Source organism: Arcobacter rhizosphaerae (assembly GCF_049472155.1).
Classification (GTDB): domain Bacteria; phylum Campylobacterota; class Campylobacteria; order Campylobacterales; family Arcobacteraceae; genus Arcobacter_B.
This window is the reverse complement of sequence record NZ_JBMOVW010000003.1, coordinates 230,685-288,355: the sequence shown is the minus strand read 5'-3', so window position 1 is coordinate 288,355 and position 57,671 is coordinate 230,685. Positions and strand designations below refer to the sequence as shown.

At 27.8% G+C, this 57,671-nt stretch carries 59 protein-coding genes and 1 other RNA gene (2 of these 60 cut by a window edge); 40 read left to right on the top strand and 20 right to left on the bottom strand.

Translation table 11 applies throughout. From position 1 onward, the window contains the following. Together ACH5BH_RS07330 and ACH5BH_RS07325 are read right to left on the bottom strand one after the other, a co-directional pair. Positions 1 to 71 carry the 5' end (the start) of a BaiN/RdsA family NAD(P)/FAD-dependent oxidoreductase gene (locus ACH5BH_RS07330; RefSeq protein ID WP_423297920.1) on the bottom strand. The gene continues 1,150 nt to the left of window position 1, outside the view, so 71 of the gene's 1,221 nt are visible here — the first part of the coding sequence; the start codon lies at positions 69 to 71; its stop codon lies beyond the left edge, outside the window. Between the two features lie 59 nt (positions 72 to 130). Then, entirely contained in the window at positions 131 to 457 is a 327-nt protein-coding gene (locus ACH5BH_RS07325; protein WP_423297919.1) for a cupin domain-containing protein, read from the bottom strand. A 371-nt stretch (positions 458 to 828) separates the two neighbouring features. On the opposite strand from ACH5BH_RS07325, the gene ACH5BH_RS07320 reads away from it, so the two are divergent. The 14 genes from ACH5BH_RS07320 to ACH5BH_RS07255 all read left to right on the top strand — a co-directional run bounded on the left by ACH5BH_RS07320 (position 829) and on the right by ACH5BH_RS07255 (position 16,585). After that, a complete protein-coding gene (locus tag ACH5BH_RS07320) occupies positions 829 to 2,097 on the top strand; it encodes an O-acetylhomoserine aminocarboxypropyltransferase/cysteine synthase family protein (RefSeq protein WP_423297918.1) in 1,269 nt (422 codons plus the stop codon). Positions 2,098 to 2,109: 12 nt separating this feature from the next. Beyond that, positions 2,110 to 2,523 (top strand): RrF2 family transcriptional regulator, encoded by a 414-nt coding sequence (locus ACH5BH_RS07315; RefSeq protein ID WP_404305195.1) that lies wholly within the window; start codon positions 2,110 to 2,112, stop codon positions 2,521 to 2,523. A gap of 12 nt (positions 2,524 to 2,535) precedes the next feature. Then, the gene (gene cysK / locus ACH5BH_RS07310) at positions 2,536 to 3,468 is read left to right on the top strand and encodes a cysteine synthase A (protein ID WP_404305193.1); all 933 of its coding nucleotides are present in this window, start codon (positions 2,536 to 2,538) and stop codon (positions 3,466 to 3,468) included. 47 nt (positions 3,469 to 3,515) lie between these two features. After that, positions 3,516 to 3,746 (top strand): DUF2061 domain-containing protein, encoded by a 231-nt coding sequence (locus ACH5BH_RS07305; RefSeq protein ID WP_404305191.1) that lies wholly within the window; start codon positions 3,516 to 3,518, stop codon positions 3,744 to 3,746. 11 nt (positions 3,747 to 3,757) lie between these two features. Next, entirely contained in the window at positions 3,758 to 4,462 is a 705-nt protein-coding gene (locus ACH5BH_RS07300) for a phosphoadenylyl-sulfate reductase (RefSeq protein ID WP_423297917.1), read from the top strand. A 61-nt stretch (positions 4,463 to 4,523) separates the two neighbouring features. Then, positions 4,524 to 5,438: a sulfate adenylyltransferase subunit CysD gene (cysD, locus tag ACH5BH_RS07295; protein ID WP_404305187.1), complete on the top strand. Its 915-nt coding sequence runs from the start codon at positions 4,524 to 4,526 to the stop codon at positions 5,436 to 5,438. A gap of 1 nt (position 5,439) precedes the next feature. Further along, positions 5,440 to 6,897 (top strand): sulfate adenylyltransferase subunit CysN, encoded by a 1,458-nt coding sequence (gene cysN / locus ACH5BH_RS07290; RefSeq protein ID WP_423297916.1) that lies wholly within the window; start codon positions 5,440 to 5,442, stop codon positions 6,895 to 6,897. After that, a complete protein-coding gene (locus tag ACH5BH_RS07285) occupies positions 6,897 to 7,991 on the top strand; it encodes a ferredoxin-like domain-containing protein (RefSeq protein ID WP_404305183.1) in 1,095 nt (364 codons plus the stop codon). Before cysN ends, ACH5BH_RS07285 begins: the two co-directional genes overlap by 1 nt. Positions 7,992 to 8,091: 100 nt before the next feature. Further along, positions 8,092 to 9,393 (top strand): aminotransferase class V-fold PLP-dependent enzyme, encoded by a 1,302-nt coding sequence (locus ACH5BH_RS07280; protein WP_404305181.1) that lies wholly within the window; start codon positions 8,092 to 8,094, stop codon positions 9,391 to 9,393. A 263-nt stretch (positions 9,394 to 9,656) separates the two neighbouring features. Next, a complete protein-coding gene (locus ACH5BH_RS07275) occupies positions 9,657 to 10,619 on the top strand; it encodes a metallophosphoesterase (protein ID WP_423297915.1) in 963 nt (320 codons plus the stop codon). A gap of 81 nt (positions 10,620 to 10,700) precedes the next feature. Further along, positions 10,701 to 11,087, top strand: coding sequence for a PAS domain-containing protein (locus tag ACH5BH_RS07270; protein WP_423297914.1), 387 nt, complete (start codon positions 10,701 to 10,703; stop codon positions 11,085 to 11,087). Positions 11,088 to 11,098: 11 nt separating this feature from the next. Further along, entirely contained in the window at positions 11,099 to 13,321 is a 2,223-nt protein-coding gene (locus ACH5BH_RS07265) for a methyl-accepting chemotaxis protein (RefSeq protein WP_423297913.1), read from the top strand. A gap of 94 nt (positions 13,322 to 13,415) precedes the next feature. Further along, complete coding sequence (locus ACH5BH_RS07260) at positions 13,416 to 14,366, top strand: substrate-binding domain-containing protein (RefSeq protein WP_404305173.1); 951 nt, start codon at positions 13,416 to 13,418, stop codon at positions 14,364 to 14,366. After that, a complete protein-coding gene (locus ACH5BH_RS07255; RefSeq protein WP_423297912.1) occupies positions 14,366 to 16,585 on the top strand; it encodes a PAS domain-containing sensor histidine kinase in 2,220 nt (739 codons plus the stop codon). Before ACH5BH_RS07260 ends, ACH5BH_RS07255 begins: the two co-directional genes overlap by 1 nt. A 277-nt stretch (positions 16,586 to 16,862) precedes the next feature. On the opposite strand, the gene typA is transcribed toward ACH5BH_RS07255, so the two are convergent. After that, entirely contained in the window at positions 16,863 to 18,680 is a 1,818-nt protein-coding gene (typA, locus tag ACH5BH_RS07250) for a translational GTPase TypA (protein ID WP_423297911.1), read from the bottom strand. A 192-nt stretch (positions 18,681 to 18,872) separates the two neighbouring features. On the opposite strand from typA, the gene ACH5BH_RS07245 reads away from it, so the two are divergent. Next, positions 18,873 to 19,790, top strand: a complete 918-nt coding sequence (locus ACH5BH_RS07245; protein WP_404305168.1) for a glutaminase — start codon at positions 18,873 to 18,875, stop codon at positions 19,788 to 19,790. Positions 19,791 to 19,835: 45 nt separating this feature from the next. Here the strand turns inward: ACH5BH_RS07245 and ACH5BH_RS07240 are convergent, their stop codons facing one another. The 4 genes from ACH5BH_RS07240 to ACH5BH_RS07225 form a co-directional block, all read right to left on the bottom strand. Next, the gene (locus ACH5BH_RS07240; RefSeq protein WP_423297910.1) at positions 19,836 to 20,918 is read right to left on the bottom strand and encodes a PepSY-associated TM helix domain-containing protein; all 1,083 of its coding nucleotides are present in this window, start codon (positions 20,916 to 20,918) and stop codon (positions 19,836 to 19,838) included. 20 nt (positions 20,919 to 20,938) lie between these two features. Next, entirely contained in the window at positions 20,939 to 23,239 is a 2,301-nt protein-coding gene (locus ACH5BH_RS07235) for a TonB-dependent siderophore receptor (RefSeq protein WP_404305164.1), read from the bottom strand. 97 nt (positions 23,240 to 23,336) lie between these two features. After that, on the bottom strand, positions 23,337 to 24,314 hold the full coding sequence (locus ACH5BH_RS07230) for a FecR family protein (RefSeq protein WP_404305162.1): 978 nt from the start codon (positions 24,312 to 24,314) through the stop codon (positions 23,337 to 23,339). Beyond that, positions 24,311 to 24,781 (bottom strand): RNA polymerase sigma factor, encoded by a 471-nt coding sequence (locus ACH5BH_RS07225; protein ID WP_404305160.1) that lies wholly within the window; start codon positions 24,779 to 24,781, stop codon positions 24,311 to 24,313. Before ACH5BH_RS07225 ends, ACH5BH_RS07230 begins: the two co-directional genes overlap by 4 nt. Before the next feature lie 134 nt (positions 24,782 to 24,915). Here ACH5BH_RS07225 and ACH5BH_RS07220 point away from each other — a divergent pair, with 134 nt between their 5' ends. Continuing rightward, positions 24,916 to 25,527 carry a trimeric intracellular cation channel family protein gene (locus ACH5BH_RS07220; protein WP_404305158.1) on the top strand — a complete coding sequence of 204 codons (612 nt, stop codon included), beginning with the start codon at positions 24,916 to 24,918 and terminating at the stop codon, positions 25,525 to 25,527. Positions 25,528 to 25,594: 67 nt separating this feature from the next. Next, entirely contained in the window at positions 25,595 to 26,047 is a 453-nt protein-coding gene (locus tag ACH5BH_RS07215; RefSeq protein WP_404305156.1) for a hypothetical protein, read from the top strand. Positions 26,048 to 26,077: 30 nt separating this feature from the next. Here the strand turns inward: ACH5BH_RS07215 and ACH5BH_RS07210 are convergent, their stop codons facing one another. Continuing rightward, complete coding sequence (locus ACH5BH_RS07210; protein WP_423297909.1) at positions 26,078 to 26,398, bottom strand: DMT family transporter; 321 nt, start codon at positions 26,396 to 26,398, stop codon at positions 26,078 to 26,080. Positions 26,399 to 26,501: 103 nt separating this feature from the next. Here ACH5BH_RS07210 and ACH5BH_RS07205 point away from each other — a divergent pair, with 103 nt between their 5' ends. Beyond that, positions 26,502 to 26,987 (top strand): MarR family winged helix-turn-helix transcriptional regulator, encoded by a 486-nt coding sequence (locus tag ACH5BH_RS07205; RefSeq protein ID WP_423297908.1) that lies wholly within the window; start codon positions 26,502 to 26,504, stop codon positions 26,985 to 26,987. Between the two features lie 3 nt (positions 26,988 to 26,990). On the opposite strand, the gene purN is transcribed toward ACH5BH_RS07205, so the two are convergent. Together purN and ruvC are read right to left on the bottom strand one after the other, a co-directional pair. Continuing rightward, positions 26,991 to 27,566, bottom strand: a complete 576-nt coding sequence (gene purN, locus ACH5BH_RS07200) for a phosphoribosylglycinamide formyltransferase (RefSeq protein ID WP_404305150.1) — start codon at positions 27,564 to 27,566, stop codon at positions 26,991 to 26,993. Positions 27,567 to 27,646: 80 nt separating this feature from the next. Then, positions 27,647 to 28,114, bottom strand: coding sequence for a crossover junction endodeoxyribonuclease RuvC (gene ruvC / locus ACH5BH_RS07195; RefSeq protein ID WP_404305148.1), 468 nt, complete (start codon positions 28,112 to 28,114; stop codon positions 27,647 to 27,649). Positions 28,115 to 28,354: 240 nt separating this feature from the next. Between ruvC and dnaA the strand changes: the two genes are divergently transcribed. The 4 genes from dnaA (at position 28,355) to ACH5BH_RS07175 (ending at position 33,819) form a co-directional block, all read left to right on the top strand. Continuing rightward, positions 28,355 to 29,671: a chromosomal replication initiator protein DnaA gene (gene dnaA / locus ACH5BH_RS07190; RefSeq protein ID WP_404305146.1), complete on the top strand. Its 1,317-nt coding sequence runs from the start codon at positions 28,355 to 28,357 to the stop codon at positions 29,669 to 29,671. 169 nt (positions 29,672 to 29,840) lie between these two features. Next, positions 29,841 to 30,911 carry a DNA polymerase III subunit beta gene (dnaN, locus tag ACH5BH_RS07185; protein WP_423297907.1) on the top strand — a complete coding sequence of 357 codons (1,071 nt, stop codon included), beginning with the start codon at positions 29,841 to 29,843 and terminating at the stop codon, positions 30,909 to 30,911. A 39-nt stretch (positions 30,912 to 30,950) separates the two neighbouring features. Beyond that, positions 30,951 to 33,269 carry a DNA topoisomerase (ATP-hydrolyzing) subunit B gene (gene gyrB / locus ACH5BH_RS07180; protein WP_423297906.1) on the top strand — a complete coding sequence of 773 codons (2,319 nt, stop codon included), beginning with the start codon at positions 30,951 to 30,953 and terminating at the stop codon, positions 33,267 to 33,269. A 139-nt stretch (positions 33,270 to 33,408) separates the two neighbouring features. Beyond that, a complete protein-coding gene (locus tag ACH5BH_RS07175) occupies positions 33,409 to 33,819 on the top strand; it encodes a DUF3010 family protein (RefSeq protein WP_423297905.1) in 411 nt (136 codons plus the stop codon). Between the two features lie 38 nt (positions 33,820 to 33,857). Here the strand turns inward: ACH5BH_RS07175 and ACH5BH_RS07170 are convergent, their stop codons facing one another. Both ACH5BH_RS07170 and ACH5BH_RS07165 read right to left on the bottom strand, forming a co-directional pair. Next, positions 33,858 to 36,026, bottom strand: coding sequence for a methyl-accepting chemotaxis protein (locus tag ACH5BH_RS07170; protein WP_423297949.1), 2,169 nt, complete (start codon positions 36,024 to 36,026; stop codon positions 33,858 to 33,860). 269 nt (positions 36,027 to 36,295) lie between these two features. Continuing rightward, on the bottom strand, positions 36,296 to 37,309 hold the full coding sequence (locus tag ACH5BH_RS07165) for an NAD(P)-binding domain-containing protein (protein ID WP_423297904.1): 1,014 nt from the start codon (positions 37,307 to 37,309) through the stop codon (positions 36,296 to 36,298). 135 nt (positions 37,310 to 37,444) lie between these two features. Between ACH5BH_RS07165 and queF the strand changes: the two genes are divergently transcribed. Together queF and ACH5BH_RS07155 are read left to right on the top strand one after the other, a co-directional pair. After that, entirely contained in the window at positions 37,445 to 37,822 is a 378-nt protein-coding gene (gene queF, locus ACH5BH_RS07160) for a preQ(1) synthase (RefSeq protein ID WP_423297948.1), read from the top strand. A gap of 11 nt (positions 37,823 to 37,833) precedes the next feature. Next, positions 37,834 to 38,493: a DNA-binding protein gene (locus ACH5BH_RS07155; protein WP_404305136.1), complete on the top strand. Its 660-nt coding sequence runs from the start codon at positions 37,834 to 37,836 to the stop codon at positions 38,491 to 38,493. Between the two features lie 68 nt (positions 38,494 to 38,561). On the opposite strand, the gene ffs is transcribed toward ACH5BH_RS07155, so the two are convergent. Next, positions 38,562 to 38,659: signal recognition particle sRNA small type (gene ffs, locus ACH5BH_RS07150), an RNA gene on the bottom strand. A 149-nt stretch (positions 38,660 to 38,808) separates the two neighbouring features. Here ffs and ACH5BH_RS07145 point away from each other — a divergent pair. After that, positions 38,809 to 39,708, top strand: coding sequence for a DMT family transporter (locus ACH5BH_RS07145; protein WP_404305134.1), 900 nt, complete (start codon positions 38,809 to 38,811; stop codon positions 39,706 to 39,708). Positions 39,709 to 39,712: 4 nt separating this feature from the next. Continuing rightward, positions 39,713 to 40,120, top strand: a complete 408-nt coding sequence (locus tag ACH5BH_RS07140; RefSeq protein ID WP_423297947.1) for a YqaA family protein — start codon at positions 39,713 to 39,715, stop codon at positions 40,118 to 40,120. Here ACH5BH_RS07140 and ACH5BH_RS07135 read toward each other — a convergent pair. After that, entirely contained in the window at positions 40,117 to 41,013 is an 897-nt protein-coding gene (locus tag ACH5BH_RS07135; protein ID WP_423297903.1) for an RluA family pseudouridine synthase, read from the bottom strand. The genes ACH5BH_RS07140 and ACH5BH_RS07135 overlap by 4 nt on opposite strands. 147 nt (positions 41,014 to 41,160) lie before the next feature. Here ACH5BH_RS07135 and purB point away from each other — a divergent pair, with 147 nt between their 5' ends. The 4 genes from purB (at position 41,161) to ACH5BH_RS07115 (ending at position 46,278) form a co-directional block, all read left to right on the top strand. Next, complete coding sequence (gene purB, locus ACH5BH_RS07130; protein WP_404305128.1) at positions 41,161 to 42,489, top strand: adenylosuccinate lyase; 1,329 nt, start codon at positions 41,161 to 41,163, stop codon at positions 42,487 to 42,489. 77 nt (positions 42,490 to 42,566) lie between these two features. Then, complete coding sequence (locus ACH5BH_RS07125) at positions 42,567 to 44,951, top strand: ribonucleoside-diphosphate reductase subunit alpha (RefSeq protein ID WP_404305126.1); 2,385 nt, start codon at positions 42,567 to 42,569, stop codon at positions 44,949 to 44,951. 77 nt (positions 44,952 to 45,028) lie between these two features. Then, positions 45,029 to 46,060 carry a ribonucleotide-diphosphate reductase subunit beta gene (locus tag ACH5BH_RS07120; RefSeq protein WP_404305124.1) on the top strand — a complete coding sequence of 344 codons (1,032 nt, stop codon included), beginning with the start codon at positions 45,029 to 45,031 and terminating at the stop codon, positions 46,058 to 46,060. A gap of 71 nt (positions 46,061 to 46,131) precedes the next feature. Further along, on the top strand, positions 46,132 to 46,278 hold the full coding sequence (locus ACH5BH_RS07115) for a hypothetical protein (protein ID WP_423297902.1): 147 nt from the start codon (positions 46,132 to 46,134) through the stop codon (positions 46,276 to 46,278). A gap of 20 nt (positions 46,279 to 46,298) precedes the next feature. On the opposite strand, the gene ACH5BH_RS07110 is transcribed toward ACH5BH_RS07115, so the two are convergent. Continuing rightward, a complete protein-coding gene (locus ACH5BH_RS07110) occupies positions 46,299 to 46,790 on the bottom strand; it encodes a hypothetical protein (protein ID WP_423297901.1) in 492 nt (163 codons plus the stop codon). Positions 46,791 to 46,900: 110 nt separating this feature from the next. Between ACH5BH_RS07110 and ACH5BH_RS07105 the strand changes: the two genes are divergently transcribed. The 4 genes from ACH5BH_RS07105 (at position 46,901) to ACH5BH_RS07090 (ending at position 49,276) form a co-directional block, all read left to right on the top strand. After that, the gene (locus tag ACH5BH_RS07105) at positions 46,901 to 47,164 is read left to right on the top strand and encodes a hypothetical protein (RefSeq protein ID WP_404305118.1); all 264 of its coding nucleotides are present in this window, start codon (positions 46,901 to 46,903) and stop codon (positions 47,162 to 47,164) included. Positions 47,165 to 47,355: 191 nt separating this feature from the next. Then, the gene (locus tag ACH5BH_RS07100; RefSeq protein ID WP_423297900.1) at positions 47,356 to 47,742 is read left to right on the top strand and encodes a VOC family protein; all 387 of its coding nucleotides are present in this window, start codon (positions 47,356 to 47,358) and stop codon (positions 47,740 to 47,742) included. Positions 47,743 to 47,862: 120 nt separating this feature from the next. After that, positions 47,863 to 48,282, top strand: a complete 420-nt coding sequence (locus tag ACH5BH_RS07095) for an Hsp20/alpha crystallin family protein (protein ID WP_423297899.1) — start codon at positions 47,863 to 47,865, stop codon at positions 48,280 to 48,282. Between the two features lie 67 nt (positions 48,283 to 48,349). Further along, the gene (locus tag ACH5BH_RS07090) at positions 48,350 to 49,276 is read left to right on the top strand and encodes an AEC family transporter (RefSeq protein WP_404305112.1); all 927 of its coding nucleotides are present in this window, start codon (positions 48,350 to 48,352) and stop codon (positions 49,274 to 49,276) included. Between the two features lie 24 nt (positions 49,277 to 49,300). On the opposite strand, the gene hcp is transcribed toward ACH5BH_RS07090, so the two are convergent. After that, on the bottom strand, positions 49,301 to 50,626 hold the full coding sequence (gene hcp / locus ACH5BH_RS07085; RefSeq protein WP_423297898.1) for a hydroxylamine reductase: 1,326 nt from the start codon (positions 50,624 to 50,626) through the stop codon (positions 49,301 to 49,303). A gap of 154 nt (positions 50,627 to 50,780) precedes the next feature. Between hcp and ACH5BH_RS07080 the strand changes: the two genes are divergently transcribed. Both ACH5BH_RS07080 and ACH5BH_RS07075 read left to right on the top strand, forming a co-directional pair. Beyond that, the gene (locus ACH5BH_RS07080; protein ID WP_423297897.1) at positions 50,781 to 52,154 is read left to right on the top strand and encodes a sensor histidine kinase; all 1,374 of its coding nucleotides are present in this window, start codon (positions 50,781 to 50,783) and stop codon (positions 52,152 to 52,154) included. 28 nt (positions 52,155 to 52,182) lie between these two features. Beyond that, entirely contained in the window at positions 52,183 to 52,923 is a 741-nt protein-coding gene (locus tag ACH5BH_RS07075; RefSeq protein ID WP_423297896.1) for a hypothetical protein, read from the top strand. A gap of 80 nt (positions 52,924 to 53,003) precedes the next feature. On the opposite strand, the gene ACH5BH_RS07070 is transcribed toward ACH5BH_RS07075, so the two are convergent. Further along, on the bottom strand, positions 53,004 to 53,309 hold the full coding sequence (locus tag ACH5BH_RS07070; protein ID WP_423297895.1) for a monooxygenase: 306 nt from the start codon (positions 53,307 to 53,309) through the stop codon (positions 53,004 to 53,006). 66 nt (positions 53,310 to 53,375) lie between these two features. Between ACH5BH_RS07070 and ACH5BH_RS07065 the strand changes: the two genes are divergently transcribed. Next, the gene (locus tag ACH5BH_RS07065; protein ID WP_423297894.1) at positions 53,376 to 53,804 is read left to right on the top strand and encodes a MarR family winged helix-turn-helix transcriptional regulator; all 429 of its coding nucleotides are present in this window, start codon (positions 53,376 to 53,378) and stop codon (positions 53,802 to 53,804) included. On the opposite strand, the gene ACH5BH_RS07060 is transcribed toward ACH5BH_RS07065, so the two are convergent. Next, positions 53,801 to 55,021 carry an NAD(P)-dependent oxidoreductase gene (locus ACH5BH_RS07060; protein WP_423297893.1) on the bottom strand — a complete coding sequence of 407 codons (1,221 nt, stop codon included), beginning with the start codon at positions 55,019 to 55,021 and terminating at the stop codon, positions 53,801 to 53,803. The genes ACH5BH_RS07065 and ACH5BH_RS07060 overlap by 4 nt on opposite strands. Positions 55,022 to 55,213: 192 nt before the next feature. Here ACH5BH_RS07060 and ACH5BH_RS07055 point away from each other — a divergent pair, with 192 nt between their 5' ends. Beyond that, complete coding sequence (locus ACH5BH_RS07055) at positions 55,214 to 56,035, top strand: OmpA family protein (RefSeq protein ID WP_423297892.1); 822 nt, start codon at positions 55,214 to 55,216, stop codon at positions 56,033 to 56,035. Beyond that, a complete protein-coding gene (locus tag ACH5BH_RS07050) occupies positions 56,035 to 56,532 on the top strand; it encodes a helix-hairpin-helix domain-containing protein (protein ID WP_404305095.1) in 498 nt (165 codons plus the stop codon). Before ACH5BH_RS07055 ends, ACH5BH_RS07050 begins: the two co-directional genes overlap by 1 nt. A gap of 31 nt (positions 56,533 to 56,563) precedes the next feature. Here the strand turns inward: ACH5BH_RS07050 and ACH5BH_RS07045 are convergent, their stop codons facing one another. Continuing rightward, entirely contained in the window at positions 56,564 to 57,061 is a 498-nt protein-coding gene (locus ACH5BH_RS07045) for a transglycosylase SLT domain-containing protein (RefSeq protein ID WP_404305093.1), read from the bottom strand. A gap of 162 nt (positions 57,062 to 57,223) precedes the next feature. On the opposite strand from ACH5BH_RS07045, the gene ACH5BH_RS07040 reads away from it, so the two are divergent. Further along, the gene (locus ACH5BH_RS07040; RefSeq protein WP_404305091.1) at positions 57,224 to 57,433 is read left to right on the top strand and encodes a hypothetical protein; all 210 of its coding nucleotides are present in this window, start codon (positions 57,224 to 57,226) and stop codon (positions 57,431 to 57,433) included. Positions 57,434 to 57,444: 11 nt separating this feature from the next. Here ACH5BH_RS07040 and ACH5BH_RS07035 read toward each other — a convergent pair whose 3' ends face one another. After that, on the bottom strand, positions 57,445 to 57,671 hold the 3' portion of the coding sequence (locus ACH5BH_RS07035) for a low molecular weight protein-tyrosine-phosphatase (RefSeq protein WP_423297891.1). 223 nt of this gene lie beyond the right edge of the window; the window shows 227 of its 450 coding nt (coding positions 224-450); the start codon falls outside the window, past its right edge; the stop codon is at positions 57,445 to 57,447.

Below are 57,671 nucleotides of genomic sequence, written 5' to 3'. Positions count from 1 at the left end.
TTATTTAATCTCTTAGCAGTTATTGCTGCCATGATACCAGCAGCCCCTGCTCCAATAATCGCTATCTTCAAAATCTATCCTCTTTTTATTTCTTGATGGAATTATACTTTATATATGATGACAGCAAGGTTTAGTAAAATACTGCTAGCCAAATAGTTGGTTTTTTTGTATCTGTATATTTAACTCTATGTTTCACATGAGCCTTTATGTCTATATAATCATCTTTACATAACTTCACTTCTTTTACTTTATCATCTTCTTTAAATTCCAAGATTGCCTCACCATCTAAAAGTAAAACAAACTCATTTTCATTTTGGTCATACCAAAAATCTTTTGGGCTTGTTTGCCCTGTAGACACTATTCTTTCAATTCTTACATTCTTATTCTTTACTAAATCACTAAAGTTTTCTTCTTTTGAATTTATATCTATATCATCTAAAATAGAACTTTTTTCCATATATAACCTTTCTTATTTAGTATAAATTATATCATTTTTTTATCTTTTTTAAGTGTTTTTATTCCAAAGTAATCTAATCAACTTTACTTTTTTACACTAATTTTTAAAATTTTTTTATATTTTGTCTATTTTTTTACTCAAGATTGTATTTAACTTGATAAAATAGTATTGCAAGTACCATTTTATGGTACTTTAGTAATCTATTAAAGATTGATGTTTTTTAGCCATAATAAGCTCAAAAACCCTAAATAATAGTAATTTAGTAAAGAATATTAAGTTAATTATGATTAAATCACTTGACATTGATTTTAAAATATATTACAATTTCAACATACAAAAAGAAGAAAGAAGAAAAATATAAAGGATACAAAATGCATAAAGAAACAATTGCAGTACATGGAGGCTACAACAATAAAGAGGGTTGGGGTACTATGTCTGTGCCAATTGCTCAAACAACTGCGTACGCATTTAGAGATGCAGAGCATGCTGCAAACTTATTTGCATTAAAAGAGTTAGGTTCAATCTATACTAGATTGACAAATCCAACTACTGATGTATTAGAGCAAAGACTTGCTCAACTTGAAGGTGGAGCTGGAGCTATTTGTGTATCTAGTGGTCAAGCTGCTATTTTTTACGCTATTTCAAACGTAGCAGAAGCAGGTGACAATATCCTTATCTCTGACAAATTATATGGTGGAGCTGTTACACTTTTAACTCACACTATTAAAAGATTTGGAATTACAGCAAAAGTATTTAAAAGTGCCGATGCTTCAAATTTAGAAGAGCAAATTGATGATAAGACAAAAGCGATTTTCTTTGAGTCTTTATCAAACCCACAAATTGCAATTGCAGATGTGGAAAAAATCGTAGAGATTGGTAAAAGAAATGGAGTTTTAACTATTTGTGATAACACAGTAGCAAGTCCAGCTTTATTTAATCCAATCAAATGGGGAGTTGACGTAGTAGTTCACTCTACATCTAAGTTTATCAATGGTCAAGGTACTGCTGTTGGTGGTGCTATTATTGAAAGAGATGGTTTAGCAAATTTCTTTAAAGAGAACTCTAAAAGATACTATCACTTTGTGCAACCAGATGCAAGTTACCATGGTTTAGTTTACACTGATGTGCCATTACCAAACTTTTGTTTAAGAATTAGGTTAGCATTACTAAGAGATATTGGAGCTTGTCAATCTCCAAATACATCTTGGTTACTATTACAAACTATTGAAACTTTAGAACTTAGAATGGAAAAACACTCTAAAAACTCTTTAGAGATTGCTAAATTCTTAGAGTCTCATCCAAAAGTTAAATCAGTTAACTACCCTGGATTAGAGTCAAGTCCATACTATGATAAAGCACAAAAGTATTTTGAAGGTGGGAAAGCTTCTGGTCTTATCTCTTTTGAAGCTCAAAGTTATGAAGATGCGAAAAAAGTGATTGATAGTACTAAACTATTTAGTGTTGTTGTAAATATTGGTGATTCAAAATCACTTATTGTACAACCTGCATCAACTACTCACTCTCAGTTAAGCCCTGAAGAGTTAGCAAAAGCTGGTGTAAACCCTACTACGGTTAGATTATCAGTTGGTTTAGAAAATCCTGCTGATTTAATTGAAGATTTAAATCAAGCATTAAATTAAGAGAGAAATAAAATGCCGTTAATATCCACAAAAGGTGTATATGGTCTTACAGCCATGTACGAACTAAGTAAGCATGATAAAGAAACTCCTATGCAAATCAAGGAGATTTCTTCAAATGCAAACATTCCTCAAAACTACTTGGAACAACTTCTAAGTAAGTTAAGAAGAGCCGAACTTGTAAAGAGTATTAGAGGTGCTAAGGGTGGATATATCCTAGCTCATGATGCTAAAGATATTAAAGTTGTTGATATCTTAATAGCATTAGAGGATGATTTAAAGATTGTTGATGCAAAAGCTTCAAATCCAATTTTGAATATCTTTTTTGATGATTCGAAGCAAAGCATGAAAAAAATATTTGATGTGACTCTAGCAGGTTTAGATGAATATCAAGATAAATACAATGAATTTTTACATTATAGTATATAAAGGAAATAAATTATGAATTACGCTGAAAACTTAACACAATTAATTGGAAACACTCCACTAGTAAAACTACAAGGTTCAAGTAACAAAAGTGGTGCAACAGTATTAGGAAAATGTGAATTTATGAACCCTTCTCATTCTGTTAAAGATAGAATTGGTACAAACATGATTAACACAGCATTAGAGCAAGGTTTAATCAATAAAGATACAACTGTAATTGAACCAACTTCTGGTAATACTGGTATTGCTTTAGCTTCTGTTTGTGCAGCTTTAGGAATTAAATTAGTTCTTACTATGCCTTCATCAATGAGTATTGAAAGAAGAAGATTATTAAAAGCTTTAGGTGCTGATTTAGTATTAACAGAGCCTGAAAAAGGTATGAAAGGTGCTATTGATAAAGCAAATGAATTAGCACAACAAACAGAAAACTCTTTTATTCCTCAGCAGTTCAATAACGGTGCAAACCCTGATATTCATAGAAAAACAACTGCACAAGAGATTTTAAAAGATACAGATGGGAAAGTTGATATTTTAGTTGCTGCTATTGGTACTGGTGGAACTATTACAGGTGTTGGTGAAGTTTTAAAACAACATAATCCAGATATTAAAGTAATTGCAGTTGAGCCAGAAGCATCACCTGTATTAAGTGGTGGAAAACCAGGTCCTCATAAGATTCAAGGTATTGGAGCTGGATTTGTTCCAGATGTATTAAATACAGATGTATTTGATGAAGTTATTACAGTAGCAAATGAAACTGCTATTGAAACATCAAGAAACCTTGCACAAACAGAAGGTCTATTAATTGGTATTTCAGCAGGAGCAAATGCTTATGCAGCGGATGTAATCGCAAATAGACCTGAGAATAAAGGAAAAACAATTGTTACAATTCTTTGTGATACAGGTGAAAGATATTTAAGTTCAGGACTATATAACTATGATGAAGAGTAGAAACTCTTCATCATTATATAGCCCTTTAATAAAGAAGGGAAATTAAAATGCACGAAAAACCTTATAGATCTGTCGTAAAGACTATATCTTGGAGAACTCTAGGAACTCTTGACACAATAATCATCTCTTATTTTATTACTGGAAACTTAGCAATGGCAGCTTCAATTGGTTCTATTGAACTTGTTACTAAGATGGTTTTATATTATTTCCATGAAAGAGCTTGGAATAAGATAAATCTTGGAAGAGTTAAACCAGCAGAAAATGATTATCAAATTTAGGTAAGGTATTTATGAGTAAAGAAATAGTAGATAAATTAAATAAAGATTTAGAAAACAAATCAACACAAGAAGTATTAGCTTTCTTTTTAGAAAACTATAAAGGTAAAGTTGCTCTAAGTTCTAGTTTAGCAGCAGAAGATCAAGCTGTTACAGATATCATGCTAAAACAAGATAAAGAAGCTAGAATTTTTACACTTGATACAGGAAGACTGCACCCTGAAACTTATGATGTTATGGATGCAACAAATCTAAAATACAACATTAAAATAGATGTATTTTTTCCAGATAGCCAAAAAGTTCAAGAGTTATATCAAGAACAAGGTGTAAATGGACACTATGAAAGTATTGAGAAGAGAAAGAACTGTTGTGGTATTAGAAAAATAGAGCCTTTAAAAAGAGCACTAAAAGATTTAGATGTTTGGATTACAGGACTTAGAGCAGCTCAAAGTGTAACAAGAACAAATATGCCAGTAATTGAATGGGATGAAGCTTTTAAAGTTATCAAAGTAAATCCTATTATCAACTGGAGTGAAGAAGATGTATGGAACTACATCAAAGAAAACAAAGTTCCATATAACAAGTTACATGACCAAGGCTTCCCAAGTATTGGATGTGCACCCTGTACCAGAGCCGTACGGGACGGTGAAGATATAAGAGCCGGTAGATGGTGGTGGGAGAACCCAGAACATAAAGAGTGTGGTTTACACAAAAAATAAATTTTTACAGATTAATTCAAACTTTTAATTTGAGCTAGTCGAAATTAATGGAGAATAAAAAATGGAAATAAGCCAAGAGAGATTAACACATTTAAAACAACTAGAAGCTGAGTCTATGCATATAATGAGAGAAGTAGTTGCAGAGTTTTCAAACCCTGGAATGCTTTACTCAGTAGGTAAAGACTCTTCTGTAATGCTACATCTTTTACAAAAAGCATTCTACCCTGCTCCACCTCCATTACCTTTAATGCACGTGGACACAAAATGGAAATTCAAAGAAATGATTGAATTTAGAGATAGAAGAGCTAAAGAAGTAGGAATGGAATTAATTGTTTATTCAAATCCTAAAGGAATTGAAATGGATATCTCTCCATTTGAACACGGTTCTGCTTTACATACAGATATCATGAAAACTGAGGGATTAAAAAATGCTTTAAATATCCAAAAGTTTGATGCTGTATTTGGAGGTGCAAGAAGAGATGAAGAAAAATCAAGAGCTAAAGAGAGAATTTACTCATTTAGAGATAAAAACCATAGATGGGATCCAAAAAATCAAAGACCTGAGTTATGGAATATTTACAATGGTAAACACACACAAGGTGAATCAATTAGAGTATTCCCACTTTCTAACTGGACAGAACTTGATATTTGGCAATATATCTATTTAGAAGAAATTCCAATTCCTGATTTATACTTCTCAAAAGAAAGAGAAGTTGTAGAGTACATGGGTACAAAAATCATGGTTGATGATGATAGAGTTCCTGCTGATTTAAGAGCAACTGCTAAAAAAGAGAAGGTTAGATTTAGAACACTTGGATGTTATCCTCTAACAGGAGCAGTTGAAAGTGAAGCAACAACTCTTCCAGAGATTATTCAAGAAATGCTTGTTTGTACAACAAGTGAGAGACAAGGAAGACTAATAGATAGTGATGGTGACGCATCAATGGAGAAAAAGAAACAAGAAGGGTATTTTTAAGATGGCACATCAATCAGATTTAATTTCAGAAAATATTGAACAATATTTAAAAGAGCATGAAAACAAAGAGATTTTAAGATTTATAACTTGTGGGTCAGTTGATGACGGTAAGTCAACTTTAATTGGAAGATTACTTTATGATTCAAAAATGATTTTTGAAGACCAATTAGCAGCTATTGAAAAAGATAGTAAAAAAGTTGGAACAACTGGTGAAAAGATTGACTTAGCACTTTTAGTTGATGGATTAGCAAGTGAGAGAGAGCAAGGTATTACAATTGATGTTGCTTATAGATTTTTCTCAACTGATAAAAGAAAATTTATTATTGCAGATACTCCAGGTCACGAGCAATACACAAGAAACATGGCAACAGGTGCTTCAACAGCAGATGTTGCGATTATCTTAATTGATGCTAGACAAGGAATTTTAACACAAACTAAAAGACACTCTTATATTGCATCACAGTTAGGAATTAAAAACCTAATCGTGGCTATTAATAAGATGGACTTAGTTGATTTTTCACAAGAAGTATTTGAAAATATCAAAAGCGATTACAATGAAATTATTCCAAATCTTCCACATAATGAAGATTTAAATATTGAATTCATTCCAATTTCTGCTTTAGATGGAGATAATATCCTAACTAACTCAGAGAAATCTCCTTGGTATACAAATAAGCCATTAATGCAGCTATTAGATACTATTGAAATTCATAAAAAAGAGTCTAAGTCATTTAGATTACCAGTTCAATATGTAATTAGACCTCACTTAAACTTTAGAGGGTTTTCTGGGACTATTGCTAGTGGTAGTATTAGTGTTGGTGATGAGATTACAGTACTACCTTCAAGAAAAACTTCTAAGGTTAAATCTATAGTATCAAATGATATTAAAGATTTAAGACCAATTGGAAAAGATGAAGTTGTAGAGACTATTGATACAGCCTTTGCACCAATGGCGACAACAATTACACTTGAAGATGAGATTGATATAAGTAGAGGGGATATGATTGTAAAATCAGATGATATTCCAAAAGTGTCAAATCATCTATCAGCTATGGTAGTATGGATGGATGAGCAACCATTAACTCTAAATCAAAACTATGTAATTAAAAGAGCAACATCTGTACTAAATGGAGCGTTTAATAGTATTGAATTTAAGAAAAATATTAATACTTTTGAAGAAATTAAAGCAGATAAATTAGAGTTAAATGATATTGCAAAATGTACTATCTCACTTGATAGGGAAATTGCTGTAGATCCATATCATGAAAATAGATATACTGGAAGTTTTATCATTATTGATAAATACACTAATTCTACAGTTGGTGCAGGTATGATTGTATCATCAATTGAAGGTTTTGCCCATTTAGAAGAAGAGAAAAAAGTTTACAGTCAAGCTGAAATTGAATTAAACGAATTCATTAGAAAAAACTACCCTGAATGGAATTGTAAGGCTATCTAATGTCAAGGAATTTAGCTATGGATATAGAACAAATAAAAAAAAATAAAGATGGATTAGATGTCTTAAGTGATATCTACATCTATGCTGTTTTAGGTGAGAAAGCCAGTGAAGAGGATTTAATTAGATTTAAATGGTACGGTATTCATAAACAAGAAGATACCAAAGAATATTTTAGACTAAAAATTCCTTTGCCATTAGGTGAGTTAAACCTAGAACAATTAGAAACTTTGTTAACTATATCAAAAAAATATGCAAAAAATAGTTTATTATTTGATACTTACCAAAAAGTTGAGTTAAAATGGCTAAAAATGCATAATCTACCAGAAGTTTTTAATCTTTTACAAGGTGTTGGATTAAAAACTATTTTTGAAGCAGGACATAATGTAAAAAATATCATTACTTGTCCTGTAAACGGAATAGATAAAACACAAATAGCTGATGTAAGTGATATTGCAAAAAAATTAAATGAAACATTTATTGGGAATAAAAACTTTTCTAATTTACCAAATGAATTAACAATTGCTGTAAGTGGTTATGCACAAGGTTGTGCTTTGACTTATACACCTGATATAAGTTTCAATGCAACTAAAAATGAAAAAGGTAAGGTTGTTTATTCATTAAGAGTAATTGGTGAGCATTTAGGCTTTATAACTTCATCACAGATAGTTCCAACAGCAAGAGCAATTGCCAAAATATATAAAGATTTTGGAATAAGAGATGATATTGAAGATAGTACTTTCCAATATCTAGTTGGTTCTTGGGGCTTTAGTAAATTCTTTGATATTTTAGATTCATCAGTAACATTTAGAATAAAAGATTTTGATATTGATGAAGAATTTGTAGAAGGCAAAGCACCAAGACTTGGAATAAATGAGAGTAAAGTTGAAGGACAAAGTTATATTGGATGTAAACTAAAAACGCTAGATATAGGTTCAAAAAAAATAGAAACGCTTATAAGTTTACTTAAAAAATATGGTGCCTCTAAAATAAAATTAACACACAAAGCAAATGTTATCGTTTTAGACGCACCAACAAATGAAGCAAATAATTTTGTAAAAGACTTAAAAACAATTGAGTTTAATGCTTTAGTGTAAGACCTCTACAAAGAGGTTTACACAATGTACAAGCAAACTCTTATGATAAATAACTTAAAATTATAAAACTAATAATCCTAACTAATTTAACGAGCAAACAATGACAAGAGATATATTTAAACCTTTTTTTAATGAAAATACTAAAAAATTAGACTTTTTAAAATACAATACAATAGGAAAAAGTAAAAGTGAGTATTTTGACTATACAGCCTCAGGACTTGCCTTTAGACCTATTGAAAATAGAATAAGAGATGTATTAGAAACTTATGCAAATACCCATTCTATGGAATCAACTAATGCAAAAGCAACAACATATTATTATGAACAAGCACGAGCAAATCTAGCAAAAAACCTTGAAGTAAATGAAGATTTTGCCATACTTCCAAGTGGCTGTGGTACAACTGCTGCTATTAAACACCTACAAGAATTACTTGGACTTTATATTCCTCCTGCAACTAAAAAGAGATATAAAATAAAAGTAGATAAAAAAAAGTTACCTTTAGTTATAGTTGGACCTTATGAACATCACTCAAATGAAGTATCATTTAGAGAAGCACTTTGTGAAATCAAAAGGGTTAAACTTGATGATGAAGGTTTAATCGACATGAAACATCTAAAGAAGATTTTGAAGAAAAATGAAGGAAGAGAAATTATAGGTTCTTTCTGTATTGCTTCAAATGTAACTGGTATCATCACACCTTACAAAAAAATCTCAAAACTTCTTAGAAAATATAAAGCTTTAGTATGTTTTGATGCAGCTGCTAGCTCACCTTATATGAATGTACCAAGTAAATATTATGATGCTATGTTTATGTCGCCTCATAAACTTCTTGGAGGCCCTGGTTCTTGTGGACTTTTAATAGTAAAAAAATCTTTAATAGATACAAAACTATCTCCTACTTTTGCAGCAGGTGGAACAGTTGAATATGTAAATAAAGAAAGTCAAGTTTACCAAAAAGATATAGAAATAAGAGAAGATGCAGGAACACCTGGAATTTTACAATTTATTAGAGCTTCTTTAGCTTATCAATTAAGAAATGAAGTTGGTTTTGATTTTATAAATGAACAAAAAACAAAATTAAAAACACTTTTTATTGAAGAGCTTAAAAAACTACCAAACTGTGAAATTTATGGGCATCAAGGTGAGGATAATATTGGTATTGTTTCTTTTAATATAAACAATATAGATCCTTATGAACTATGTGCTAAATTATCAGCAACAGATGGCTTCCAAACTAGAGCTGGATGTTCATGTGCAGGACCTTATGGACATGATTTATTGGGAATAAACGATCCAGATATATCAAATAAACCAGGCTGGCTTAGAATCTCTATTCATTATACACAAACTCCTGATGAAATCAGAAATTTAGTAAACTGTATTAGCAAACAAAGTAAATAAAAGTACACCTTTTAATTGGTGTATTTTTACTTAAACAATAAATTTTCTCATTTAATATAATTTTTATTTTTTGTTAAATATCTATTAATTTTTGCTGTATATAATTCCCCATGAGTTTTATAATATTTATGACAATTTTCATATTAGTGTTTGCTCTTCAAACTTTTATAATAAAGAAACGTCTTATTAATAAACTAGACTTTAGTGATAAGACAAAAAAATATCTTAGCATATTTTTATATATAACATTTTTTGGGGTATGTATGTACCCATTTGCTAGATATTATCCAGTTGTACCCAACTGGTTATATTTCCTATTATCTTTACCTATTGGGGTGATTTTTCTTACATTTATCATAACAATTATTCATGAAATCATCTCTTATGGGGTAAAGAAAACTCCTTTCAAAGAAAATCGAAGAAATTTTTTAAAAAAATCCTTGGATATTGGTGCTGTTTCACTTGTTGTTGGAACAAATGCCAAAGCTATGCAAAATGCAAAAACCATAGAAACTGAAAATATTAATATAAAAATAAAAAATCTAAAAAAACCTTATAATCTAGTACAACTAAGTGATGTACATATTGGGGGACTTATTGATAAAACTTTTATAGAAGACCTTGTAAAAAAGGTAAATAAGCTAAGCCCTGATGTTATTGTAATTACAGGTGATTTAGTAGATACTAAACTAAAGTTCGCAAAACCTGCTTTAAATGAATTAGCAAAACTAGAATCTAAATATGGTACATATTTTATAGTTGGAAATCATGAGTATTTTCATGGGGTAAAGCCTATTATTGATTATGTAAATTTTCTTGGTATAAAAGTTTTAGAAAATGAATCGGTATATGTTGGAGAAGAGAATGAAGGCTTCAATCTAGCAGGAGTATATGATGTTTTTGGGCATAGATATGGAGATTTTATTCCCAATATAAATAAGGCATTAGAAGATAAAAAGAACTCTCCTACTATTTTACTTGCACACCAACCTAGATATGTAAATGATATAGATACAAAAGATATTGATTTGATTTTATGTGGGCATACTCATGGTGGACAAATTTTTCCATTTAATTATCTTGTTAAACTCCAACAACCTTATGTAAGAGGTTTAAATAAACACAACAAAACTACCCAAGTTTATGTAAACAAAGGCACAGGCTTTTGGGGACCACCCATGAGACTTGGTGCTAGTTCTGAAATTAGTTACTTAAAATTATCTTAGAATAAAAATTCAAAAAAACTTCCTTTTATTTATTAATAATTCTTATTATATAATGCGCTATTTATTTATAAAAGGAAGTTAATGAGTGGTAAAGAAATACTACTAGATAATAATTCATTTATTGTTTCAGAAACAGATGAGAAAGGCTTTATAAAGTATGCAAATGATGAGTTTTGCGAGATTAGTGAGTTTACTCTTGATGAACTAATTGGAAAACCACATAATATTTTAAGACATCCAGATATGCCTAATGCAGCTTTTGAAGATTTATGGAAAACTATACAAAAAGGTAAAGTTTGGAAAGGTTTTGTAAAAAATAAAACAAAACATAATAATTTTTATTGGGTTTATGCAACTATTTATCCTTTAGAGTCTAGTGATGGTTCTAAAGGTTACATGTCCTGTAGAAAAGTAGCTTCAAGAGATGAAATACAAAAAGCCAAAGAGCTTTATAGCACAATGAACTAGGAGAAGCTACGATGAATTTTTTAAAAGATTTACCTATTAAAAGTAAACTATTAGTAACTATAACTATACCAATGATAGCTATATTAATAGTCTCTTCAATATTATTATTTCAAGGATATACAAAATATAATAATTTAAAAGAACTTGAAATACTTATGAAATTTAATTCTAAAATATCTCACCTTGTACATGAAACACAAAAAGAAAGAGGTGCAACGGCAGGTTTTTTAGGAAGCAAAGGTGTTAAATTCAAAGATATTTTATCAAAACAAAGGGATTTAACAAATAAGAAACTAAATGAAATAAAACTCTTTATAAAAGATAATGAGTTAACTACTTTAATTAATAGTAATGAAAAAGAAAACCTAGATACAATTTTAAATGAAATATCAAAAATAAACTCTATTAGAACTAAAGTAAGTAGTTTTGATATCCCTTTAAAAGATGCTATTTCTTATTATACAAACCTTAATTCAATTTTCTTAAAATATATTACAATAACATCAAAACAGTCTTTAAATAGTGAAATAACTATGGAAACTATGTCTTACTATGCATTTTTAGAAGCAAAAGAAAGAGCTGGAATTGAAAGAGCAGTAGGTTCAGCAATATTTGCAGCAAATAAATTACTTCCTGGATTTCAAGCTAAATTTATTACTTTAATAGCACAACAAGATGCCTATATGTCAACTTTTAATTCTTTAGCAAAAAAGAATTTTATAAAATTTAAAAATGAAAATCTTAAAGGTAAATCTATAGAAGAAGTAAAAAGATTAAGAGAAGTTATTATTTCTAGTAATCAAGGGAATTTTAATATAGATGCAACTCATTGGTTTAAAACAATTACTAATAAAATTAATCTTCTTAAAAAAATAGATGATTATATTTCAAATGAAGTGATAACTGATACAATCATAAAAAAAGATAAAGCTTTAAATAAATTCCTTCTTCTATCTATCTTTGTTATAGTAATTATCCTAATTACTGCATTAATTGCTATTTATAATACAAAAACAATTATTAACTCGATTATGAAAATTAGACATGGAATTGAAGTATTCTTTGATTTTATGAATAGAAAAAGAAATACCTTTGACCATATAGATGTTACATCAAGAGGAGAGCTAGGTGAGATAGCTCAATTTATAAATAAAAATCTTGAAATTTTGGAAATAGAGCTTGAACAAGATATGAAGTGTGTAGGAGAAGCTATTTTAGTTCTAAACAAACTAGAACAAGGAAATTATCATAATCAAGTAATGTCAATGCCTGCTAATCCTCAAATAAGAACCTTTGCTAAAACAATTAATAAGATGCTTCAAAATCAAGAAGCGCTTATGAATAATATTTTAGATGAATTAAATAAATATACAAGTTATGACTATTTATCAAAAATAGATAATAAAAATATCCATGGTGAAACAAAAAAATTAATTGATGGAATTAATGCTTTAGGTGAAGCAATAACTGCAATGCTAAGAGAAAACAAAAACAATGGTGACCTTTTAAATGAAAACTCTAAAGAGTTATCATCTAATGTGGAACAGTTAAGTAACTCTGCTTTATCTCAAGCTGCATCTATTGAAGAAACAGCTGCTTCAATAGAAGAAACAACTGCTTCAATAAGAGAAATTTCTTCTCAGGCTATAAATATGCAACAATTATCAAAAGAGACTTTAACTTATGCAAATGATGGTAAAAACTTAGCTAGAAAAACTCAAAACTCTATGGAAGAGATAAATAATGCAACTCAAGAAATAAATGAAGCTATTACAATTATTGATCAAATTGCCTTCCAAACAAATATTTTATCACTAAATGCAGCTGTAGAAGCAGCAACAGCAGGTGAAGCAGGGAAAGGCTTTGCAGTTGTAGCTCAAGAAGTAAGAAACCTAGCAGGAAGAAGTGCTGAAGCGGCAAAAGAGATACAAGAACTTGTTGAAAAAGCAAAAGAAAAAGCAGCTGAGGGTAAAAATAGCTCAGAAGAAATGATTGAAGGCTTTAATAAACTAAATGAAAAAATTGAAAATACAAGTGATATTATTGCCTCTGTTACAGACTCTACGCAAGAACAAAGTAGAACAATTTCACAAATCAATGAAGCTATTACAAAAATAGACCAATTAACACAAGAAAATGCAAAAGTAGCTAATAATGCAAAAGATATTGCAGCTAAAACAAATGATATTGCTATAGAAATTATTAAAAATACAAATAGCAAAAAATTTAACTAAAAAGAGATATTCTCTTTTTAGTCATCATTCTTAATAAAATATAAAAATAAATAAATGTACAATGTATAACTAAAAAAATAACTTTAGGTATACTATGAACTTAAAAAAAATTCTATTGATTTTCACTCTTTTAAGTACCTTGATGCTAAATGCTAACTCTAAAAAAATAGTATATATCACAGCTGATATGAATATTCCTTTTTGGAAGATAATGTCAAAAGGTATTCATAATATTACTGAAAAACAAGATTATGTATTTAAAATTTTTGACTCACAAAATAGCGCAAAAAAAGAGCTTATGCATACTATTAAAGCTATAAAAGATGAAGTAGATGGAATAATTCTATCCCCTACAAATTCATCTGCTTGTGTTACTATTTTAAAACTTGCAAAAAAAGCAAATATTCCAGTAATAATTGCTGATGTTGGAACAGATAAGGGTGATTATGTTTCTTATATTTCATCAAATAATAAATTAGGTTCATATAACTTAGGTATAGTATTATCAGAAGAAATGAAGAAAAGAAATATTCATAATAAAAAAGTTGGAATTATAGCAATACCCCAAAAAAGATTAAATGGACAAGAAAGAACAGCAGGTTTTATGGAAGCTTTAAACCAAGCCAATATAAAAGGTGCTGATATAAAACAACTAATTAATTGGAGTAATGAAGAAACTTATAAATATACAAAAGATATGATAAACAGATTTCCTAATTTAGGTGCTATTTGGATTCAAACTTCAAATATTTATAAAGGTGCTATTTCTGCCATAAAAGATATGAAAAAAGAGAATGAAATTTTGCTTATTGCTTTTGATGCAGAGCCTGAATTTGTTGAACTTATTAGTCAAAATACTATTATTGCCTCAGGAATGCAGCAACCTTACCTTATGGGACAAAAAGCTGCTATTTCTATGCATAAACACTTTATTGGCAAAAAAGTTATTAAAGATATTCAAGTTCCTATTTTAATAGTCTCAACTAAAAATATAGAAGAGAAAAAATCTACAATTAATCTAAATGTATTAGGAATAGAAAGATAATGAAAAAAATAAAATTATCTTTATATTTTGCACTAGCTCTTACAATTATTTCTACAGTAGTTTTAACAATGAGCATAAACTCTACATATAGTTATATAAATACAAAAAACAAAATTATTGAGAATATGAAAATAGATTCAAGAAATACTATTTTATCATTAAAAGACAATATCAAAAACCTTATTTCAGCTTATGCGATAAATGAATATAATAACCTTATTTACAATGAACTAAGTAGAAAAGATATCTTTGCCATTATAATAAACGACTACAATATGGGTAAAATATTAGGAGAAAAATATCTTTCTAGTGGAAAAATTAAGTACAATGGAAAAATCATAGATTATGATCCCTTGAACAAAAAACAAAACAAAGAATTGAAAAACTCTTTTTATTCAGATACATATAAAATAACTTCTTCTTTTGGAAATGAGATTGGAACTATTAGTATTTATATTTCTGATGAAAAAATGAATAAAGAATTAAAAGAAATTATTATTGAAAATATCAAAAATACATTTATTTTATCTTTGTTTATGATACTATTTTTATTTTTAACAATTAAAGCTTTTATTCTAAAACCTATTTCAAATATTACTAAAACGTTAAAAACTATGGATAAAGATGGAATTCCTACAAAACTCCTTGAAAATAATGCTTTTATTGAAATTGACAATCTATCAAGTAGTATTAATGATATGATAAACACTATTAAAAAATCTACTGAAAATCTAAAAAATGAACAAAATAAACTTGAATATTTACTACAAAACAGTCCTATTGCAGTTAGAATTGCAAAGTGTAATAGTGAAGATGTAGTATTTGCTAATCATGCTTATAAAAAACTAATCAAAAAAAATAATAACTTTAAAAAACCTCTAAATTATTATGAAGATAAAGAAGAATATAAAAAAATCCTAAATAGATTAAAATTAAATGAAACAATTTACAATAAACTAATTGAATTAAATATTGATAAAAAAAGAATTTGGGCATTAGCTTCTTATATGAATATACATTTTGATAATGAAGATGCAGTTATTGGTTGGTTTTATGATGTAACAAATGAAAAGAATAGTGAAAATAGATTATATGAAGCATTAGAACTTCAAACTACAATTTTTGATAACTCAGGATATATGATTATTAGAACTGATAGACAAGGTTTAATTAAACAAATAAATAAAGAAGTAGAAATAACAACAGGTTATACTCAAGAAGAATTAGTTAATAAACAAACTTTATTAATTTTCCATTTAGAAGAAGAGTTAAAACAAATAGCAAAAGAGTTTAGTATAAAATTAAGAGAAAACATAGAAGCAGATTTTAGTGTATTTATTGCAAAGTCACTTCTTAAAAATAGTGAAAGAGAATGGACATATAAAACTAAAGAAGGTAAACATTTACCAGTAAGTTTAAATGTAACAGCCCTAAAAAACAAAAATAATGAAATCTATGGATATCTAGCTATTTCAAGGGATATTACTCAAAATAAAGTAATGGAATCTCAATCTAAACTAGCTTCAATGGGGGAAATGATAGGTAATATAGCTCACCAATGGAGACAACCTTTAAGTGTAATAACTTCTATTTCAAGTGCAACCATTCTAAAAAATGAAGTTAATAGATTAAGTAAAGAAGATTTATATAAAAGTATGGACAATATTACAAAACAAGCAAAATATCTATCTAATACAATTGAAGACTTTAGAGATTTTATTAGAAATAAAGAGCAAAAAGAAATAGTATTAGTTTCTCATGTAATAAATAAAACTATAAATATTTTAAAAGCTACTTTAAATAGTAATGAAATTAATTTGATTTTAAATAGTAATGAAGATATTGAAATTCCTGCTTTTGAAAATCAGTTAATTCAAGCTCTAATTAATATTATAAATAATTCTAAAGATGCTATGAATGAGAATATTAAAAAACATGAAACAAAAATTATTATAATTGAAACAAAAAAGACTTCTACTGGATTAGATTTATCTATCATAGATAATGGTGGTGGAATTAAAAAAGAGATATTAAATAAAATTTTTGAACCATATTTTACTACAAAACATAAAAATATTGGTACAGGGATTGGATTGTCTATGACTTATCAAATCATAACAAAACACCATGATGCTAAAATTATTGCTTCAAATAGCACCTATACTTATAATGATAAAGAATATACAGGTGCTAAGTTCTTAATATCTTTTAATAATTAGTTTGCAATAGCTAAAAAACTAGTAGTAATTGTTAAAAAATATATTGTTATTAAAATTATATAATCTTTTTTATTTGTATTAATATTGTTTTTCATTTTTTTCTCCTTATAGTAGGAGAAAAAAATCTCCTACCAATATAAATTTATTTTTAAACTGTTTGAAATCCTAAGCCACATATCATCGGACATAAAATTTTTCCTTTTATTTAATTTTTTTGCATAAAAAAAGGGGAAGAGCAAAAGCTCTTCCCCTGTATAAGATTGTTTATAAAATCTTATTATTCAGCGAACTTAGCTTTCTTTGCTGCTCTTTTTCTAACTGTTGGATCTAAATCTCTTTTTCTAACTCTAACGGAAATTGGAGTTACTTCAACAAGCTCATCTTCTTCAATCCACTCTAGTGCATTTTCTAAAGACATTTCTCTTGGTGGAATAAGCTTAATAGCATCATCAGCACCCGAAGATCTTACGTTTGTAAGTTGTTTACCTTTGATTGGGTTAACATCTAAGTCATTTGATTTAGCATGCTCACCGATAACCATTCCTGTATAAACTTTATCTTGAGGCTTAATATACATAATTCCTCTTTCTTGTAAGTTAAAGATTGAGTAACCTAAAGCTTCACCATTTTCCATAGATACTAATGCACCATATTTTCTGCTTTCAACTGTACCTGAGTGAGGTCTAAACTCTAAGAATGAGTGATTCATAACACCCTCACCTTTTGTATCAGTTAAGAACTCAGTTCTAATACCAATTAAACCTCTTGCAGGAATTTCAAACTCTAATCTTGTAAATCCAGCACCCATTGGTACCATATTTGTCATATTAGCTTTTCTTTTTCCTAGTTTTTCAATAACTGTCCCTGAAAACTCATCAGGAGTATCAATAACTAAGTGCTCAAATGGCTCCATAGTTACACCATTTTCTTCTCTTGTAATAACCTCTGGTCTACCAATAGAGAACTCAAAACCTTCTCTTCTCATGTTCTCTGCAAGAATAGTAATTTGAAGCTCACCTCTTCCGTTTACTTTAAATTTACCTTCACCAATTTGCTCATAATTCATAGCAATGTTAGTATTCATTTCAGCGGCAAGTCTTTCATCAATTTTATTTGAAGTTACAAACTTACCTTCTGTTCCTGCTAATGGAGAATCATTTACTGCAAAAGTTACAGAAAGTGTTGGCTCTTCAATGTGCATAGGATCTAATGGCATTGGGTTTGCAGGATCACATAGACTATCACCCACATCAATAGTTTCAAATCCAGCTACAGCACAGATATCACCTGCTCCTGCTTTATCAATTTCGATTCTCTCTAAGCCTTTAAATCCAATAAGTTTAGAAACTCTACCTTTAACTTTCTCACCATCAGCTTTACATAAAACAACAGTTTCACCCATAGAAATAGTTCCGTTAAAGATTCTAGCAATACCGATTTTTCCGATGAAGTTATCATAATCAAGTGTAAATACTTGAAGTTGAAGTCCTTCTTCTTCACTTCCTTTTGGCTTTGGAACTTCTGTAAGAATAGTTTCAAATAATGGTTGTAAATCTTTCTTTTCATCTTCTAAAGCGTGCATTGCATAACCATCTCTAGCTGCTGCATAAATTACTGGGAATTCAAGTTGCTCTTCATCTGCACCCATTTGATCAAATAGGTCAAATACCTCATCAACAACTCTATCTGGCTCACCAGCTGGTTTATCAATTTTATTTACAACAACGATTGGTCTATGACCTAATTGAAGTGCTTTTTTAACAACGAATTTAGTTTGAGGCATAACACCTTCTTGAGCGTCAACTAGTAATAATACTGAGTCAACCATCTTTAAAACCCTCTCAACTTCTCCACCAAAATCGGCGTGTCCTGGAGTGTCGATGATGTTAATTCTTACACCTTCGTAATCAATAGCAGTATTTTTAGAAAGAATTGTAATCCCTCTTTCTTTTTCGATATCGTTACTATCCATAACTCTTTCATCAACTTCTTGGTGAGCTGCAAAAGTACCTGATTGTTTTAGTAACTCATCAACAAGTGTTGTTTTACCATGGTCAACGTGTGCGATAACTGCAATGTTTCTAATATCTCTCATTTATTCTCTTTATAATAATTTTGAAGGAATTTTTAATTTTAGCTAAAATTTTCCTGATTAGTTTTCGCGATTATACTAAAAAAAAGCTTAAACTATAGATATATTGTATAAGTAATTACAAAATGATTACATATACACTTTTTATCTTCCCAAAGTTTGATACAATATATTAATAAATTTTCAAGGGATTATATGAATTATCAAGAAATATTAGAAGAGATTAATGAAGAAATTAAACCTTATCTAAAAAAAGGTGATGTAGCCGATTATATACCTGCTTTACAAAAAGTAAAGAAAAATGATTTTGCTATGAGTATAATAGATGTGGATTTAAATGAGTATCATGTAGGCTCACATAAAAAGCCTTTCTCAATTCAAAGTATCTCAAAGGTATTTACTTTTGCTTTAGCCTTACAAAACTATAGTAAAGAACTTTATAAAAGAGTGGGACATGAACCATCAGGGGATCCTTTTAACTCACTAGTTCAACTTGAATATGAAAATGGTATTCCTAGAAATCCTTTTATAAATGCAGGAGCTATTGTCACAACTGACGCTTTAATATCTTTATATAAAGAAAGCACTTTTGAGTATATTCTTCATTTTATTCAAAGTACTGCAAATGATGATACTATTTTTTATAATAAAAACGTATATAAATCAGAACTAAAACATGGATATAGAAATTTAGCTTTAATAAATTTAATGAAAAGTTTTCAAAATATTAAAAATTTCACTGATAGTGTTATGCAAACATATTTTAAACAATGCTCAATTGAAATGAGTACTAAACAACTTGCAAAATCTATGCTATTTTTAGCAAATCATGGAGAAAATCCTATTACAAAAGAATCATTAATAAATGAAAATAAAGCAAAAAGAGTAAACGCTTTAATGTTAACTTGTGGACATTATGACGCTTCTGGTGATTTTGCTTATAAAGTTGGGCTGCCAGGCAAAAGTGGAGTTGGAGGAGGAATAGTTGCTATTGTTCCTAAAAAAATGGCAATTTGTGTTTACTCACCAAGACTAAACTCTTATGGAAACTCTCTTGCTGGAACAAAAGCTTTAGAATTATTTGCTAAAAAAACAGGTTTATCTATTTTTTAAAATCAAAATTCTGATAACTAAATCGCAAAAGTTATCAGAATTATCTTATTTATTTTTTCTTTTTCTATACATCAATAAACCTGTAACAAAAAACATAGGAACAAATAAACAAACTATAAACATAATACTTTGACCTATAAGTCCAAAATATTCCCCTGTATGTATTGTTAAAATAGACATCATAATTTGTTCATTTAAACCTTTTTTTTCATATCTTTCATGCTTTATTATTTGTTTTGTACTGATATCTAAGATTAGTTTATTTCTTTCTCTTCTTTGAGTCGCGCTCTCATCGAGATATATAAAGCTATAAACTGTGCCTTTTTTAGGTATTTTAACAAATGAAAATTGATATTTATGTTTAATATTATCATTAAACATTTTTATTGCTAAATCAAGATTAGAAAAAGTATCTTTACTTCTTTTTCTCTTTGATTTATCAATAATTCTTGCTGGCTTTTCTAAACCAACCAAATTATAAATGGTTTTACTATATGAAGGATAAGTCCAAGTCAAACCAGTTATTATCAAAACAAAATATATTGGCATAAACCAAAGGCCTAAAGAGGAATGAATAGAACTTAAAAAAAATCTACCTTTTGATTTAAAACTAAAACTAAGATTTTTAAAAAATCTATTTTTTAAACGAGGATATAATATATATAAGCCACTAAAAAGTAAAATCAAAAATAGTATAGATGAAATCCCTATAATTTGTCTTCCAAACTCTTTTAATAAAAGTGTTCTATGAATATTTTCAACTGTTCTGAAAAAATTTTCTGCCTTAGCTTCTCCTAAAAATTCTAAAGTATAAGGGTTTACATAATATGTAACAGCTTTTTTTCTTCCATCAATTTTGACTTTTACAGCGAAAGAAGATGTTTTTATATTTGAAAAAGATACTGCTTGTATTTCTCCATTAACTTTTGTTTTAAGATCTTCTAATATTTTTTCAACTGAAATTTTTGGTTTATTTAATAAAGGTACTTCATAAATATCTTTATTTAAATATTTCTTTATTTGTGGTTCATAAGCCATTATTGCACCACTAAGTGCAATAATGACTAAAATAGTTCCTGATAATAAACCAAAAAATAAATGTGCTTTATATAAGTAACTTTTTCTCAAATTTAAACTTTAATATTACTCTAAAAATCTAGTTGAAAAGCAAGACTAAAGGATCTTCCTTGTCCAGGAACTCTTCCAACTGGACTTACATCTACACCTCTAAAGTAATAATCTTCATCAAAAATATTATTAACAGCAAAACTAACTTTTGCATCTAGTTTATTATCTAAAGGTATCATCCTAGAGTATTTTGCATTCCACAACATATAAGATGGAACCTTTCCTTTTTGACCATTTGCGGACTCTTCTTTAGTATTTGCACTATCAGAAAAAGCATCACTTAAATAAACACCTGTAATATTAAAATCATTATTAGAAATTGAATAATCTCCAGATACACTTAACTGATGAGTTGATACGCCAGGAAGTTTCTTGCCTTTATTAGCTCCTGTTAATTGTTCTGTATCTAAATATGTGTATCCAAGTGTTAAAGCTGTTTGGTTTGTGGGCTTTAAAACTATTTGTGTTTCAATACCTTGATGTCTTGTTTCTCCTAAGTTTTTAAAAGACTGAGTACTACTTATATATTCAATTTGGTCCTCATAATCTATTCTATATAAAGTTGAATTCATACTAAAAATATCATTAGGTGTATATCTTAAACCTACTTCATAATTCCAAGCTAACTCAGCAGCTAAATCTCCATCTTTTCTAACTTGTGCAACTTGAGGAGCTCTTAGTGATCTTTGGGCATTTGTAAATAAAAACAACTCTTTATTTGCTTGATAACCAATACTTAAACCTGGTAACCATGATCTCATATTTTTCTTTTTATCTGCATTTGGATTTGAATTAATATTATCACCAAAGTCTGTATCAACCATTTCATATCTTAAACCTGGTGTAACTTTTAAATCTCCATTCATTAAACTTATAGTATCACTTACATAAGTAGCAATAGCATCAGTTTTAATCTTCCAGTCTCTTATAGTATTTGTTAGATTACTACTAAACTTTTTTTGATCTAATAAATAATCTACATCTTCTCTTACATATCTAGCACCAACTGTAAATTTATGATTAGATTTTTCATAAGTCCATCTAGGTTCTGTTCCTAAAACAACTATTTCTCTATCTGCTGTTCTTAGTGAATCTTCTTGAGCTGGAGTAAAACCTAAACCAGTAGTATTCCAACCCCATTGAAACTTTCTTTTACTTTTATGGGCAAAATTAATCCAGTTAAACTCACTATTTTCATTAGGATTTAGCTTATATCTTAAAGAAGCTCTTGTTGTTTCTCCTTCAAATTTATCAAAAATTCTTTGTGATTTGCTTTTATCTTTTTCATAGGCTTCTGGAAGTAAAGCCCCTGGTAAATCTGCATCTGCATCATAGTATTGAATATTTGCCTTTAGTTCACTATTATCATTAGGATAATATTCTGAATCTAAAATGATATTTGTAATGTCTGTTTGAGAATGTTCTCTAAAAGATTCTCCATTTATACTATTAACTTGTAGTTGTAATCCTAAATCATTATTTACAAAACCACCTGTTCTTAAATATATGTCATTTAAAATATTACCATTATCAGCAAAATCTATTTTATTTTTAATTGTCGAACTATGTTCAGTAGAAATAGGCTTTGTAATAAAATTTACGACACCACCAACATTATTTGGACCATAATGTACTGCTGCTCCACCTCTTACTACATCAATAGATTCAAGTGTTTCCATTGTAATTGGAAATAAAGAAAAACTTGCATGGCTATATGGAGCAATAGCAGCAGGTACACCATTTACTAAAGCATTTAAATAAGCACTTCTTCCTGGTTTTAAACCTCTTAAAGAAATATTTGGTAATACTCCTGTTCCTGTTTCATCTTGAATTTGAACACCAGGAACTACTCTTAGAGTATCTTCAAGGTTTTTTGCAGCTACTTTTTGTAAAGTTTTAGATGTTATTATAGTTCTTGCTCCACTATAATCCTTTACAGCTTCTTCTTTTGAATTTCCTAACCAATCTCCATAAACTTCTACTTCACCTAAACTCTTTTTAGTTAAATTGTTATCTTTTAAGTTTTGTTTTTCTTCTTTTTTTATAATAACTATTACGTTGTTTTTAATTACTGCTTTTAAATTTGTATTTAAAAGTACTTTTTCTAAAGCATTTTGTACACCTTTTATATCTTTTATTTCTTTTGAAAGTTTTCCTTTTAGTAACTTCCCATCAGCAATATAAGACATTTTTGATTTTAATGCTATTTGTTTAATTGCATTTTCTAAACTTTGCTTTTCTAAAGTAAAACTATTTTGTGCATATAAGTTTAAAGAAAGTACTAAACTAATTCCTATCATCTTAGAGTATTTTATACCCATATTGATTGCTCCTTACATTTTAAATGATTTTGAGAATTGTTCTCTATATCATAAGACGCATAAATTGAAAAAAATGGATATATAAATAGAGTTTTTTTTATATTTTTTTAAAAATAAAGATTCTTTTACCTTTTTTTGTACTTTTTAAAGAGTATATCTCACCTATAGCATATAAGAAATTATCAAAGTTATCTATAGAAAATAAACCTGAAATAGAAAGTTCTTCTATATCTTTTTGTATTACAACATCAAGATTTTTATATTTTTTAAACTCTTGTACTACTTCTTTTAAAGTATTATTTTTAAAGTGAAGCATTCCATCTTTCCAAGAAGCAATACTTTGTATATCAACCTTATCTATATGAAAATTATTAGCTATCTTATCAAAAAGAATTTGCTTTCCTTTTGATAGTTTTGTTATTTCTGTTACTGAATTATTATTAATTTTAGAAATACTTACTAAACCACTAATTACATTTACTTCTAAATTATTCTTATTTTCTTTTACTTCAAAACTTGTACCTAAAACTTTTATTTGAATTGCTTTTGTATTTATTATAAAAGGTCTTTTTATATTTCTCTTTACATCAAATAAAACCCTTCCACTCTCTAAGCTAACAACTCTTTTATCTTCAAAAAACTTTGTTGATATTGATGTTTTTGCATCTAAAATTAAATTTGATCCATCTGGTAAAGTTATATTCTTAGAAGCCATTTGTGTAGAGTAATTCTGTTTTTGTATAAAGTTCATATAATCATCAACTTGAAAAGCTCCAATAGCTATTATAAAAACCATAGCAGCAGCTATACTATAAACTTTTAGTTTTCTAAATACGCTTTCCCTTTTTAGTTCACTATGAACTTGGGCAGAAATTTTACTTTTAGTATCTAAAGAGATATTAGAATATGAATTCTGAATACTTTTTAAGCTTTCAAATATTTTTTTATGCTCACTTTTTTTTATCCATTCATTAAACTCACTCTCTTCTTTGCTCGATGAAAAACCATCGCTAATACAGGATAAATAAAAAGCAGCTTTTAATTTTATTAATTCAGTGTTATTATATTTTTTCATTGTTTTTCTTCTATATAATCAGATAATTTCTTAGTTGCATTTATTACATATTTTTGAACTGTATTTAAATTTAAGTCCATCATTGAAGCTATTTGTTTTTTACTATATCCATCAAAAATATGTAATACAAACACCTGTTTTAATCTTTTAGGTAAAGAATTTAAAGCTTCAATAAGTAGTTCTTCTTCTAAATGCTTAATTGCTAAGTGTTCAGGCTGTTCTTCTTTTGGTATTGAAAAGTTCTCTTCTTCAAAACTTATATTATCTCTATTTTTTTTCTTTCTAGATTGATCTATAACTAGATTTTTAGCAACTTTATATAAAAAAGCTCTCTCATTTTTTATATCTAATTGCTTAGATTTTTCTATTGTCTTTGTATAAGTTTCTTGAATAATATCGACTGCTTGTTCTTTATCACCTATCATTCTTTGAACATAATAAACTAATTCATTATAATATTTTAACATCTTTTTATTTATTTTTTGATATATATTATCAAAATCAATATTATATATAACTTGAATTTATCTTTCAAAACACAATTGTAATATATTTTTAAGTATAATTCAAATTATTAGAAAGAAAATAAGGATTTATAAATATGACAGCATTAGAACTAGCAGATATTATTGGTGTAATTTGTTTTGCATTGTCAGGCTTTTTAATTGCTGTTCATTATAAACTTGATATTTTAGGTGTTTTTATCTCTGCATTTTTAACAGCTCTTGGTGGAGGAATGACAAGAGATGTACTTGCTAATAAAACACCTTATGTATTTACAGACACACTTCCAGTAACCTTAGTGGTAGCCACTGTATTAGTATCACTTGTTTTGAAACTTCATAAAATTGATGATTTAGAAGGTAAAACAGCTTTTATAATTTCTGATGCAATAGGCCTTGTATCCTTTGCTATTACGGGTTCGATTGTAGCAATTGAAAATAATTTCAACTTTTTAGGTGTATTAATCTTAGCCTTTATTACAGCTGTTGGCGGTGGTACAATTAGAGATATTTTAATAAATAGGGTACCATCTATTTTAGTATCAGAATTTTATGCAACTGTAGCAATTATAGTTGGGCTTATAACTTATGGTTTATATTTACTTGATTTAAAAAATATATACTCACTTATTATTGTATTTATTTTTGGTGTTGCCCTAAGATTACTTGCTTATTATAAAAACTGGCATCTTCCAACTTTATCTAAATAAATTTTTTGCTTAACCTTTCATTTACTTTTTATAGGTAAAATTTCGCAATTTAAATTTAGGAGAAAAAATGAAGAAAATTTTATTCGTTGCTGCCTTACTTGTTGCAACATTCGCTAATGCATTAAATATTGGAGATTCAACTCCAGCTTTTGAAATCAAAGATCAATTTGAAAAAAAACATACTATCAAAGCAGATACTAAAAATATCATTGTTGCAGGAGACAGAGATGCAAGTGAAGTAATTAGAGATTACTTACTTAAAAAAGAAAAAGGTTTTCTTGAAGCTAATAACTCTTATTATGTAGCTGATATTTCAGGTATGCCAAGTTTAATTACTAAATTTTTTGCACTACCAAAAATGAAAGAATATCCTTTCTCTATTTTATTAGTAAATGAAGAACAATCAAAATCTTTTACTAAAAAAGAAGGACAAATCACTATTTATTCTGTAGAGAATGGAAAAGTTACAAATGTTAAATTTATCAAAACAGCTGAAGAATTAGACGCTGTATTTAAATAAAACTATTAGCCTAATGGCTAATAGTTACTCTTAAGATGATACAAGTTTTAAGCCAACAATTGAGCTTATTAAAGTAAATAGAAAAAATAATCTTAAAATACCTGCTGCTTCATTATAAAATAAAATTCCTATTAAAATAGTTCCAAATGCCCCTATTCCAGTCCATACAGCATAAGCTGTACCAATAGGAATAGATTCTACTGCTTTAGTTAGAAAATAAAAACTACTACTTGCAAATACTAAAAATATAATTGTTGGTATCAATTTTGTAAAGTTTTCTGTTAATTTTAACATAGAAGCAAAACCAACTTCTAATAATCCCGCTAATATTAAATATAACCATGCACTCATAATAAATCCTTTAAAATATCTTTCTTGGAAAGATACCTTATTTTTACTTATATTTATCTTTCTTAGAAAGATAAAATTAAATATACCTATGCTATTATAAAAAATGCAATTAAAAGAATTTAACCAAAACAGTATAAAAATATTAAAAGATAAGACTCCTAATATTTATAAACCTACCCTACACATAACATTACCATTTTTTAGGCTTCATAAACTATTATTTGAAAAAGGTGAATTTATATTAAAAGATAAATTTAACCTAACACAAAGTGAAGTAGATGTTTTATCATGCCTTTACTATAAAGATGCAAATCATATTTTAACACCTACACAACTTTATGAATTTATGCTTTTTTCTTCAGGAGGAATGACAAAACTTCTAAAAAAACTTGAAGAAAAAGAACTAATAAAAAGAGTTGATTCAAAAGAAGATAAAAGAGTTAAAAATGTTCAGTTAACAAAAAAAGGTATAGATATCATGATTAGAGCTTTAGATAGAATTATAAGTTTTGAGGATGATTATTTCTGTAAACTTGATAATAAAGAGCAAAAAGAGTTTGCTAAACTTTTAAACAAACTCCTTGATTAAAAGTTAAAGTAGTTTTTTAAAAGTATCAATTATCGCAATTGATTCTAAATCTTTGATTCTTTCTTCTAAAGACTCAACTGTTTCATTTTTATCTAATAAAAGCTCTTTAGTAAGAATAATCTCACCATCATCATATTTTTCATTTACATAATGAATAGTAACCCCTGATTTTTTTTCACCATTTTTAATAATAGCTTCATGTACATATCTTCCATACATACCTTTTCCTCCATATTTTGAAGGTAGTAATGCAGGATGAGTATTTATAATATTTTTTGGAAATGCCTCTAATAATTTAGGACCTATCATTTTCATATAACCAGAACAAAAAATATAGTCACAATCAAATTCTAAAAGCAATCTAGCTATCTTATCATCACAGTCTTGACCTGGATACCTTTTATCATTTATAATAAAATTTGGTATACCAAATGATTCTGCTGTATTTAAAGCATTTGCATTTGAATTGTTTGAAATTACTACTACTATTTTAGCATTTAAAATTTTATCATCTATTGCTTTTTGAATTGTTTGAAAACCACTTCCATTATATGAGGCTAAAATACCTATTCTTTTCATTTTTTATTCCTACTAATAATTAAGGCCGAATTATAACAAATATAAAGTATTTATAATATAAGTTAAATCTTTTTTACCAATTATCTTATTCTTTGAGCATGAGTTAGAGCAATTGCTATTGCATCTGTAATATCAAGAGGTTTTATCTCTTTTTTAATTCCGAGTAATCTTTTTACCATGAAAGCCACTTGAGTTTTATCTGCTTTACCATTTCCTGTAACAGCTTGTTTTACTTGTAAAGGAGTATATTCTGCAAAATTACCAAAAACTTGTAAGATTTTCAATGAAATAGCACCTCTAAATTGTGCTAATTTAATTACTGTTTTAGGGTTGAAAGCATAAAACATGTCTTCAATTGATACCTCATCTATTTCATGCCTAGCAAATATCAAATCAAAGCCCTCTGTCATCTCTACAATTTGTTCTTGTAATACTTTTGTTTTAATTTTTATAAGCCCTGCTTCAATAAGCTTTAGATTTCTTCCATTTTTTTCAATTATTGCATATCCACAGTTTCTTGTACCTGGGTCAATTCCTAATATTTTCACGTTAAATTACTCTTTTTTTGTCTTATTTTTATTCACATACTTTCAAGTACCGTATAATGGTATTTTTCACCTAAATATTCACTTAAAAAACCACAGTTATTCACTACTTATTCACTATGTGAACAACATTTATTCATCATTTTATTCACTTTATTTTTTACTTATTTTTAACATGTGAATAACTTTTATTAAAAATTCGTTATAATAGCTACTATTTATAAAATAAAGAGTTAATAATAAATGACAAATAAAGATTTTTTAGCACTTATTCAAAAAGAAGCTACTTCTATTGATTATGATAGATACTTAAAACAACTTACATACAAGAAAATCTCATCAGATGAGAAGCTTGCTGTATTTGAAGTATCAAATAAATATATAGCTTCATGGATAAAAAGTAAATTCACTAATTTAATACAAAATTGTTTCGAACAATACGATGGAACAAAACCAAAAATTGAAATTAAAATTGCTGGAGAAAAAAAATCTAAAAAAGAGATCATTAAAGAACAAATTAAAAATGAAACTGCCGAAAGTACGATACTAAATCCATCGTATACTTTTGATTCATTTGTAGTAGGTCCATCAAACCAGATGGCCTACAATGCGTCACTTGCGGTAACAAATAAACCAGGAACTCAATATAATCCTTTATTTATTTATGGAGGAACAGGACTTGGAAAAACACACCTTTTACAAGCAGTAGGAAACTCTGCAATTGAAATGGGTAAAACTGTAATTTATGTAACAATTGAACAGTTTATGAATGATTTTACATTCTCAATTAAAAATAAAAATATGGAACACTTTAGGTCTAAATATAGAAAATGTGATGTTTTATTAATTGATGATATTCAGTTCTTAAGTGGAAAAGAGCAAACTCAAGAAGAGTTTTTCCATACTTTTAATGAATTACATAATGCAAAAAAACAAATTGTAATGACAAGTGATAGATTACCATCACAAATTGCAGGTCTAGTAGATAGATTAAAATCTCGATTTGAATGGGGTTTAACAGCTGATATTCAAATTCCAGGTTTAGAAACAAAAATAGCAATTATTGAGAAAAAATCTGAATTAAATGGTATTGCATTAACAAGAGAAATTATTAACTTTATTGCTACAAACCTTGATAATTCTATTAGGGAAATAGAAGGTGTCTTAATTAGAATTAATGCCTCTGCATCACTTCTAAATCAAGATATTACCCTTGAAATGGTGCAAGGATTGTTAAAAGAGCAAATAAAAGAAACAAAAGAAAACATCAAATTACCTGATGTAATTGATATAGTTGCACGTGAACTAAATATCAAACCAAGCGATATTAAATCTAAGAAAAGAACAGCAACAGTTGCTAATGCAAGAAGAGTTGTTATATATCTAGCAAGAGAACTTACACATAACTCAATGCCTGATATAGCAAAATTCTTAGGAATGAAAGATCACTCTTCAATTTCTCATAATATTAAGAAAGCGAATGAGTTAATAGAAAAAGATGAAAACTTTAAATTAATCATTGAAAATTTAAAAAATAAAATCATAAATAAGGAGTGGTAAAGGTAACTCAAAAAAAAAGTTTGAGTATATTGTGTGAAAAGGTGTGAATATTTCATTTCGTTATATCACATGAAAGTCTTTCGATACAGTCGTCGATTTGAATGTATTTTCATCTTTTCACACACACTACTACTGCCACTAAAGATATATAAATAATAGGAGATATAAAATGAGGTTTATAATTACAAAAAATATCATTGAAAATGTAATAGCTTCAATGCAACCTTTTTTAGAAAAAAAAGATGCTAGTGCAATTACATCACATATATATTTAGAAATTGCAAATACAAAATTGATTTTAAAAGCTACTGATTATGAAATAGGATTAGAGTCTCATATCGATAGTATAAATGAAATAGAAGAAGGTAAAGCAACTGTAAATGGTTCTAATTTATTAGGTATTATAAAAAGATTAAAAAATGAAGATATTATATTTGAAACTACAGGTAATAATCTAGTTATAAAACAAAATAAATCAATATTTAAATTACCTATGTATGATGCATCAGAATATCCTGATATGTTAAAAAATGATAATTTACATAAATTAGAGATATCTACATTAAACTTTATAAACTCTATTAGAAAAATAACACCTGCTGTAGATAACAATAATCCTAAGTTTGAATTAAATGGTGCTTTAATAGATGTTAAAAATGATAAAATTAATTTTGTTGCAACTGATACTAGAAGATTAGCTATATCTCATCTTCAAAATATTTCAAATAATGAATCTCAATTTATTATTCCTAAAAAAGCTATTATTGAAATACAAAAACTTTTTATAGATGATGCAACTATCTCTTATGATGAAACAAATCTAATAATACAAAATGCAACTTCTAAATTTTTTACTAAACTAATAAATGGTAAGTTTCCTGATTATGAAAGAATCATACCAACAAATTTAAAATATAATTTATCATTACCTAAAAATTTATTAGTTGAATCAATCAAATTAGTTACATCTTTATTTTCTAATATTAAAATTACATTTACATCAAATGCGATTATCTTTGAATCTTTAGATGAAGATAGTGAATCACAAACTCAAATAGATATAAATTTAAATATAGAAGAAAATTTCTATCTAGCTGTAAATGCAAAATATTTATTAGACTTCTTAAGTATGACAAATAATGAAAATGTAACGGTTGGATTTAATGAATCTAATTTACCATTTTATTTAGAAGATGAAAAGTTTTTTACAATTGTAATGCCAATTGTTTTAGAAAAATAGATTTAAATATATAAAAAATAGAAATAAGGACAAAAATAGATGAGTCAAGAATACGGCGCTAGTAATATTAAAGTTTTAAAAGGTTTAGAAGCAGTTAGAAAAAGACCAGGAATGTACATTGGTGATACTAATATCAATGGTTTACATCACATGGTTTATGAAGTTGTTGATAACTCTATTGATGAAGCTATGGCTGGTTACTGTAGAAATATTAAAGTAACTATGACTAAAGATAATTGGATTAAAGTTGAAGATGATGGTAGAGGTATTCCTGTATCTGAACACCCTACTGAAAAAATGTCAGCTGCAACTGTTGTACTTACAGTACTTCACGCAGGGGGTAAATTCGATAAAGATACTTATAAAGTATCAGGGGGATTACATGGGGTTGGTGTATCTGTTGTAAATGCCTTATCAAAAGAGCTTAAAATGACAATTCATAGAGAAGGAAAGATTCACTATCAAGAATTCTCTAAAGGTATTCCTAAATCTCCATTAGAAGTGATTGGTGATGCTCCAAGAAAAACAGGAACTACTATTGAATTTTTAGCTGATGATTCTATTTTTGAAGTAACTGAATATCAATTTGAAACTCTAGCAAAAAGATTTAGAGAAGTTGCATATTTAAATCCTTTTATTTCTATAACTTTAGAAAATGAAAAAACTAAAACTAAAGAAGTTTATCATTTTGAAGGTGGTATTAAACAATTTGTAACAGATTTAAATAAAGAAACACCTGTATGTGATGCAGTTGCATTTAGTGATAAAGCTGATGATGTAGAAATTGATATTGCACTTATGTATAACTCAACATATACAGAAAAAACTATTTCTTTTGTAAATAATATTAGAACTATTGATGGTGGTACACATGAAGCAGGTTTTAAAGCAGGACTTACAAGAAGTATTGTTAAATATTTAAATCATAATGCAAATGCGAGAGAAAAAGATACAAAAATTACAGGTGATGATGTAAGAGAAGGTTTAATTGCTATTGTTTCTGTAAAAGTTCCTGAACCACAATTTGAAGGACAAACAAAAGGTAAATTAGGTTCTTCTTATGTAAAACCTTTATGTCAAAAATTAACAAGTGAATGTTTAGATAGATATTTTGAAGAAAATCCTGCTCAAGCAAAAGCAGTTATGGAAAAAGCATTAATGGCAGCACGTGGTAGAGAAGCTGCTAAAAAAGCGAGAGAACTTACTAGAAAAAAAGATTCTATGACAGTTGGAACACTTCCAGGAAAACTTGCAGAATGTCAATCAAAAGATCCTGAAGTTAGAGAATTATACCTGGTGGAAGGGGACTCAGCAGGTGGTTCAGCTAAACAAGGTAGAGATAGAGTTTATCAAGCAATTTTACCACTTAAAGGTAAGATTTTAAATGTTGAAAAATCAAGACTTGATAAGATTTTAAAATCTGATGAAATTAGAAATATGATTACAGCTATGGGTTGTGGTATTGGTGAAGATTTCAATGAAGAAAAAATAAGATACCATAAAGTAATCATCATGACCGATGCCGATGTTGATGGATCGCACATTCAAACACTACTTTTAACTTTCTTCTTTAGATTCTTAAGACCTGTAGTTGAAAAAGGATATTTATATATCGCTCAACCGCCATTATATAGATATAAAAAAGGTAAAAATGAAATTTATCTAAAAGATGATACAGCTTTATCAAATTTCTTAATCGAAAATGGAGTTGAAAACTTCTCTTTTGCTGGATTAGGAACTAATGATATGATTGATTTATTTAAAACAGTTTCTAGATATAGAGATATGTTACAACAATTAGAAAAAAGATACTCTTTAGTTGAAGTATTAAAACACCTAATTGAAAACCCTGATTTAGTAAAACTTGAACAAATGGATTTATATGAAGTAGTAAGAGGCTTCTTAGAAGACAAGGGTTACAATATTCTTACAAAAAATATAAATGAAGATATGATTCAGCTGTTTGTTCAAACAAACGAGGGGCTAGAAGAGCTAATCATTGATGATGAACTGTTTGCATCACCTTACTTCTCAGAAGCCACGTATATCTTCTCTAAGCTTGTTGAGAGAGATATTTCTATGTTTGATGGAAGAGATTTAATTGAATTATTAGATGAAGTAGAAGGATTAGCTAAAAAAGGTGCATATATCCAAAGATATAAAGGTTTAGGTGAAATGAACCCTGAGCAATTATGGGAAACTACAATGACTCCTGAGGATAGAAGACTTTTAAGAGTTAAAATTGAAGATGCAGAAGCTGCTTCTGATGCCTTTACTTTATTTATGGGTGATGAGGTAGAACCAAGAAGAAACTACATTGAAGAACACGCAAAAGACGTTGAACACTTAGACGTTTAATCTATTAGAGACTAAATAGAGACTTTTTTAAAGTCTCTAAAAAGTCTTCTTTTTAAAAATATTACAAATTGAAATAAAAAACCAATCATTTACTTTTTTAATATATAATCTTTTTATATTTTTCAAAAAAGGATTTAATATGAAGTTATGTGGAGTAGAATTAAAAGCAAATAATGCAATTTTTTCTGTATTTGAAAAAAATGATGATGATATAGTAATTTATATTGATCTTAAAATAAAAAAAATCACTTTAGATGATGACGAATCTTTTGAAGATATAAAAATTTTTTCTAATAATGTAAATGACTTTTTAAAAGATAATAAAATAGAAAAAGTATTTATAAAAAAACGAGCAAAGAAAGGTAACTTTGCAGGTGGTGCAGTTACTTTTAAAATGGAAGGAATTATTCAGTTAAATGATATTTGTGATGTAACTTTAGTTTCATCTCAAAGTGTAAACTCTTTTGAAAAGAAAAATATGATTGAATTTCCAAAAGAGTTAAAAAAATACCAAGAAGGTGCATATCTTACCGCTTTAGCAGCAGCTTAATTTAAATATCTAGTTTTGTCAAGAAAGTATGAACTTTCTTAACTATCTTTATTAAAACTTTTTGCTTTTACTTGATTTTTACCTTCAAACTCTTTTTCATTTGCTTTACTTACAACTAACTTAGCAATTTTATCTGTTTGCACAGCAACATCATGTGTTTGTGATGCAACTAGTGCATTTTGTTGAGTTTGTCTATCTAAACTTATTACTGCATCATTTATTTGCTCAATGCCTGATAACTGTTCATTTGAAGCATTTTTAATATCATCAATTAAGTTTGTTGTTTGAGATATATTTTCATTTAGAAGTTTATATCCTTCTATCATATCAGCAGCTATATTTTTCCCATCTAAAGCTTTTTGTGTTGCATTTTCAACTAAATCTTTAATCTCTTTTGCAGCTTCAGCACTTCTTCCTGCTAGGTTTCTTACTTCTTGAGCTACAACTGCAAAGCCTTTTCCTGCTTCACCTGCTGTTGCTGCTTCTACAGCTGCATTTAGTGATAAAATATTTGTTTGGAAGGCAATTTGATCAATTACAGTAATTGCTTCATTGATTGCACTTACTTGATGATTTATTTCATCCATTGCAGAAGTAGTTTGTTTAGCTAGTTCTTCACCTTTATTAGCTGATTTATTTACTTCATTTGAAAAGTTAGACATTTGTGTAATATTTTCTGTATTATGCCTAATATTACTTGTAATTTGCTCTAACGAGGCAGCTGTTTCTTCTAAACTTGTTGCAGCTTCATTTGAACTTTCATTTAATTTATCTACATTTACAAGTAGAATATCTGAACTATCATCAAGTGTTAAACCATTTGATTTATTGTCAAGTAACATTTCAGTTATTGAATCACCTAGATTATTTACTCCATCAGCTAGTTTTAATAAGTGTTCTTTTAAATCTTTTTTATCAATTTTATTTAAGTAGTTATAGTTTGTATAATCTTCTAAAACATCTAAAACATTATCTATATTTGTTTCAAGGTTATCTGCCATTTTGTTTAATACATCTTTTAATTGCATTAAAGCAGGATTATTTACACTAATATTAAGCCTTTGACATAAATCACCTTGTTCAAATTCACTTAAAACTTCAATTGTTTCATCAATTAGTTGTCTATCTTCTTGAATACTTTTTTGAGTTTTTTCAATGTTTTTATTTATTATATTTGCCATTTGACCAAATTCATCTTTAGTATGTATATTAATTTTTTCAATAGAGTCTGATTCTCTATTTAAATATTTGAAAAATGAATTAAGTCCATTATTTATATTACTTAAGGATTTTAAAGATAGTTTTAAAGTAGTAAAAATAGATGTTGAAATTAATATAAGTGATAATATTGATAGTCCAATTATCATATACATAGTTTTATTTGCTTCTTCTAAAACTTCATTTTCTTTTGTTCCTGCAACTATCAACCAGTTCCATTCTTTAAACTCTTGAAAAAATACATATTTTGTATCATTTTCCCATTCATACTCTAAGAAACCTTGTTTTTTTTCTAGCATATTTTTTATAAAATAATCACCATTTTTATCTTTTAACTCAAGCGCTGATTTTGATTTTAAAGTAGGATGTAAGATAAATTGGCCGTAAGAATCACCTTTTTTACTATTTACAATATAATAGTATCCTGTTTTAACAACTTTTCTTTTTTCAATTTTTTCTTCTAAATCTTTAATATCTTTTGAAATATCAAAACCAATAAAAGCAATACCTATAATTTTATTGTTTTTTATTAGAGGAATATATTTAGTCATATATGCTTTTCCAAATAAAATAGCTTTTCCTAAATAATCTTTTCCTTGTAACACTTTTTTATAGCCAGGATGGTTTTTATTTAACTTAGTACCTATTGCTCTTTTACCATTTTGTTTTTGTAAACTTGTTGATACTCTAATAAAATCTTCACCTTTTTTTACAAATATTGTTGCAACAGAACCATTTGTCATTTCAGTAAATTTATCAACTAATTCAAAATTCATATTTACAATTTGATTATTAATCTTTATTGTGGGTGTTTTTAAAGTATCCACTTTAATTAAATCATTTTGATTAATTTCAACTTTTTCAATCATCCCCATAAAAATAGAGGCCATTTTATCAGCACCTGATTTAGTGACATTATTAAATATTTCAATATTTTGAGTTAATAGTGAAACTTCTTCATGAATAGACTTTTTTGTATTGTTTTTCATAGAAGTAAATGTATTATCAACTATAAGATACGTTTGTAAACTCATTGATAATAATATAGTAGCTATTGAAACAAAAAGTAATTTTCTAATTACTGATTTTTTAAGATAATCCATCTTTATCCTTTATAAATAATTTTATTATGTTGAAAATAAAGATAGAATAATACCTTAAAATAGTATCTTTTTAGTAACAAATATGAGTAAAATTTACAATTTTTATAAAAATAATTAATTTATGAGAGATAAAGCACCTAGTGCTTTATCTAAATTTAGTTTGAAGTATTTAAAACGCTAGCTACTTTTTCAGTATGAGAGAATATTCTTCCTCTTTTTCTAATAATATTATTTACAATATGATATCCATGATTTAAAGCAATAGCAATTGATCCACCTGATTTAAATGCAATGTCTCCTGCTACATAAACACATTTTGCTGATGTTTCTTGGTGCTCATCAAAAATTGGTTGATTATTTTCATTTACTTCTACACCACATGATTTTAAGAAATCAACAGGTGTTGTTCCACCAATTGCATAAATTACTCTATCATAAATTACTGAAAACCCATCATTAAAGTTAACTTTTACTTTTCCTGATTCATTTTCTAAAGATTCAATATCTGTATTCATTCTAAGTCTTAGTTTTTCTTCACCATGATATTTATTTAAAATCTCTTCATTAGTTTCATTTAATCTTGAAAATTCAGCTTTTCTATAAACCATAGTTACATTATTGTTTTGGTCAGCTAAATCATAAGCATATTCAGCTGCTGAGTTTCCTCCTCCAACAACTAAGATCTTTTCATTTGAAGAACACTTATCAAGGTTAAAGTTTACATTTGCTTTTATTGATGGTGGAATCTTATATGAAGGTTTATTTGGTTTTCCCATTTTTCCAATAGAAATTACTGCATTTTTACTTTTTACAAGTCCTGCACTTGTATGAATATGTAAAAGATCATCTACTCTTTCAATTTTTTCAACCTCTGTATTAAACATAGAATCGATTTTTTCAGTATCTAGTAAGTCATCGAAATAATCTAAAGTTGTTTCTTTTGTACCATCAAAAAAAGATACATTTCCTTGTAGTTCCGTTACTTGACCTTTATAATCTTTATCCACTCTTTTATTGTCTTTATAAAATTTTCTAATTGTATTAGAGTGGTTATCTGTTTTTTCAATAAGTAAAATTTCTCCAACATTATGAGCTGAAGCTTCAATAGCAGTTCCAATACCACCTGGACCACCACCGATAATTACAATATCATATATTTTATTTGTCATAATACTCTCTTATATTCTTAAATTTTGTGGATTATACTTAAATTCACGTTTTTTTTCAATTAGTAACATTTGTAAGTAAGATTTTGATAAAATCTGCTTAAATTAATTATTATAAAGGTTATAAAAGATATGGAAATGAAATATGGTGAAAAAGAAATTATTGAATTTGATATAAATAAAGAAGAACACTTTTGGCCAAATACAAATAATAAAAATTATATAATAGATATTGAATTACCTGAATTTATGGCAAAATGCCCAAGAAGTGGATATCCTGATTTTGCTACAATAAAACTTCAGTATACTCCAAATGAAAAAGTAATTGAATTAAAAGCTTTAAAAATTTATATAAATACTTTTATGTATAGAGAAGTTTCTCATGAAAACTCGGCAAATGAAATTTTTGATACTTTATATGAAAAATTACAACCTAAATGGATGAAGGTTATTGCTGATTTTAAACCAAGAGGAAATGTTCATACTGTAATTGAAATCGATAGTGCAAAAATGTAAGGAATAAAACCTTGGAAAGATTAGTTACTACCTCTCAAGCTGCCCAAATATTGGGTCTTTCTTTACAAGGTGTACACTATAGAATAAAAAAAGAACAACTAAAATCTATCAAAAAATCAGGACGAACTTATGTTTACATAACTGATGAGATGGAAAAAACTGCTTCAACAACAAGTAATATCAATGTTGAAGCAGTTAAAAACTCTACTCAAAAAGAAAATAGAGCCAATGAAGAACATATTCAGTCTATAATTGAAGTAAAAAATGAACAAATTTTACTTTTAAAAGATTCTATGAAATGGATGAAAAAACAATATAAATCAGAGATCAATAGACTTGAAAAGAATCAAAAGAAAATAGTTAAGGTTTTTAACTCAGAAATTAAACTTCTACAAAGTGCTTTTCATGAAATGAGAACAATTTACAAAAATCAACCAGTACCATTACAAAATTTTCAAGTAGCAAATGAAAATAATACTTCAAAAAGTAATAGTTTAGAACTTATTACACTCCAAGAATTTTCTGTTCTTATGAAAAAATACAATAAAACTCAAAAAGAGATAAAACTTATTATCTTTAAAGCCATTCAAAATGGTGATAATAGATTTATATATAATAAAAAAGAGAAAAAACTTTTAATTTTAAAGTCTGATTTTAAAGATTTAGTTTAAATTTAGTAAATTAATTGTTATTAGATTTTGTGATAGTGCAAAAAAAAAGAGTACTTTAAAAAAAGTACTCTTCTCCAGATACCCAAACACACCATTAAGAGAGGTGCCTTGCTGTGTTCCCACCCTGGGGCGTTATCTCAACATAACGATTGTAAGGGTCTAAAGAAGAGCACTCAAAATATTTAAAATATTCTCAGTGTTCCTCTTTAAGAGCTGAAATTATACTCAAAAAAACTTTAACTTTTTATAAATTTATTTTTTTATTTGGAATATAAGATATAATTTCAAAAAAATTTCATATATAAAGTATAAAAATTGACAAAAAATTTTAATTTGATTGGTGTTTTATCGCTTATTTTTGCGATGTTTATTTGGGGTAGTTCATTTATTGCTTTAAAATCAGCAATGAATGATTTAGCTCCTTTTACTGTAATATTTATAAGAATGCTTGCTGCTTCATTATGTTTTGTGTATTTCATAAAAAGCTTTTTGAAGTATGATTTTTCAAAAAAAGATATAAAATATATTCTTTTACTTGCTTTATTTGAGCCTTGTTTATATTTTATTTTTGAAGCAAAGGCTTTACAGCTGACATCAGCTTCACAAGCAGGAATGATAGCTTCTTTAATGCCTCTAATAACAGCTATGGCAGCTGGTTATTTCTTAAAAGAGATTATTACAAGAAAGCTTATTTTAGGTTCAGCCTTAGCAATGCTTGGAGTTATTAGTTTAAGTGTAAATGCAAGTACAAGTGTAAGTGCTCCAAATCCTTTGTTAGGTAACTTTTTAGAGCTTTTAGCTATGAGTTGTGCAGCTGGTTATACTATCGTTGCAAAATACTTAACTCATAAATTTTCAGCTTTATTTATTACTGCAATTCAGGCTTTTATTGGTTGTATATTCTTTTTTCCTTTTTTCCTTTTTGAGTATTTTACTACACCTATGGTATTTTCAGTGGAAGCTTTAAGTTGGACAATTTATTTAGGTGTTGTAGTAACTTTAGGGGGATATGGCTTATACAATTTTGCTCTTACAAAAGTAGATGCTTCAAAAACTGCTGTTTTTGTGAATCTTATTCCCGTATTTACTTTAATTTTAGCATTTTTAATTTTAGGAGAAAAATTAACTTCTTTTGAATTAACTGCATCAGCTGTAATTTTAGCAGGAGTGATTCTTTCTCAAATGCCACCTTTAAAAAGGAAGAAAAAAGCTTAGTTTGATGGTATATTTAACTCTTTTTATATCAGCATTAGTATCTGCTACACTTATTCCTTTTGGAAGTGAAGCTTTATTAATTTATGATATTAAAGAGGGGTATAATCTATATCTTTTACTCTTTTTTGCTACTTTTGGAAATAGTTTAGGTTCAATTATAAACTATTTTTTAGGTTTAAAAGGTGAGCAGTTTCTAGTAAAAAAGAAGCTATTAAATGAAAAAAGAGTTTTAAATACAAAAAACTATTTTGATAAATATGGAGCTTGGTGTATTTTACTTTCTTGGGTTCCTATTATTGGTGATCCAATTACTTTTATAGCAGGAGTTTTAAAATTTAATTTAAAACTCTTTATTTTACTTGTTGTTATTGCGAAGTTTTCAAGATATGCTTTTATAGCACTTTTGATTTAAGAGTTAAACTCATCTATAATATCTCTATTTTTAGAGAAGATTTTATAAATCACGCCTTGGAATGTAAACTCTAAATAGTTAGCATGAAGCCAAAGTCTTGAACCTTTTGTTTCTTTTTCTCTTATACTTTGTTCTAAAGTTTTATTTAAATATCCCTCAGCAATATCATCATCAACTCCATAAATTGGATCACCAATAATTCTATGTCCTATTGAGTATAAATGAACTCTAATTTGATGTTGTCTTCCTGTTATGGGTTGAGCTTCTACTAAAGTGATATTTTTTTCTTCATTATATTTAATGGGTTTTATAATAGTACAGGATTCTTTACCTTCATTACCCGCACTCATTCTCACACCAATATTTTTTCCTTCTTTTTGAAGTTTACTATCTATAGTTATTTTATTTTTTATTTCACCCTCAACTATTGCAAGATATGATTTGTGATACTCTTTTGTTTCAAACATATCTTTTAATTGCTTCTCTGATTTTTTGTTTTTTCCTACGATTACTAGTCCTGATGTTTCAGCATCTATTCTATGAATTAAGTTTGCATCTTCTCCAAAATGATACCTTATTTCATCTAACAATGAATATTTAGTATTCTTTGAAATTGGGTGTACCATAAGGTTTGTTGGCTTATCAAAAATAGCAAAGTTTTGAAACTCAATTAAAGGCTTTAAACCCCTTGTAGCACCCTCAAAAACAGCCATGTATATGTAATCTGTAGGGATTAAATCTTTTGGTTTTAAAACATTCATGTCTTCATCAAATATTCTTCCGCGAGACGCGTATTTTTGGGCTTTTGTATGATGTATTGTTAAGTTTTGGAGTAGAAAAAGACTAAGCTTTTTACCTTTTTGTGCTTCAATTTTTTTTAAAATAAACGGCAAATTTATTATCCTATAATTTTTTTCTAAATAGGGTAAAATCTATCTTTTTTTTAGCTATATTTTTGTCTAATTTAGATAACATATCATACATAAATTAACAGAAAAATTTAATAAAAATATAAAACATTGATAATAAGGGATTTGTAGATGGTTGAAAGATATGCAAGAGAAGAGATGTCAAAACATTGGACGCAACATGCAAGATATGCTGCATGGCTTGAAGTTGAAAAAGCAGCTGTAAAAGCATGGAACAAATTAGGACTTATTCCTGATAAAGATTGTGAAAAGATTGTAAAAAATGCAACTTTTTCAGTTGAAAGAATTGAAGAGATTGAAGCAGTTACAAAACATGATTTAATTGCATTTAATACAAGTGTTTCAGAATCTTTAGGTGATGAGTCAAGATGGTTTCACTATGGAATGACTTCTTCTGATGCTGTTGATACAGGTGTTGCATTACAAATGAGAGATTCTTTAAAAATTGTAATTAAAGATGTAAAAATGCTTATGAAATCAATCAAAAAAAGAGCAAAAGAGCATAAATATACTCTAATGGTAGGAAGATCTCATGGTATCCATGGTGAGCCTATTACATTTGGTCTTACTTTATGCGTATGGTATGATGAAATGGCTAGACATCTTAAAAATTTAAAAGAAACAATGAAAGTAATTTCTGTTGGTCAAATCTCTGGTGCTATGGGTAACTTTGCCCATGCTCCTTTAGAACTTGAAGAGTATGCAATGAAAGAATTAGGTTTAAAACCAGAACCTTGTTCAAATCAAGTTGTACATAGAGACAGATACGCAAGACTTGCAACAGCCCTAGCCTTATTAGCATCAACTATCGAAAAATTTGCTGTACAAGTAAGACATTTACAAAGAACAGAAGTTTATGAAGCTGAAGAATATTTTGCAAAAGGTCAAAAAGGTTCTTCTGCAATGCCACATAAAAGAAACCCTATTTTAACAGAAAATATTACAGGACTTGCTAGAACAATTAGAGCTTATGCAAACCCTGCAATGGAAAATGTTGCGTTATGGCATGAAAGAGATATCTCACACTCATCAAATGAAAGATTCTGGTTACCAGATGCATTTATTACAACTGATTTTATGCTTCATAGAATGAACAATGTAATTGCGAACTTAACTGTAATGCCAGAAAATATGATGAAAAATTTAAACTTAACTGGTGGTTTAGTATTCTCTCAAAGAGTATTATTAGAATTACCAAAAGCTGGTGTTTCAAGAGAAGAAGCTTATAAAATTGTTCAAAGAAATGCTATGAAAGTATGGGCAGAGATTAAAGAAGGTAAACCTACAGTAAATAAAAAAGGTGAGTCTTTATACCTAGGACACTTATTAGCGGATAAAGATTTAAGAGCAAAATTAAGTGAAGAGCAAATTAGAGAATGTTTCAACTATGATTACTATACTAAAAATGTAAATGCAATTTTCAAGAGAGTTTTTAAGTAATCAAATTATTAAATAAAAAAGTTTTCAAATAATTTATAAAAATACAAACAAATTTTAAATATTAGAAGGTAATAAAAATGGCAATTATGATTCAAAAACGAAATGGTCGAAAAGAGGTTTTAGATATTACTAAAATCCAAAAAATGACTATTGAAGCAACTGAAGAGTTAGATGGAGTATCTCAAAGTGAATTAGAACTAGATTCACAAATTAAATTTGTAGACGGAATGAAAAGTTCTGATGTACAAGATGCACTAATTAAAACAGCAGTAGAAAAAATTGATATAGATGTTCCAAACTGGACATTTGTTGCTGCAAGATTATATTTATTTGACCTATATCATAGAGTTGGAAAAGAGACTCATGGTATCAAAGGTGAGCCTTATTGCCATTTAAAAGATTACCTAAAATATGGAAAAGAAGCAGGTAGATTAATTCCTAATCTTGGTGAGGGATATGATTTAGATGACTTAAATAATCACATGGATCCTTCAAGAGATTATCTTTTTAATTACCTTGGAATTAAGACTTTATATGATAGATATTTAATCAAAAATAAATATGGTAACCCAATTGAATTACCACAACAAATGTTCATGGCAATTGCTATGTTCTTAGCTCAAAATGAAGAAAATAAACAACAAGCAGCAAAAGACTTTTATGATGTAGTATCTAAATTTGAAGTTATGCTAGCAACTCCTACTTTATCAAATGCAAGAACAAATAGACATCAATTATCTTCTTGTTATATTGGTTCAACACCTGATAATATTGAAGGGATTTTTGACGCATATCATGAAATGGCACTATTATCTAAATATGGTGGTGGTATTGGTTGGGATTGGAACCAAGTTAGATCTTTAGGTGGTGTTATTGATGACCATAAAAGTGCTGCTGGTGGTACAGTTCCATTCTTAAAGATTACAAATGATGTAGCTTTAGCTGTTGATCAACTAGGTACTAGAAAAGGAGCTATTGCTGTATATCTTGAACCTTGGCACATGGATATAGTAGATTTTATTGATCTTAAGAAAAACTCTGGGGAAGAAAGAAGAAGAGCACATGATTTATTCCCTTCTTTATGGATAACTGATTTATTTATGGAAAGAGTTTTAGAAGATTCTCATTGGACTTTATTTGATCCTTATGAAGTAAAAGATTTATCAGAACTTCATGGTGATGCTTTTAGAGCTAAATATTTAGAATATGAAGAAGATGAAAATATCACAAAAGATAGAATGAAAGCAAAAGATTTATGGAAAAAAATCTTAACTTCTTATTTTGAGTCAGGTTCTCCATTCCTTTGTTTTAAAGATAATGCAAATAAAGCAAATCCAAACTCTCATGTAGGACATATCAGATCTTCTAATCTTTGTACAGAAATTTTCCAAAATACAAACCCTAACCACTATAAAATTAAATTAGAGTTTGAAGATGGTTCTATTGAAACTTATGAAGAAGAAGATTTAATTACTGTTGATGGTGGAATTCAAAAGAAAGCCAACAAAGTAACAGCACTTGATTCAATCAATGGAAAAAGAATATTTATCGTAGAAAAAGATAAAACAGATGGTGATACGGCTGTTTGTAACTTAGCTTCTGTAAACTTATCAAGAATAAATACAAAAGAAGACATTGAAAGAGTTGTTCCTATTGCAGTAAGAATGCTTGATAATGTTATTGATTTAAACTTTTATCCATTAAGAAAGGTTAAAGCAACTAACTTAAAATCAAGATCAATAGGTCTTGGAGTAATGGGTGAAGCTCAAATGTTAGCTGAACATCAATTAGTTTGGGGAAGCGAAGAACACTTTAAAAAGATTGATCAAATTATGGAAGCAATTTCATATAATGCTATTAAGTCATCTTCTGATTTAGCTACTGAAAAAGGTATTTACCCTACTTTTGAAGGTTCTAAATGGAGTCAAGGTATTATGCCTCATGACCATTCTCCTCAAGCTGTTAAAGCATTAGTAAATAGAGACTTATTTGACTCAGCTTATGATTGGGAAGAGTTAAGAGAAAAAGTTAAAAAAGATGGTATGAGAAATGGTTACCTAATGGCAGTGGCACCTACTTCATCTATTTCAATCTTAGTTGGTACAACTCAAGCAATTGAGCCTGTATATAAAAGAAAATGGTTTGAAGAAAATTTATCAGGTTTAATTCCTGTAGTTGTACCTAAATTAAGCCCTGAAACATGGTCTTATTATACGCCAGCATTTGAAGTTGATCAATTAAATGTAATTAGAGCAGCTGCAATTAGACAAAAATGGATTGATCAAGGTCAGTCAACAAATATCTTTATGAGTTTAGATAAAGCAAGTGGTAGATATTTACATGAAATCTATACACTAGCTTGGAAACTAGGTCTTAAATCAACATATTACCTAAGAAGTCAATCTCCTGAAGCTAATAATGATGTTGAAGATAGAAGTATGGAGTGTGCAGGTTGTCAATAAGATAACCTTACACTTTTTTCATACAAAAAATAAAAAGAAATTTATAAAATAGATTAAAAACTTAGAGGACAATCCTAATGGATAGAAAAACGATATATAACCCACAATCAAATGAAAACTTAACAGATAGAAGAATTTTTGGAGGAAATCCAGATGGTATGATTAACTTTACAAAGTTAAAGTATCAGTGGGCACTAAACTTATGGGATACAATGGAAGCAAATACATGGTTCCCTAAAGAAGTTCAAATGACAGGTGATGCAAAAGATTATAAGTATCTTACTCCTCCTGAAAAAAGAATGTATGATTTAGTATTATCACAATTAATTTTTATGGATTCATTACAAACAAACAACTTAATGGATAATATCAACCCTTATATCACAGCTCCTGAGGTTAATGCTTGTTTATCAAGACAATCTTATGAGGAAGCAAACCACTCTAAATCTTATGCTGTAATGGTAGAGTCGATTTCTGATAATACAGATGAAATTTATAATATGTGGAAAACAGATTTAAAATTAAGAGAAAAAAACAATTATATAGCTGATGTATATAAAAGTTTAACAGCAGGAGATGGAGAAGAAATTACTGATGAAAAAATTCTTCTTGCTATGTTTGCTAATCAGATTTTAGAAGGTTTATACTTCTATGCAGGTTTTGCAGCAATGTATGCTCTTGGAAAATCAGGAAAAATGCTTGGTTCTTCTCAGATGATTAGATTTATTCAAAGAGATGAAGTAACACATTTACTTTTATTCCAAAATATGATTAACTCTGTTAGAAAAGAAAGACCTGATTTATTTACACCTGAATTAGAACAAACTGTAAGAGGTATGTTTAGAAAAGCCGTAGAACTAGAAGCTTCTTGGGGTGCATATATCACTCAAGGGCAGATTTTAGGATTTACAGATGCTATTATCACTCAATATATTCAGTATCTTGCAGATAGAAGATTAGAAGCAGTTGGATATAAACCAGAATACAATGTAAAACACCCTATTCCATGGGTAGATGGTTATGCTTCATTTAATGACCAAAGAACAAACTTCTTTGAAGGGAATGTTGTTAACTATTCTAAGGGTTCAATCGACTTCGACGATTTTTAATAGGACTTTTTCTCAAAGAGAGTGTAAAAATTTAAGCAAACTCTGCGTTGAAGCAGTACTTAGGAGAGAGTTTGAAAAATATATTTATAATAGTTTTGATTGTTGTTTCGATGGGTTATATGGTAAATATTTTAGTTAATAAATACAACACTATTATAGAACAAGAACAACAGCAAAAACAAAAGGCTTTAGGACAACAGCCGGCTCAAAAGAAGTAAAGAAGAAAATCTATTCTTCTTTATTCAAACTCTTTATCTATATTGTGATAGTACTTGTTAATTCCATTAAATCCCTCAAGGAAGTATAAGAAGTGACCTACTGTTCTTATTTCATCTTCTGTAATTTTACCCTTCATACTTGGCATAGTATCAAAGTGTCTTATTACCGCCTCTAAGCATATAGTTTTTTTAATATCAGGGTTATAAAGATAATCCACTAAAAAATCACCTGTTTCCATAAGTTGAAACTCTATATCATCTTTACTTCCAACTTGACTTTTTAATCTATATGATATTTCATTTCCTGTTGGGGCTTTTAGATTTAAAAGTTTATTATTTTCTTCTACAAAATTTTTCATAAGTAAACCTATATTCATAGATTTTTTATGACATTCACTACATTTTTTATCAAATATCTGCTCCCCTTGATTATAAAGCTTTCTATCAAACTCTTCAGGAGGGGAAGCAAAAACAGCACTTATTAAAACTATTATTGTAAGCAATGTTTTCATTGTATCTCCTTTTAATTATTCTAACATAAACATGAGTAAATTACTATATTATATAGCTTCAAGGTATAAAAACATAAAATACAAATATTTAATATAAATAAGGATTTATGATGATAAAACAAAAAGTAAAAGACTTTTTAGATAAACAATTAGTAGATTTTACAAACTTTAGATATGACTTTGAAGAAGATGGTGAGTATTTGTATGTGATATTTAATGAGGCTTTTGGAGAGCAAGTAGATATTGAAACTACATTTAAAATTATAAAAGATACATTATACTTTCATTCAACATCATTTGGTTGGAAAGCTGTTGAAAAAGGAAGTGGAAATAAGTTTTTTTGGATTGAAATAACTAAAGAAAGTAAAATATAAATTTATAACTAAATAGTTATTGGGTAATCAATATGAAACCAAAATACTTTATAATACTAGTATTTATTAACAAAGGAATACAAATGACAAGTTATGAAAATATGAAGTTTTTTGGTTTATGTGCAGGAGTATACTCTTTTGGTATATTTATGGGATATCTTTCAATAGCTTTTTAATATAAGGTATAAAATATGATTAATATAAATAGCTTAGATCATTTTGTATTGACTGTTAAAAATATGGATAAAACAGTTGATTTTTATGAAAAAGTTTTAGGTATGAAAAAAGAGATTTTCAAAGAAAATAGAGTTGCATTGAGATTTGGAAATTCTAAAATTAACTTACATCAGTTAGGGAAAGAGTTTGAGCCTAAAGCTTATAATGTGAAAGAAGGTAGTGCAGATTTATGTTTTATTATTGATACTCAAATAGAAGAAGCAAAATTATATATTGAATCTTTAGGTATTGAAATAGAAGAAGGAATAGTTCAAAGAACAGGTGCAAAAGGTTTGATAAATTCTATTTATTTAAGAGATCCAGATAAAAATTTAATAGAGTTATCAAATTACATTAATTAGCACTCATTTTAATTAATTGCTAAATATATTAGCACTTACTCTTGACAAGTGCTAAAAAATTTGTTAATATTTCATCAAGAGTTGATAAAACTCATATAAAGTTAATAAAAGGAGATAGTAATGTTAGTAACTAAATTTGATCCATTTAAAGATTTTATGAATATGCCAAGTCTTATGACTTACAATAATAAAAGTAATGATACAGGAATCAGTACTTTTGCTCCAAGTGTAAACACAAGAGAAGGTGAATATGCTTATCATATTGATGTTGATTTACCAGGTATGGAAAAAGAAGATATTAATATTGATATTAAAGATAGAACTCTTACAATTTCAGGAGAAAGAACTTTTAAAGATGAAGTAAAAGAAGAAGATTATTATAAAGTTGAAAGTTCATTTGGTAAATTTCAAAGAGTATTTACACTTCCTGACAATATAGATGTAGAAAATATAAGTGCTTCAAGCCAAAATGGAGTTCTAGAAGTAGTTTTACCAAAGATTAATGAAGATGAAACAAAAAGAAAAATAGAAATTAAATAACTTGACTTATATATAAAAAATGTGATATATTCTTTCCTTGACTGTATAGTCAAAGTTAGGAGAGAGTATGTCACTGTTTTTTATAATCTTACTTAAGATTTTTCCACTTTATATAAATATAGTTTTAGGCTATATATCTACAAAATTTTTAGATGTAAAAAGAGAGTCAATTGCTAATATATTGATTTATATTTTAGGTCCTATTGTTGTATTTTCAGCAACTCTTAGTGTAAAGATTGATTTATCAATTCTGTTTTTACCTGTCTTTTTATATCTGTTTTGCTCTATCATTGCTTTTTTGTCTCTGTTTATTTGGGGTAAATCATGGAATGACCCAACAGGAAATATTTTAGCATTTAGCGCAGGAACTGGAAATACTGGTTATTTTGGTATTCCTTTAGCTATTATCTTCTTCCCTCCCCATTTAGCTGATATTTATATATTTACTGTTTTAGCTTCACTTTTATATGAAAGCACAAGTGGTTTTTATGTAACAGCAAAAGGAAACTTTACTGTAAAACAATCAATTATGAAAATGTTGAGACTTCCTATTTTATATGCTTTTGTATTAGGTATAATTTGTAATCTAATAGGAGTTCAAATACCTGAGGCTATTAGTGCATATACAGGGCAATTTAAAGGGGCTTATGGAATTTTAGGAATGATGATGTTAGGTATGGGACTTATTGGTCTTCAAAGAGGAAGTGATTTAGATACAAAATTTATTTCTATTACTTTTATATTGAAGTTTATTTTTTGGCCTTTAGCAATGCTTGCAGTAATTTATATAGATAAAACTTATGTCATGTTTTTAAATGAAGATTTATATAAAGTCTTGTTTTTATTTTCTATAGTACCTCTTGCAGGAAATACAGTAACTTTAGCAGTACTTTTAAATGCAAAACCCCAAAAGGCTAGTTTTACTGTTATATTAAGTACAATTGTATCAATATTATATATTCCTGTAGTTTTAGCTTTATACGGAGGGTTTTAAATAAAAGAGCCTAAGCTCTTTTATTTATGCGCAAAGAAGTTTTTTCAAATCGTCTTTTGCATTTGTTGTAAGTGTTAAGTTGAAGTTTTCAGATAAGAAGTTGAAAATATCTTCATTTACAAATTGTGGAGGTTTTGGCCCTAAGTAAATATCTTTTACACCTAAAGAGAATAATGCTAAAAGAATAATTACTGCTTTTTGTTCCATCCATGATAATACGATTGATACTGGTAAGTCATTGATTGGAGTATCTAATGCATCACTTAATGCTTTTGCGATTTCTACTGCACCATAAGAGTCATTACATTGTCCTAAGTCTAAGTATCTAGGAATTCCTGTACCTTCGATTTCTCCAAAGTCAATATCATTGAATCTAAACTTACCACATGAAGAAGTTAAGATTACTGTATCTTTTGGTAAGTTTTCAGTTAATTCTCTGTAGTACTCACCTGGTTTACCTGGTGCATCACATCCTGCTACTACGAAGAATTTCTTGATTTTACCCTCTTTTATTGCTTTTAAGATTTGAGGTGCAAGTGTAAGTACTGTTTTGTAGTTGTGACCTGTTGTTAAAGTCGTATCTTCATTTAAGTCAACACCATTAGCACTTGGACAGGCTAAAGTTTTTTCAATTAATTCATCAAAGTTGTAATCTTCAATTGGAGTAGAACCTTCAATACCTACGATTTTGTGAGTAAATACTCTATCAATATAAGTGCTGTTTTTCTTTGGTGGTACAATACAGTTAGTATTAACTACAAATGTTCCAGGGAATTTTTCCATTAGTTTTGCTTGGTCAAACCATGCTTTACCAACATTTCCTTTTAAGTGTTTGAACTTTCTTAACTCTGGGTAACCGTGAGCTGGTAACATTTCAGAGTGAGTATAAACATTGATACCCTTATCTTCTGTAGCAATTAATAATTTTTCAAAGAATTCTAAATCGTGACCAGAAACTAAAATAGCTTTACCTTCTACTTTGTTTTGAGGTACTACTACAGGAGTTGGAATACCAAATTTGTTAGTGTGTGCTTCACCTAAAAGGTTCATTACTTTAACACCTGCACTACCGATTTTCATAAGTTGATTTACGTGATCTTGGAAGTTGAAGTTTACGTTTGTAAGTGTGAAGTATAATGTTTCAGACATTACATCATCAATCTCTTTTGTTTGCTCTGGTTTAAAAGTATTTAAATGCTCTCTATATGCACTAAGACCTTTAAGACCAAAAATCATAATATCTTGTAATCTTGCTAAGTTTTCATCCTTACCACATGTACCTACAGTTGCACCAGTGCTACCACAACCACCCTTTTGACTCATTTCACATTGATAACAAAACATACTCATATTTTAATCCTTTTTATTTATTATCTTTAAATTTTATGAAATTATATGTGTATTGTAAGAAGAAAACATTGATATTAATCAATGAAATATCAATTATAAAGTTGAATTATATTTTTTATTATAGTAAAATAATTATTTAATATTGGAGTTAATTATGATTTATCAAAATGTTTATAAAAACCAAATTTTACTTTTTATAATTTTATCTTGTATCTCTTTTTTTATTTCAATTTTTTCAATAATAAGAATCAATGAAAATATAGAAAAGCAAAAAGATATTGATAATATTATAGTTTTATCTGAAAAAGTTCGTTACTACGATGAGGTTCTTACTATGTCCTCACGAATTGCTTTATATGATAATACTTTATATTGGACAGATAGATATTATAAAAATGTAAAAAAGCTTGATAAAATAATAGCTCAAATAGAGAAACAAATGCCTATTGTTAAGGATAAATTAAAAGAAGTAGAAGAAGCTAATATAAAATTAGTTGAATTTGAAGAAAAAGCTTTACGATTAGCAATAAATAAAAAACATTTAGAGGCAAAAGATTTTTTATTTTCTAAAGAGTATATTGAAGCTAAAAATATATATAGTTCTTCTCTTGAAGAAGCATTAAGTTTATTAAATAATGAAGCAAATAAAATAGAAAAAGATTTTGATGAGAATATAACAATATTTTCAACAGTTATTATATTTTTTATAATACTAATATTTCTTTTTTCATACTATATTTTTAAGCATTTAATATTTAATAATGATAAATTAGAAAAAGAAGTAAAAGAACAAGTATCAAACATAAGAAAAAAAGATTTAATCTTGATAGAACAATCAAAACTAGCTTCATTAGGAGAAATGCTAGAAAATATAGCTCATCAATGGAGACAGCCTCTAGCTATTATAGGAACTTCAGTTTCAGGAATGAAATTAAAAAAAAGTTTTGATGAATTAGATGATGAAATTATTGATTATTCTTTAGACAAAATTTCAAAAGCTGTAAGTCATTTAAATTCTACTATTGATGTATTTAGAGAGTTTTATAAAAGTGATGAAAAAAAAGATTTTTCTTTAAATAATATGTTAAAAAAAACACAATCTCTATTAAGCTCAAGACTCAATGAAAAAGATATAGTTTTAGATATTAAATTTAAGGACTATATAATTTTAGGAAGAGAAAATGAATTAGTTCAAGTAATAATGAATATTTTAAATAACTCAATTGATGAGTTAGAAAAGATAAAAAATAGCAAAAAACTCATAAAAATTGAGACTACAAATGATGAAAAGTATATATATTTAAATATTTTTGACAATGCAGGAGGAATTCCAAATAGTATCATTGAAAAGATTTTTGATTATAAATTTAGTACTAAAAAAGAAAAAGATGGTACAGGAATTGGTCTTTATATGAGTAAAACAATTATGGAAAAGTTAAAAGGCTCAATTAGTGCAAAAAATCACGAGTTTGAATATGAAGGTATTAAATATAAAGGTGCTTGTTTTATTATTAAAATTAAAAAATAATATATAAATACTAAATAAGGATATTAAAATGCAAATAGGAACTACATATAATAGTTATCAAACAATAAATAGTCAAGTTTCCTCAAAGCAAAGTGAATCTAATGCAAAAGCAGAAGAAACACAAACATTTTCATCACTTATGGATAGTGAAAAAGTTGAAGAGAAAAGCGAGATATTAGAGTATTTAGATAAATATAAAGCCTTTGATAGTTTAAATGAAGAGGATGCAAAACTATTTAGAGAGCTTTTATCAGATGGTAGTTTAGATGATGAAGATATGAAAAAGTTATCATTTGAACAAACACAAACAATGCATGGGGTTGTCTTAAGAGATTGGTCAGGTAATATGGATTTACCAATAATAGGAGTATTAGAAGGAAAATCTTTTCATTTATTAGCAGCAGCTACTTATACAGGGGATGATAAGTTTAATAAGGTTTTATATAAAACGATGAATGAAATCGAAGATCCTAGAGTTAGAAGTAATTATTTTAGTATGTTAGCATTAAATCTATCTCAACTTGCCTCAGGTAAGGAGGCTTTACCTGGATTTCAAGAAGGAGCAAATATTGGAAACCTTGCTGGGTTTGGGCCTCATAATAAAGATGATGTAAATATCAACTTTGAAGAATTTTTATATAACTATACAGCAAGACTTCAACAAGATATGAATAGTACTAGAGATAATATAGACATATTTAAACAGTATAAAGAGGTAAGTGATTTTTATACGAAAGTATTAAATAACTATGTTAACTACAGTGAGTAGTATATAATAATCTTAAAATAGGTGTATGTTTTAGATTGAATATAAAAATAGTATTTTACACCTATTTTAGATTTTAATTCCTAAAGAAAAGTAGACTTGCTAAGTTTACTTAACTCTTCATTTACTTCAAAAATCTTACTTCTTAGATTTGTGTATCCAAAAGCTTCTAGTCTTGCTGTGTGTTTTTCTAAATATCTTTTTGCATCATCAAGATTATCAAAAAGATAAACTCCTCCTGCTTCTTTTGTATCTTTATTTTCTGTCCATAATTTAAATATTAATCCATTTTCATTTGCTATGTCTTTTGCTAAATCATTCATAGCAGTAGTTAATTCATCACCAAAAGGTCCTTCATGAGGAAAGTCAATTTGCATAAGGTATTTCATGTTATACTCCTAAAGTTTTATTGTAATGATACATAAAAAGTATTAAATTGTCAACTAGGTTTACAAATGTCACTATGTTTTTTATCTTTAGAAACGGGAAAAGTTTTTAATGAATTGATTTTAAAAGAGTTAGAGAAAGAAGGTTTTTTAGACCTTTCAAGTTCACTTATATTGATTTTTCCATATATAAAAGAGTATGAGAATATTTCTATTTCAAATTTAGCAAAAAAGCTTGGATATTCAAGACAAGCCATGCATAAAAATCTCAAAAAACTTGAAGAATTAGGTTATTTAACCTTTGTTCAACAAGTAAACAAAAAAGAAAAATCTATTTTATTGACTGATAAAAGTGAGGTTTTAATTGAAAAAGCAGATAGGTTTATTGAAGAAACTCAAAAGAATCTTTCTAAACTTATAGGAAAAGAAGATTTAGAAAAATATATTGAAGTTCAATCAAAAATTTTTGATTTTTTAAATGAAAAAAATAAAGCTTAAGAAGCTTTATTTTTAGGTGGAAGTGTAGATATATATTCTTCTATTGCTACAGAAACTTTTTTAGAAAAAGCAACAGCTTCAACTACTGTTCTTGCACCTGTTACTACATCTCCTGAGGCGAAAACACCTTTTCTTGTAGTACAACCATTTTCATCACTTTCTAACAGACCATCATCTCCTAAGTATAAACCAGCATTATTTTTTACAATTAAATCTCTAGCTGTTTGAGATATGGCAACTAAAATTGAATCAGCTTGCTCAAAACCTTGTATCTTTTCTTCTTGAGGGTTTGTTGTTTCATATTTTATTCCCTCTGGCGTAAACTCTAAAGGGGATTTAAATAGATTAAATTTTACTCCATCTATTTTTGCATGTTCAATTTCTATTCTTTCAGCAGGCATATTTTCTTCATCTTTTCTATACATGATTTGAACTTCTCTTGCCCCACTTCTAATAGCTGTTCTAGCAACATCCATAGCAACATTTCCTGCACCTACAACTATAACTTTTTTTCCTAGGTCATAAGATTTTGGAGTTTTTAAGTAGTCAATAGCAAAGTGTACATTTCCTAAACTCTCACCTTTAATACCTAGTTTTTTTGGTCTCCATACACCAGTACCTATAAACACAGCATCAAAGTCATCTCTAAATAAATCATCAATAGTGATATTTTTACCAATCATAATATTTTTTCTAATTTTAACACCAATTTTAAGAAGATTTCCTTCTATTTTATCAAGGATTGTTTTATCAAGTCTAAAATCAGGAATACCAAATCTTAAAACTCCTCCAATCTTATCATTTCCCTCATACATAGTAACACTATAGCCTTTTAAAGCCATAATCATAGCAAGGCTTATACCAGCAGGTCCTGAACCAATAATAGCTATGTTTCTTCCAAGCTGTTTTGGTTTTTCAAATTCTCTATAATTCATATAGTAAGTTGAAATATAGTTTTCAATTCCACCTACATTTACAGGAGTATGCTTTTTATTTAAAACACAGTGACCTTCACAATGTTTCTCATGGGGACAAACAAGTGAACAAATAATTGATAAGGGATTGTTCTCAAATACTTTTTCTCCTGCTTCTTTTATATCTCCTGCTAAGAATAATCTTATCATTTCAGCAATTGGAGTTCCAACAGGACATCCTTTTTGACATTTTGGTTTTTTACAGTCTAAACATGTTTGAGCTGAATTTATAATATGTTGCATCTAAATCCTTTGCTATATTTTTTATATATTATAGCTAATGTATGATATTTTTATAATAATGTAAAATTTTTAAACTATTTTTATAATATAAGTAAAAATTTATTTTAAAAAAACTCATTGTTACAGTTATTTTTTATAAATTTTATATATAATATATGTTTTAAATAACTTACCTTTTTAAGGGAACAAAATATGTCATTGGGTGCAAAAATTTTTTCATTATTAATTATATTAATCGTATTTATTTTTTATACTGTAATTAGTTTTGATTACAGCAAAATTGAAGATAAATATTCAAAATCTTTGCTAAACTCAGATGAACTATTTATGAATTTTAATACTCAATCTATTTCTAAATATATTGAAAACATGAAAATAAAAGCTCTTAAGATTAAAGATGATTTACTTAAAGATGCTTCAAATAAAGAAGTCATAGAAGAAGTGACTACAAATAAACCTATTAACATAGAAGAAGAAATTATTGTCGATGAACAGGCTCTTCAAAAAGAACTAACAAAAGATAATAAAGAAGAAGAAACAACAGATTTTACATCAAGTCAAGAAGAATCGATAAACCAAGAAGAAATACAAGAGCAAATAGAAGAAACTAAAGAAAAAGAAGAAATAGAAGAAAAGCCTACTCCTGAACAATTGCAAATACAAATAAATGATATTTTAAAACAAAATAAGATTGTTTTTAAAAGAAGAAGTGTTGATATTACTAAAGAATCTACTTCAAGTGTAGAAAAAATAGCTACTCTTCTTATGGAAAATGAAAATATAAAAGTTGAAATTGCAGGACATACTGACTCAAGAGGTAGAGCTTCTTTAAACCAAAGAATATCTCAAAATAGGGCTAATAGTGTAAAAGATAAACTAATAGCTTTAGGAGTAAATAAAGATAGATTAAAAGCCGTTGGATATGGAGAAAAATTTCCAATAGCAAAAGATGATAAAAATGGTTTATCAGAAATAAATAGAAGAGTTGAGATTAATATAATAGGAGAAAACTGATGTTAGAGATAGCTTCTTTAATAGTTGTAAACTTAATAATAGCAGCATTTATTGGAATGTTAATAGGATTCTTTTTAGGAAGAGCCTCAAAAGTTTCATATTCGCCACCAGTAGATAATACAGATAGAATAGATGACGGTGCGAGTTTACAGCCAAATGCTAGAAGGTCTAATATCAATCCTATTTTTAAGAAGAATTCAAGTGTAGATAATAAACCTTTAATTTTATCAAGTCCAAGACAAGCAGGAAAAGATAATCTTAAAAAAATAAAAGGTGTAAACTCTAAAATTGAAAAAGATTTAAATAATATTGGTATTTTTCATTTTGATCAAATTGCAAAATGGACAAGTAAAAATGCAGATTGGATAGAAGAGTTTCTTCAATTGCCAGGTTGTGTTAAGAAATATCAGTGGGTAGATCAAGCTAGGATTTTGTCATCAGGAAAAGAAACGATTTATTCTCAGAAAGTTGAAGATAAGGAAGTAGAAGTTGATTAAATATAACTAGAATCTAGTTATATTTAAGTTTTTAAACATTTGCTTTTTTTAGTTTTCTAACAATTGAAGCAATATCTCTTGAGTATTTTCTAGCTCTTTTTGAGTTATAACTCCAACCACCATTATAACTACTCCATACTCTTCGCCAATTATTATTGTGAACTTTCTTCCAATATTTTAACTCAGCAATTGCATTTTTTGTAGCAAAACTAAAGTCTGAAATTAACTTCATTGCATATCTATTTCTATTCCATGAAGTGTCTCTTACTTTTGCTCTACTTATAACAGTTTTTATGTTTGCTTGGTATAGTCCAAAGTCTTTACTATTTACGTTTACAAGGTATTTACCTAAAGATGACTCTTTTATTGCAATTGCCATTAAAGAGTAACTTAAACCATATTTTTCACCCTGCTGTTTAATCATTTTTAACATCTTAATATCTTCTTTTGATAGTTTTGAAGGGTTAAAATTATTTGCAAAGATACTACTAATTAACAGTGAAACAAATAGAATTATTTTCAAATTCATTAAAGGTCTCCTTTATTTTCACTTAATTTTGGCGCGCATTATATATAAAAAACTATTATTTGTCAAATTCTTACTATAAATTACTAGGATTATGCCTTAATTTAATCTAGTATTTAGCTTTTAAGAATATAATTCCGAAAAAATTTTAACGAGTTATAAAAATTGGAAAAAAGAGAATTTAAAAAAACAATTAGAGAAATAGGCTTCTCTTCTCAGAAGAGTTTCGCAGAAAATATAGGTGTAAAAGCTACAACTTTTACAACATACAAAAATATACCAAATCACATCGTAAGAATAGTAAACATGGGTTTAATGGCTAAAAGAAATGGTATATCTTTCGAAGAAATCAAAGAAGCTATGAAGATAGATTAAAAATCTATCTTTTAGTATTTTTCTTTAATTAGGTTTTCTACACAAATCTCAATCATCTCATAAACTTTGTCAAAACCTTCAAATCCTTCAAAAAAATATGGATCAGGTACATCTTGTCCATCAAATCCAAAATCTCCTAGTTTTAAGACATTTTTAGCACCTAGTTTTATAAGATTTGCTATATTTGAGTCATCTAAAGCTACAACTAAATCATAATTTTTTAAGTCTTCTATAGTTA

Excerpts from the sequence above, each read along its gene's own strand:
- ACH5BH_RS07120 (WP_404305124.1), top strand. The coding sequence starts at position 45,029 with ATGGATAGAAAAACGATATATAACCCACAATCAAATGAAAACTTAACA.
- ACH5BH_RS07320 (WP_423297918.1), top strand. The coding sequence starts at position 829 with ATGCATAAAGAAACAATTGCAGTACATGGAGGCTACAACAATAAAGAG.
- ACH5BH_RS07215 (WP_404305156.1), top strand. The coding sequence starts at position 25,595 with ATGAAGAAAATTTTATTCGTTGCTGCCTTACTTGTTGCAACATTCGCT.
- ACH5BH_RS07280 (WP_404305181.1), top strand. The coding sequence starts at position 8,092 with ATGACAAGAGATATATTTAAACCTTTTTTTAATGAAAATACTAAAAAA.
- ACH5BH_RS07045 (WP_404305093.1), bottom strand. The coding sequence starts at position 57,061 with ATGAATTTGAAAATAATTCTATTTGTTTCACTGTTAATTAGTAGTATC.
- ACH5BH_RS07235 (WP_404305164.1), bottom strand. The coding sequence starts at position 23,239 with ATGGGTATAAAATACTCTAAGATGATAGGAATTAGTTTAGTACTTTCT.
- ACH5BH_RS07245 (WP_404305168.1), top strand. The coding sequence starts at position 18,873 with ATGAATTATCAAGAAATATTAGAAGAGATTAATGAAGAAATTAAACCT.
- ACH5BH_RS07275 (WP_423297915.1), top strand. The coding sequence starts at position 9,657 with ATGTACCCATTTGCTAGATATTATCCAGTTGTACCCAACTGGTTATAT.
- ACH5BH_RS07305 (WP_404305191.1), top strand. The coding sequence starts at position 3,516 with ATGCACGAAAAACCTTATAGATCTGTCGTAAAGACTATATCTTGGAGA.
- ACH5BH_RS07110 (WP_423297901.1), bottom strand. The coding sequence starts at position 46,790 with ATGAAAACATTGCTTACAATAATAGTTTTAATAAGTGCTGTTTTTGCT.
- ACH5BH_RS07220 (WP_404305158.1), top strand. The coding sequence starts at position 24,916 with ATGACAGCATTAGAACTAGCAGATATTATTGGTGTAATTTGTTTTGCA.
- cysK (WP_404305193.1), top strand. The coding sequence starts at position 2,536 with ATGAATTACGCTGAAAACTTAACACAATTAATTGGAAACACTCCACTA.
- dnaN (WP_423297907.1), top strand. The coding sequence starts at position 29,841 with ATGAGGTTTATAATTACAAAAAATATCATTGAAAATGTAATAGCTTCA.
- typA (WP_423297911.1), bottom strand. The coding sequence starts at position 18,680 with ATGAGAGATATTAGAAACATTGCAGTTATCGCACACGTTGACCATGGT.
- cysN (WP_423297916.1), top strand. The coding sequence starts at position 5,440 with ATGGCACATCAATCAGATTTAATTTCAGAAAATATTGAACAATATTTA.
- ACH5BH_RS07105 (WP_404305118.1), top strand. The coding sequence starts at position 46,901 with ATGATAAAACAAAAAGTAAAAGACTTTTTAGATAAACAATTAGTAGAT.
- queF (WP_423297948.1), top strand. The coding sequence starts at position 37,445 with ATGAAATATGGTGAAAAAGAAATTATTGAATTTGATATAAATAAAGAA.
- ACH5BH_RS07225 (WP_404305160.1), bottom strand. The coding sequence starts at position 24,781 with ATGTTAAAATATTATAATGAATTAGTTTATTATGTTCAAAGAATGATA.
- ACH5BH_RS07205 (WP_423297908.1), top strand. The coding sequence starts at position 26,502 with ATGCAATTAAAAGAATTTAACCAAAACAGTATAAAAATATTAAAAGAT.
- ACH5BH_RS07270 (WP_423297914.1), top strand. The coding sequence starts at position 10,701 with ATGAGTGGTAAAGAAATACTACTAGATAATAATTCATTTATTGTTTCA.
- ACH5BH_RS07070 (WP_423297895.1), bottom strand. The coding sequence starts at position 53,309 with ATGAAATACCTTATGCAAATTGACTTTCCTCATGAAGGACCTTTTGGT.
- ACH5BH_RS07080 (WP_423297897.1), top strand. The coding sequence starts at position 50,781 with ATGATTTATCAAAATGTTTATAAAAACCAAATTTTACTTTTTATAATT.
- ACH5BH_RS07125 (WP_404305126.1), top strand. The coding sequence starts at position 42,567 with ATGGCAATTATGATTCAAAAACGAAATGGTCGAAAAGAGGTTTTAGAT.
- ACH5BH_RS07210 (WP_423297909.1), bottom strand. The coding sequence starts at position 26,398 with ATGAGTGCATGGTTATATTTAATATTAGCGGGATTATTAGAAGTTGGT.
- ACH5BH_RS07265 (WP_423297913.1), top strand. The coding sequence starts at position 11,099 with ATGAATTTTTTAAAAGATTTACCTATTAAAAGTAAACTATTAGTAACT.
- ACH5BH_RS07055 (WP_423297892.1), top strand. The coding sequence starts at position 55,214 with ATGTCATTGGGTGCAAAAATTTTTTCATTATTAATTATATTAATCGTA.
- ACH5BH_RS07140 (WP_423297947.1), top strand. The coding sequence starts at position 39,713 with ATGGTATATTTAACTCTTTTTATATCAGCATTAGTATCTGCTACACTT.
- ACH5BH_RS07095 (WP_423297899.1), top strand. The coding sequence starts at position 47,863 with ATGTTAGTAACTAAATTTGATCCATTTAAAGATTTTATGAATATGCCA.
- purN (WP_404305150.1), bottom strand. The coding sequence starts at position 27,566 with ATGAAAAGAATAGGTATTTTAGCCTCATATAATGGAAGTGGTTTTCAA.
- ACH5BH_RS07100 (WP_423297900.1), top strand. The coding sequence starts at position 47,356 with ATGATTAATATAAATAGCTTAGATCATTTTGTATTGACTGTTAAAAAT.
- gyrB (WP_423297906.1), top strand. The coding sequence starts at position 30,951 with ATGAGTCAAGAATACGGCGCTAGTAATATTAAAGTTTTAAAAGGTTTA.
- ACH5BH_RS07060 (WP_423297893.1), bottom strand. The coding sequence starts at position 55,021 with ATGCAACATATTATAAATTCAGCTCAAACATGTTTAGACTGTAAAAAA.
- ACH5BH_RS07170 (WP_423297949.1), bottom strand. The coding sequence starts at position 36,026 with ATGAAAAACAATACAAAAAAGTCTATTCATGAAGAAGTTTCACTATTA.
- hcp (WP_423297898.1), bottom strand. The coding sequence starts at position 50,626 with ATGAGTATGTTTTGTTATCAATGTGAAATGAGTCAAAAGGGTGGTTGT.
- ACH5BH_RS07255 (WP_423297912.1), top strand. The coding sequence starts at position 14,366 with ATGAAAAAAATAAAATTATCTTTATATTTTGCACTAGCTCTTACAATT.
- ACH5BH_RS07230 (WP_404305162.1), bottom strand. The coding sequence starts at position 24,314 with ATGAAAAAATATAATAACACTGAATTAATAAAATTAAAAGCTGCTTTT.
- ACH5BH_RS07050 (WP_404305095.1), top strand. The coding sequence starts at position 56,035 with ATGTTAGAGATAGCTTCTTTAATAGTTGTAAACTTAATAATAGCAGCA.
- ACH5BH_RS07315 (WP_404305195.1), top strand. The coding sequence starts at position 2,110 with ATGCCGTTAATATCCACAAAAGGTGTATATGGTCTTACAGCCATGTAC.
- ACH5BH_RS07165 (WP_423297904.1), bottom strand. The coding sequence starts at position 37,309 with ATGACAAATAAAATATATGATATTGTAATTATCGGTGGTGGTCCAGGT.
- ACH5BH_RS07300 (WP_423297917.1), top strand. The coding sequence starts at position 3,758 with ATGAGTAAAGAAATAGTAGATAAATTAAATAAAGATTTAGAAAACAAA.
- ACH5BH_RS07325 (WP_423297919.1), bottom strand. The coding sequence starts at position 457 with ATGGAAAAAAGTTCTATTTTAGATGATATAGATATAAATTCAAAAGAA.
- purB (WP_404305128.1), top strand. The coding sequence starts at position 41,161 with ATGGTTGAAAGATATGCAAGAGAAGAGATGTCAAAACATTGGACGCAA.
- ACH5BH_RS07075 (WP_423297896.1), top strand. The coding sequence starts at position 52,183 with ATGCAAATAGGAACTACATATAATAGTTATCAAACAATAAATAGTCAA.
- ACH5BH_RS07175 (WP_423297905.1), top strand. The coding sequence starts at position 33,409 with ATGAAGTTATGTGGAGTAGAATTAAAAGCAAATAATGCAATTTTTTCT.
- ACH5BH_RS07090 (WP_404305112.1), top strand. The coding sequence starts at position 48,350 with ATGTCACTGTTTTTTATAATCTTACTTAAGATTTTTCCACTTTATATA.
- ACH5BH_RS07065 (WP_423297894.1), top strand. The coding sequence starts at position 53,376 with ATGTCACTATGTTTTTTATCTTTAGAAACGGGAAAAGTTTTTAATGAA.
- dnaA (WP_404305146.1), top strand. The coding sequence starts at position 28,355 with ATGACAAATAAAGATTTTTTAGCACTTATTCAAAAAGAAGCTACTTCT.
- cysD (WP_404305187.1), top strand. The coding sequence starts at position 4,524 with ATGGAAATAAGCCAAGAGAGATTAACACATTTAAAACAACTAGAAGCT.
- ACH5BH_RS07260 (WP_404305173.1), top strand. The coding sequence starts at position 13,416 with ATGAACTTAAAAAAAATTCTATTGATTTTCACTCTTTTAAGTACCTTG.
- ACH5BH_RS07285 (WP_404305183.1), top strand. The coding sequence starts at position 6,897 with ATGTCAAGGAATTTAGCTATGGATATAGAACAAATAAAAAAAAATAAA.